Origin of the sequence: Janthinobacterium sp. 35, assembly GCF_002754575.1 — a bacterium.
Taxonomy (GTDB): Bacteria; Pseudomonadota; Gammaproteobacteria; order Burkholderiales; family Burkholderiaceae_D; genus Janthinobacterium; species Janthinobacterium tructae.
In genome coordinates, this window is sequence record NZ_PEFN01000001.1 from 3,613,780 (window position 1) to 3,670,155 (window position 56,376).

General features: G+C 59.7%; 56 protein-coding genes and 1 tRNA gene (2 of these 57 cut by a window edge). 28 read left to right on the forward strand and 29 right to left on the reverse strand.

Features of this window, described 5'->3' with window-relative positions:
• The 10 genes from CLU93_RS16070 to CLU93_RS16115 all read left to right on the forward strand — a co-directional run.
• Positions 1-721, forward strand: the 3' portion of a protein-coding gene (locus CLU93_RS16070; protein WP_099762266.1) for a F390 synthetase-related protein. Its footprint begins 575 nt before the window's first position; the window shows 721 of its 1,296 coding nt (coding positions 576-1,296); its start codon lies off the left edge, out of view; the stop codon is at positions 719-721.
• Positions 718-1,356 (forward strand): phosphatase PAP2 family protein, encoded by a 639-nt coding sequence (locus CLU93_RS16075; protein ID WP_099762267.1) that lies wholly within the window; start codon positions 718-720, stop codon positions 1,354-1,356. The genes CLU93_RS16070 and CLU93_RS16075 overlap by 4 nt, the downstream gene beginning before the upstream one ends.
• The gene (locus CLU93_RS16080) at positions 1,353-2,468 is read left to right on the forward strand and encodes a sterol desaturase family protein (RefSeq protein ID WP_099762268.1); all 1,116 of its coding nucleotides are present in this window, start codon (positions 1,353-1,355) and stop codon (positions 2,466-2,468) included. Before CLU93_RS16075 ends, CLU93_RS16080 begins: the two co-directional genes overlap by 4 nt.
• Positions 2,465-3,580: a fatty acid desaturase family protein gene (locus CLU93_RS16085; RefSeq protein WP_257224985.1), complete on the forward strand. Its 1,116-nt coding sequence runs from the start codon at positions 2,465-2,467 to the stop codon at positions 3,578-3,580. Before CLU93_RS16080 ends, CLU93_RS16085 begins: the two co-directional genes overlap by 4 nt.
• Positions 3,581-3,646: 66 nt before the next feature.
• On the forward strand, positions 3,647-4,213 hold the full coding sequence (locus CLU93_RS16090) for a GbsR/MarR family transcriptional regulator (RefSeq protein ID WP_099762270.1): 567 nt from the start codon (positions 3,647-3,649) through the stop codon (positions 4,211-4,213).
• Entirely contained in the window at positions 4,210-4,854 is a 645-nt protein-coding gene (locus CLU93_RS16095) for a DUF4166 domain-containing protein (RefSeq protein WP_116745466.1), read from the forward strand. The genes CLU93_RS16090 and CLU93_RS16095 overlap by 4 nt, the downstream gene beginning before the upstream one ends.
• Positions 4,851-6,311: a TIGR01777 family oxidoreductase gene (locus CLU93_RS16100; RefSeq protein WP_099762271.1), complete on the forward strand. Its 1,461-nt coding sequence runs from the start codon at positions 4,851-4,853 to the stop codon at positions 6,309-6,311. Before CLU93_RS16095 ends, CLU93_RS16100 begins: the two co-directional genes overlap by 4 nt.
• A 35-nt stretch (positions 6,312-6,346) precedes the next feature.
• Complete coding sequence (locus CLU93_RS16105) at positions 6,347-7,741, forward strand: ethanolamine ammonia-lyase subunit EutB (protein WP_099762272.1); 1,395 nt, start codon at positions 6,347-6,349, stop codon at positions 7,739-7,741.
• Between the two features lie 62 nt (positions 7,742-7,803).
• Positions 7,804-9,246, forward strand: coding sequence for a pyridoxal phosphate-dependent decarboxylase family protein (locus CLU93_RS16110; protein ID WP_099762273.1), 1,443 nt, complete (start codon positions 7,804-7,806; stop codon positions 9,244-9,246).
• Positions 9,247-9,257: 11 nt separating this feature from the next.
• A complete protein-coding gene (locus tag CLU93_RS16115) occupies positions 9,258-10,490 on the forward strand; it encodes an ATP-grasp domain-containing protein (RefSeq protein WP_257224986.1) in 1,233 nt (410 codons plus the stop codon).
• Here the strand turns inward: CLU93_RS16115 and CLU93_RS16120 are convergent, their stop codons facing one another.
• Positions 10,491-11,426, reverse strand: a complete 936-nt coding sequence (locus tag CLU93_RS16120; protein WP_099762274.1) for a hypothetical protein — start codon at positions 11,424-11,426, stop codon at positions 10,491-10,493.
• A gap of 83 nt (positions 11,427-11,509) precedes the next feature.
• Between CLU93_RS16120 and eutC the strand changes: the two genes are divergently transcribed.
• Positions 11,510-12,298: an ethanolamine ammonia-lyase subunit EutC gene (eutC, locus tag CLU93_RS16125; RefSeq protein WP_099764419.1), complete on the forward strand. Its 789-nt coding sequence runs from the start codon at positions 11,510-11,512 to the stop codon at positions 12,296-12,298.
• Between the two features lie 108 nt (positions 12,299-12,406).
• On the opposite strand, the gene tsaD is transcribed toward eutC, so the two are convergent.
• Positions 12,407-13,447, reverse strand: a complete 1,041-nt coding sequence (gene tsaD, locus CLU93_RS16130) for a tRNA (adenosine(37)-N6)-threonylcarbamoyltransferase complex transferase subunit TsaD (protein WP_099762275.1) — start codon at positions 13,445-13,447, stop codon at positions 12,407-12,409.
• A gap of 209 nt (positions 13,448-13,656) precedes the next feature.
• Between tsaD and CLU93_RS16135 the strand changes: the two genes are divergently transcribed.
• Positions 13,657-14,064, forward strand: coding sequence for a nitrite reductase (NAD(P)H) small subunit (locus CLU93_RS16135; RefSeq protein ID WP_099762276.1), 408 nt, complete (start codon positions 13,657-13,659; stop codon positions 14,062-14,064).
• 117 nt (positions 14,065-14,181) lie between these two features.
• On the opposite strand, the gene CLU93_RS16140 is transcribed toward CLU93_RS16135, so the two are convergent.
• The gene (locus tag CLU93_RS16140; protein ID WP_071075628.1) at positions 14,182-15,243 is read right to left on the reverse strand and encodes a 3-deoxy-7-phosphoheptulonate synthase; all 1,062 of its coding nucleotides are present in this window, start codon (positions 15,241-15,243) and stop codon (positions 14,182-14,184) included.
• 196 nt (positions 15,244-15,439) lie between these two features.
• Here CLU93_RS16140 and ybiB point away from each other — a divergent pair, with 196 nt between their 5' ends.
• From ybiB to CLU93_RS16180, 8 genes are all read left to right on the forward strand, one after another.
• The gene (gene ybiB / locus CLU93_RS16145; RefSeq protein ID WP_099762277.1) at positions 15,440-16,432 is read left to right on the forward strand and encodes a DNA-binding protein YbiB; all 993 of its coding nucleotides are present in this window, start codon (positions 15,440-15,442) and stop codon (positions 16,430-16,432) included.
• Positions 16,433-16,488: 56 nt separating this feature from the next.
• A complete protein-coding gene (locus CLU93_RS16150) occupies positions 16,489-17,703 on the forward strand; it encodes an NAD(P)/FAD-dependent oxidoreductase (RefSeq protein ID WP_099762278.1) in 1,215 nt (404 codons plus the stop codon).
• A gap of 150 nt (positions 17,704-17,853) precedes the next feature.
• Positions 17,854-18,459 (forward strand): FxDxF family PEP-CTERM protein, encoded by a 606-nt coding sequence (locus tag CLU93_RS16155; protein WP_099762279.1) that lies wholly within the window; start codon positions 17,854-17,856, stop codon positions 18,457-18,459.
• Positions 18,460-18,614: 155 nt separating this feature from the next.
• A complete protein-coding gene (rpsU, locus tag CLU93_RS16160) occupies positions 18,615-18,827 on the forward strand; it encodes a 30S ribosomal protein S21 (RefSeq protein WP_008451879.1) in 213 nt (70 codons plus the stop codon).
• A gap of 192 nt (positions 18,828-19,019) precedes the next feature.
• Positions 19,020-19,472: a GatB/YqeY domain-containing protein gene (locus tag CLU93_RS16165; RefSeq protein WP_099762280.1), complete on the forward strand. Its 453-nt coding sequence runs from the start codon at positions 19,020-19,022 to the stop codon at positions 19,470-19,472.
• Positions 19,473-19,601: 129 nt separating this feature from the next.
• Positions 19,602-21,398 carry a DNA primase gene (gene dnaG, locus CLU93_RS16170; protein WP_096237713.1) on the forward strand — a complete coding sequence of 599 codons (1,797 nt, stop codon included), beginning with the start codon at positions 19,602-19,604 and terminating at the stop codon, positions 21,396-21,398.
• Between the two features lie 464 nt (positions 21,399-21,862).
• Positions 21,863-24,103, forward strand: a complete 2,241-nt coding sequence (gene rpoD, locus CLU93_RS16175; RefSeq protein WP_099762281.1) for an RNA polymerase sigma factor RpoD — start codon at positions 21,863-21,865, stop codon at positions 24,101-24,103.
• A gap of 111 nt (positions 24,104-24,214) precedes the next feature.
• A tRNA-Ile gene (locus CLU93_RS16180) sits at positions 24,215-24,293 on the forward strand.
• Positions 24,294-24,577: 284 nt separating this feature from the next.
• Here the strand turns inward: CLU93_RS16180 and CLU93_RS16185 are convergent.
• Both CLU93_RS16185 and CLU93_RS16190 read right to left on the reverse strand, forming a co-directional pair.
• On the reverse strand, positions 24,578-24,967 hold the full coding sequence (locus CLU93_RS16185; protein WP_099762282.1) for a type II toxin-antitoxin system death-on-curing family toxin: 390 nt from the start codon (positions 24,965-24,967) through the stop codon (positions 24,578-24,580).
• Complete coding sequence (locus tag CLU93_RS16190; protein ID WP_099762283.1) at positions 24,964-25,191, reverse strand: transcriptional regulator; 228 nt, start codon at positions 25,189-25,191, stop codon at positions 24,964-24,966. Before CLU93_RS16190 ends, CLU93_RS16185 begins: the two co-directional genes overlap by 4 nt.
• A gap of 185 nt (positions 25,192-25,376) precedes the next feature.
• On the opposite strand from CLU93_RS16190, the gene CLU93_RS16195 reads away from it, so the two are divergent.
• Together CLU93_RS16195 and CLU93_RS16200 are read left to right on the forward strand one after the other, a co-directional pair.
• A complete protein-coding gene (locus tag CLU93_RS16195) occupies positions 25,377-25,700 on the forward strand; it encodes a DUF1496 domain-containing protein (RefSeq protein ID WP_180287866.1) in 324 nt (107 codons plus the stop codon).
• A gap of 273 nt (positions 25,701-25,973) precedes the next feature.
• Complete coding sequence (locus tag CLU93_RS16200; protein WP_099762285.1) at positions 25,974-26,309, forward strand: FKBP-type peptidyl-prolyl cis-trans isomerase; 336 nt, start codon at positions 25,974-25,976, stop codon at positions 26,307-26,309.
• A gap of 91 nt (positions 26,310-26,400) precedes the next feature.
• Here the strand turns inward: CLU93_RS16200 and CLU93_RS16205 are convergent, their stop codons facing one another.
• On the reverse strand, positions 26,401-27,114 hold the full coding sequence (locus CLU93_RS16205) for a YjjG family noncanonical pyrimidine nucleotidase (RefSeq protein WP_099762286.1): 714 nt from the start codon (positions 27,112-27,114) through the stop codon (positions 26,401-26,403).
• A gap of 128 nt (positions 27,115-27,242) precedes the next feature.
• Here CLU93_RS16205 and CLU93_RS16210 point away from each other — a divergent pair, with 128 nt between their 5' ends.
• Together CLU93_RS16210 and CLU93_RS16215 are read left to right on the forward strand one after the other, a co-directional pair.
• Positions 27,243-27,977, forward strand: a complete 735-nt coding sequence (locus CLU93_RS16210) for a pyridoxine 5'-phosphate synthase (protein WP_099762287.1) — start codon at positions 27,243-27,245, stop codon at positions 27,975-27,977.
• Positions 27,956-28,489, forward strand: coding sequence for a DUF2947 family protein (locus CLU93_RS16215; RefSeq protein WP_099762288.1), 534 nt, complete (start codon positions 27,956-27,958; stop codon positions 28,487-28,489). Before CLU93_RS16210 ends, CLU93_RS16215 begins: the two co-directional genes overlap by 22 nt.
• 15 nt (positions 28,490-28,504) lie before the next feature.
• Here the strand turns inward: CLU93_RS16215 and CLU93_RS16220 are convergent, their stop codons facing one another.
• The gene (locus CLU93_RS16220; RefSeq protein ID WP_099762289.1) at positions 28,505-28,996 is read right to left on the reverse strand and encodes a DUF4265 domain-containing protein; all 492 of its coding nucleotides are present in this window, start codon (positions 28,994-28,996) and stop codon (positions 28,505-28,507) included.
• Between the two features lie 121 nt (positions 28,997-29,117).
• Between CLU93_RS16220 and CLU93_RS16225 the strand changes: the two genes are divergently transcribed.
• The gene (locus tag CLU93_RS16225) at positions 29,118-29,510 is read left to right on the forward strand and encodes a GFA family protein (RefSeq protein WP_099762290.1); all 393 of its coding nucleotides are present in this window, start codon (positions 29,118-29,120) and stop codon (positions 29,508-29,510) included.
• A gap of 108 nt (positions 29,511-29,618) precedes the next feature.
• Here CLU93_RS16225 and CLU93_RS16230 read toward each other — a convergent pair whose 3' ends face one another.
• Both CLU93_RS16230 and CLU93_RS16235 read right to left on the reverse strand, forming a co-directional pair.
• Entirely contained in the window at positions 29,619-30,281 is a 663-nt protein-coding gene (locus CLU93_RS16230; RefSeq protein ID WP_180287867.1) for a hypothetical protein, read from the reverse strand.
• A 176-nt stretch (positions 30,282-30,457) separates the two neighbouring features.
• The gene (locus CLU93_RS16235; RefSeq protein WP_035828139.1) at positions 30,458-31,177 is read right to left on the reverse strand and encodes a Crp/Fnr family transcriptional regulator; all 720 of its coding nucleotides are present in this window, start codon (positions 31,175-31,177) and stop codon (positions 30,458-30,460) included.
• 550 nt (positions 31,178-31,727) lie between these two features.
• Here CLU93_RS16235 and CLU93_RS16240 point away from each other — a divergent pair.
• Positions 31,728-33,407, forward strand: coding sequence for a methyl-accepting chemotaxis protein (locus CLU93_RS16240; RefSeq protein WP_099762291.1), 1,680 nt, complete (start codon positions 31,728-31,730; stop codon positions 33,405-33,407).
• Positions 33,408-33,415: 8 nt separating this feature from the next.
• On the opposite strand, the gene CLU93_RS16245 is transcribed toward CLU93_RS16240, so the two are convergent.
• Positions 33,416-33,634 carry an oxidoreductase-like domain-containing protein gene (locus CLU93_RS16245; protein WP_099762292.1) on the reverse strand — a complete coding sequence of 73 codons (219 nt, stop codon included), beginning with the start codon at positions 33,632-33,634 and terminating at the stop codon, positions 33,416-33,418.
• 387 nt (positions 33,635-34,021) lie between these two features.
• Here CLU93_RS16245 and CLU93_RS16250 point away from each other — a divergent pair, with 387 nt between their 5' ends.
• Positions 34,022-35,581, forward strand: a complete 1,560-nt coding sequence (locus tag CLU93_RS16250) for a DEAD/DEAH box helicase (RefSeq protein ID WP_099762293.1) — start codon at positions 34,022-34,024, stop codon at positions 35,579-35,581.
• Between the two features lie 411 nt (positions 35,582-35,992).
• Here CLU93_RS16250 and CLU93_RS16255 read toward each other — a convergent pair whose 3' ends face one another.
• From CLU93_RS16255 to CLU93_RS16345, 19 genes are all read right to left on the reverse strand, one after another.
• Entirely contained in the window at positions 35,993-37,216 is a 1,224-nt protein-coding gene (locus CLU93_RS16255) for a lipopolysaccharide biosynthesis protein (protein ID WP_099762294.1), read from the reverse strand.
• 270 nt (positions 37,217-37,486) lie between these two features.
• Entirely contained in the window at positions 37,487-39,427 is a 1,941-nt protein-coding gene (locus CLU93_RS16260; RefSeq protein WP_099762295.1) for a nucleoside-diphosphate sugar epimerase/dehydratase, read from the reverse strand.
• A 445-nt stretch (positions 39,428-39,872) separates the two neighbouring features.
• Positions 39,873-40,358, reverse strand: a complete 486-nt coding sequence (gene rfaE2 / locus CLU93_RS16265; RefSeq protein ID WP_099762296.1) for a D-glycero-beta-D-manno-heptose 1-phosphate adenylyltransferase — start codon at positions 40,356-40,358, stop codon at positions 39,873-39,875.
• 58 nt (positions 40,359-40,416) lie between these two features.
• Complete coding sequence (locus CLU93_RS16270; protein WP_099762297.1) at positions 40,417-40,977, reverse strand: sugar transferase; 561 nt, start codon at positions 40,975-40,977, stop codon at positions 40,417-40,419.
• Positions 40,974-41,933, reverse strand: coding sequence for an NAD-dependent epimerase/dehydratase family protein (locus CLU93_RS16275; protein ID WP_099762298.1), 960 nt, complete (start codon positions 41,931-41,933; stop codon positions 40,974-40,976). The genes CLU93_RS16270 and CLU93_RS16275 overlap by 4 nt, the downstream gene beginning before the upstream one ends.
• Positions 41,930-42,928: a hypothetical protein gene (locus CLU93_RS16280; RefSeq protein WP_099762299.1), complete on the reverse strand. Its 999-nt coding sequence runs from the start codon at positions 42,926-42,928 to the stop codon at positions 41,930-41,932. The genes CLU93_RS16275 and CLU93_RS16280 overlap by 4 nt, the downstream gene beginning before the upstream one ends.
• Positions 42,929-42,949: 21 nt before the next feature.
• The gene (locus CLU93_RS16285; RefSeq protein WP_099762300.1) at positions 42,950-43,483 is read right to left on the reverse strand and encodes a serine O-acetyltransferase; all 534 of its coding nucleotides are present in this window, start codon (positions 43,481-43,483) and stop codon (positions 42,950-42,952) included.
• Complete coding sequence (locus CLU93_RS16290; protein ID WP_257224987.1) at positions 43,480-44,613, reverse strand: NAD-dependent epimerase/dehydratase family protein; 1,134 nt, start codon at positions 44,611-44,613, stop codon at positions 43,480-43,482. The genes CLU93_RS16285 and CLU93_RS16290 overlap by 4 nt, the downstream gene beginning before the upstream one ends.
• A complete protein-coding gene (locus CLU93_RS16295) occupies positions 44,610-45,185 on the reverse strand; it encodes a D-sedoheptulose-7-phosphate isomerase (RefSeq protein WP_099762302.1) in 576 nt (191 codons plus the stop codon). Before CLU93_RS16295 ends, CLU93_RS16290 begins: the two co-directional genes overlap by 4 nt.
• A gap of 1 nt (position 45,186) precedes the next feature.
• Positions 45,187-46,467 (reverse strand): O-antigen polymerase, encoded by a 1,281-nt coding sequence (locus CLU93_RS16300; RefSeq protein WP_099762303.1) that lies wholly within the window; start codon positions 46,465-46,467, stop codon positions 45,187-45,189.
• The gene (locus CLU93_RS16305) at positions 46,464-47,654 is read right to left on the reverse strand and encodes a glycosyltransferase family 9 protein (RefSeq protein WP_099762304.1); all 1,191 of its coding nucleotides are present in this window, start codon (positions 47,652-47,654) and stop codon (positions 46,464-46,466) included. Before CLU93_RS16305 ends, CLU93_RS16300 begins: the two co-directional genes overlap by 4 nt.
• The gene (locus CLU93_RS16310; protein ID WP_180287868.1) at positions 47,647-48,882 is read right to left on the reverse strand and encodes an oligosaccharide flippase family protein; all 1,236 of its coding nucleotides are present in this window, start codon (positions 48,880-48,882) and stop codon (positions 47,647-47,649) included. The genes CLU93_RS16305 and CLU93_RS16310 overlap by 8 nt, the downstream gene beginning before the upstream one ends.
• A gap of 7 nt (positions 48,883-48,889) precedes the next feature.
• A complete protein-coding gene (gene rfaD, locus CLU93_RS16315; RefSeq protein WP_099762306.1) occupies positions 48,890-49,885 on the reverse strand; it encodes an ADP-glyceromanno-heptose 6-epimerase in 996 nt (331 codons plus the stop codon).
• Positions 49,886-49,893: 8 nt separating this feature from the next.
• Positions 49,894-50,829: a D-glycero-beta-D-manno-heptose-7-phosphate kinase gene (gene rfaE1, locus CLU93_RS16320; protein ID WP_099762307.1), complete on the reverse strand. Its 936-nt coding sequence runs from the start codon at positions 50,827-50,829 to the stop codon at positions 49,894-49,896.
• Between the two features lie 67 nt (positions 50,830-50,896).
• Complete coding sequence (gene rfbD, locus CLU93_RS16325; protein WP_099762308.1) at positions 50,897-51,760, reverse strand: dTDP-4-dehydrorhamnose reductase; 864 nt, start codon at positions 51,758-51,760, stop codon at positions 50,897-50,899.
• A complete protein-coding gene (gene rfbC, locus CLU93_RS16330) occupies positions 51,757-52,302 on the reverse strand; it encodes a dTDP-4-dehydrorhamnose 3,5-epimerase (protein WP_099762309.1) in 546 nt (181 codons plus the stop codon). The genes rfbD and rfbC overlap by 4 nt, the downstream gene beginning before the upstream one ends.
• A 3-nt stretch (positions 52,303-52,305) precedes the next feature.
• Positions 52,306-53,199, reverse strand: coding sequence for a glucose-1-phosphate thymidylyltransferase RfbA (gene rfbA, locus CLU93_RS16335; protein ID WP_099762310.1), 894 nt, complete (start codon positions 53,197-53,199; stop codon positions 52,306-52,308).
• Positions 53,199-54,281, reverse strand: a complete 1,083-nt coding sequence (gene rfbB, locus CLU93_RS16340) for a dTDP-glucose 4,6-dehydratase (RefSeq protein WP_099762311.1) — start codon at positions 54,279-54,281, stop codon at positions 53,199-53,201. Before rfbB ends, rfbA begins: the two co-directional genes overlap by 1 nt.
• A gap of 484 nt (positions 54,282-54,765) precedes the next feature.
• Entirely contained in the window at positions 54,766-55,662 is an 897-nt protein-coding gene (locus CLU93_RS16345) for a sulfurtransferase (protein ID WP_165829532.1), read from the reverse strand.
• A 137-nt stretch (positions 55,663-55,799) separates the two neighbouring features.
• Here CLU93_RS16345 and dnaE point away from each other — a divergent pair, with 137 nt between their 5' ends.
• Positions 55,800-56,376, forward strand: the 5' portion of a protein-coding gene (dnaE, locus tag CLU93_RS16350; protein WP_243420342.1) for a DNA polymerase III subunit alpha. 2,963 nt of this gene lie beyond the right edge of the window; only the first 577 of its 3,540 coding nucleotides appear in the window; it begins with the start codon at positions 55,800-55,802; its stop codon lies off the right edge, out of view.

Sequence of the window (56,376 nt, forward strand, 5' to 3'; positions counted from 1 at the left end):
CGTCGCGCCGGCCCAGGTGCTGCGCCAGCTGGCCTTGCGCGTCATCGACGGCAGCCTGGCGCTGGCGCCGAAAAAAGTCATCTCGGTGGCCGAAGTGCTGGAAGCGCAGGACCGCGCGCTGATCGTGCAGGCGTTCGGCGCCGTGCATGAAATCTACCAGGCCACCGAGGGTTTTCTTGCCAGCAGCTGCGAACACGGCGTGCTGCACCTGAACGAGGAATACGTGCACATCGAGCCGCAGTGGCTCGACGCTGAAGAACGTCGTTTTGTGCCCGTGATTACGGACTTCACGCGCATCACGCAACCCATCGTGCGCTACCGCCTCGACGATATTTTGCTTGCGCGCGCCACGCCATGCCCGTGCGGCCGCGCCACGCGCGCCATCGATGGCATCGAAGGGCGCTGCGACGACATGCTGCTGCTTCCCTCTGAACGCGGCGGCGCCCCCATCGCCGTGTTTGCCGACGTGCTGACGCGCGCCTTCGCGCAAGCCTTGCCGCCGGATGCAGACTACCGCCTGGTGCAGTCGGGCGACAGCGCCTTGCAGCTGCATGCTGCCCTGGACGACGCTGGCCTGGCGGCCTTGCGCGCACATCTGGCAGTGGTGCTGCGCGGGCTGGGCGTGGCCGTCGATGGCCTGGCCTGGACGGTGAGCGGCGAACTGCCTCCCTTTGACCCCACCATGAAACGGCGCCGTATCCGGCGCCTTGCGACTGCATGAATCCTTCTTCCATGACCGTACGCTGCCGCCTGCTGCATCTGCTGGCTGGCTGGGGCAGCGTCGGCCTCGTGTATTTTTCCAGCGATGTGCTGCAAGGGCAGGGCGTGCTGCTGCCGGAAACGGCATTGGATCGCGCCATTCCCTACAGCGACGCCGCCATCTGGCTGTATCTGTCCTTCTTCATCCTGATCCCGTACGCCTACCTGGTGGCCGATGCAGCGCGCGTGCGCTGGCTGGCGCGCGCCATGGCGCTCTCCGCGCTGGCGTGCGGCGTGGTCTTCCTGCTGTACCCGACCACGCTCGCGTATCCGCCCGTGGGTGACGGCAGTGCCTGGAGCACGCAGGCGCTGCGCATGCTGCAGGCGGCGGACTCCGCGCAAAACTGCCTGCCGTCGCTGCATGGCGCACTGACATTGCTGTGCGTGTGGGCCTTGTGCGACAAACGCCACCTGCTGCGCTCCGCGCTGTCCCTGGTGCTGGGCGTGGCCATCTGCTACGCCATCATCGCGCTGCGCCGGCATGTCAGCATCGACCTGGCCGCCGGCCTGGCCGTGGGCGTGGCGGGCGGCATGTTGGCGAAAATGCAGGTATTCTGGGCAGCCCGCCGCGCTATTTCCATCAAAACCGCATCATGATGAACCCATTTGCCCTCTCTTTCCTTGTCATGCTGGCCTTCGTGCTGGCCGAGCTGCTGATCCTGAAATGGGTGCGCAAGACCCCGGTGCCGTGGAAAGACGTCATTTTCAACCTCAATTCCGGCCATATCCTGATGTGGGTGTTCCGCGGCGTGGAAGTGGCCGCGTTTGCCCTGCTGCTGCGCCATGTGAACCTGCACATCGTCGACCAGTGGCCCGTGGCCGTGCAATGGGTCTTCGCTTTTTTTGCCTGGGACCTGTGCTTTTACTGGATGCACCGGCTGCACCATAAAATCCCCCTGCTGTGGGCCGTGCACGTGGTGCACCACCAGGGCGAGCATTTCAACCTGTCGCTGGGCGTGCGCAATTCCTGGTATTCGTCGCTGACGAATTTCCCCTTCATCGCCATCCTGGCCGTGCTGGGCGTGCCGCTGGAAATCTTCCTCGTCGTCTCGTCGCTGCATTACACGGTGCAGCTCTATAACCACAATGCGCTGGTGAACAAGTCCGGCATCCTCGATCGTTTCATGATCACCCCCTCGCACCACCGCGTGCACCACGGCACGGATAAACGCTACATCAACCGCAATTTCGGCGGCACCCTGCTGCTGTGGGACAGGCTGTTCGGCAGCTTCCAGCCGGAACTCGAGGGCGTGGAAATGCGCTATGGCGTGAAGGGCATGACACCCACGCACAACCCTCTGTTGGCCAGCAACGGCAAATTATTTACATCGCTGCGCGCGCGCTTTCCCCACTGGCAGTCGCGCGGCACTTTCGAGGTGCCCGAGCTGTTCATCGGCATCGGCGGCGTGATCCTGTTTGGCCTGGTGATTTATTACGTCAACCACGAAGCGGCGCTGGCCGGCGCGCAGCAGGCGATCTTGTTCGCGCTGATCTTTGGCGGTACGCTGGCGCTGGGCGGCCTGTCCGATGCGCGGCGCTGGGGCGCCATCGCCTGGGTCGCCATCGCGTTCGCCACGCCGGTCCTGTATCTGGGCTGGTATGGTGCGCGCGACGCCTGGGGCATGGTGTTTTTGGCCGCGCTGCTGGCGCATGGCCTCGACGGCGCGCGCCGCCTGTGGTGGCCGGCTACGGCAGGGACGCGCGCGTGACGCCTGTGCCTTCCTTGCCGCCGCTGCGCTTCCAGCCCGCGCGCGATTCCGCCTTCCGCCGCGAACTGCGCGCGCGCGCTGACGCCTATCTCGCCAGCGAAGGAAAGCACCGCTTCGGCGACGCGCGCCTGCATGCGAAAGCCGTGTTCCTGGCCGCGCTGACGGCGGGGCTGTATGCGCTGGCCTTGAACGCCGACAGCACCTGGCCGTTTGTCGCCAGCTATGTCGCCTGCCTGGTCGCGGCCATGACGCTGGCCATGAATACCCTGCACGATGCGGCCCACAGCGCCGTCTTCCGCCAGGGACGCCTGAACCGCATCCTGATCCGCCTGGTGGGCTTGCCCGTGGGCGTGGACACGGATTTCTGGACCATCCGCCACGTGCACTTCCATCACACGTATGCCAACGTGGAAGGCTATGACCTCGACACGGAACCGAACCCCTTCCTGCGCCAGACGCCGTTCCAACGCTGGTCGCCGCAGTACCGCTATCAATACCTGTACTGGCCCGTGGTGGCGGCCCTGTCGCTGCCGTATCTGAACTGGTATGGCGACTGGCTCGATCGCTTTGGCAAGACGCCCGTGGCCGCGCACAGCCGCTTGCAGGGCTGGCGCGGCTGGCTGTCGTTCCTGGGCTGGAAGCTGGGCCATGTGGCACTGGTGCTGGCGCTGCCCATGTGGGTGCTGCAGCAGCATGGCATAGGCTGGGGCGTGGTGCTGGGCGCGTATTTCGTGGGCCAGATGATCGCCTCGTGCGCGCTGGTGGCGCTGATCCTCGGCACGCACTGGGCCGAGGTGGAGTTTTTCCAGCCGGGCGCGGACGGTACCCTGCCGCACGACTGGTACCAGCACACGTTTTACACGGCCTGCGACTGGACGCCGCAACCGCGCCGCCTGCGCTGGCTCGGCTACTGGCTCGGCGGCTTGAATTTGCACCTCACGCATCATCTGTTTCCCACCTGGAGCCACCGCCACTACCCGGCGCTGGCGCGCATCCTGGCCGAACTGGCGCCCCGTCACGGCCTGGTCTACCGCGAACTCGGTTATGGCCAGCTGCACGCCTCGCAGCAAGCCTTCCTGCGCGCCATGGGCCAGCCGCCCGTCCACACCTGACGAATCGCGCTTGACTCGATTTCTGTTTCGTCTTACATTTCTGTAACGACAGAAATAAGAGAAATCATGGAACTGAGTCCGACCACGCAAAAGTACATTCTCCATTGGGGCGAAATGGGCACGCGCTGGGGCGTCAACCGCACGGTGGCGCAAATCCATGCGCTGCTGTTCCTGGCCAACGAACCGCTGACGGCGGAAGACATCGCGGCCAGCCTGAACGTGGCCCGCTCGAATGTCAGCAACAGCCTGAAGGAATTGCAAAGCTGGGGCCTGGCGCGCATCACGCACGTGATGGGGGACCGGCGCGACCACTTTGTCGCCCTGCAGGATGTGTGGGAAATCTTCAGGGTCATCATGGAAGAGCGCAAGCGGCGCGAGATCGACCCCACCCTGACGGTGCTGCGCGAATGCGCGATCGAGGGCGAGCAGGATGCGGCGATACCGCCGGAAACGCTGGGGCGCATGGGCGAGGTGTTGGCCTTCCTGGAAATGCTCAGCAGCACCTACAGCGACTATAAAAACCTGCCGCCGGCCACCCTGCAGCGCATGCTGTCGATGGGCGGCAAGGTGGCCAAGTTCCTCAGCCCGGACGACAAGCCTGGCAAGCCGGGCAAGCCAGGTAAAAAACCATGAACGGCCCGTCCGAAGGAGAGCTGTTCAGGAAGGTCATGGGCGAGCAGTGGCTGACGCTGCACCCGGACATCCGCCGCCGCTTCGAGAAAAATCCCGCGCCGGGCCAGCCCCTGTACTACCGGGGCGAGCTCAGCGAGCTGACCAGTTCGCGCCTGGGCAAGGTACTGGGCTGGCTCACGCGCCCCTTCATCGACGGCGCCCTGATTCCGTATGACGACCACGATTTCCCCGTGGATATCGAAGTCTATTCGCGCCCCGCTTGCCCCTTCATCTTCAAGCAGCGCACCTACCGCCTGCATGGCCGCGCGCCGATCCGCTTCACGTCCTACATGGCCGAGAGCGCAAAAGGCGAAGTGCTCGAATACGTGGGCCTGGGCCTGGGCATGAAGCTGCTGTTGCACGTCGAGGATGGCAACCTGCATTTCACCAGCGACGGCTATTTTTGGGATCTTTTCGGCTGGCGCATGCCGCTGCCTGGCGTGCTCACGCCTGGCAAGACCTATCTGTGCCACCGCAATGACACGCCGCAGCAGTTCAACATCCGCATCGAAATTCGCCACGCCCTGTTCGGCACCACGTTTACCCAGGTCGGCGTGTTCCGCGAAAGCGCGGCGCCCGCCCTACACAAGGAGACACCATGAATACGCATCTGCTGGCCCTGCAACTGATGGCGGCGCAAGGCTGCCTGGGCGCCTTCGACACCATCTACCACCATGAAATCACGGAAGCGCTGCCGCAAAAGGCCTCGGCGCGCCTGGAATTGACCATCCACGCCACGCGTGCGCTGATCTACAGCCTGCTGTTCGTCGGCCTGGCCGCCTGGGAATGGCATGGCGCCTGGGCCTGGGTGCTGGTCATCGTCTTCGGCGTGGAAATCGTGCTGACCCTGTGGGATTTCGTGGTGGAAGACCAGACCCGCCTCTTGCCTGCCACGGAGCGGGTCACGCACACGGTGCTGGCGATCAATGCCGGCGCCTTCATCGCCCTGCTGGCCCTGAACAGCAGCGAGTGGGCGACCTTGCCGACAGCCCTCGTGTGGCAGCCGTATGGATGGCTCAGCGTCTTCCTCGCCCTGTGCGGCGTGGGCGTGGGCCTGTCCGGCCTGCGCGACGCGTATGCCGTGTGGCAGCTGGGACGGCGCAAAGAGATGGCGGAAAAAGAGACGGAGGATTTGCAGTTTGCCAGTACACCGCAGTCCGTGCTGGTGACGGGCGCCACGGGTTTCATCGGCCAGCAGTTGGTCAGCGCCTTGCTGGCCGATGGCCATGCGGTAACGGTGCTGACGCGCCAGCCGAAGCAGGCCGCGTGGACCTTCGACGGCCAGGTGCGCTGCATTCGGTCGCTGGATGAATTATCGGATGCGCAGCGCATCGACATGGTGGTCAACCTGGCCGGCGCGCGCGTCGTCGGCAAGCGCTGGACGGACGCGCGCAAGGCCGCCTTGCGCCGCAGCCGCGTGGCGCTGACGCAGGAACTGGTGGCGTGGATCGCCCGCGCGCAGCACAAGCCGCGCGTGTTGCTGTCGGCGTCGGCCATCGGCTATTACGGTGTGCAGCCGCAGGGCGACGCGACGGAACTGGCTGAAGACGACGCGCCGCAAGCCATCTTCATGTCGCAGCTGTGCCAGGAATGGGAAGCGGCCGCGCGCCAGGCGGAGAAATTTGGCGTGCAGGTGGGCTGCATGCGCTTTGGCCTCGTCTTCGGCCACCAGGGTTCGCTGCCGCAGATGCTGCTGCCGATCCGCTTCGGCGCGGGCGGCCCGCTCGGTAGCGGCAAGCAATGGGTCTCGTGGGTGCATGTGCGTGACGTGATCCGCGGCATCGCCCATCTGGCGCGCCGCAGCGAAGAAGGTGCGGTGAACGGCGCGTTTAACTTCTGTGCGCCCGAAGCCATCGAGCAGCGCCGCTTCGCCCAGGTGGCGGGCGCGGTGCTGCACCGCCCCAGCATCATGCCCACGCCGGCCTTCGTCATGCGCGCCTTGCTGGGCGAGCAGGCCGACTTGCTGGTGGAAGGCCAGCGGGTCGCCCCGCGCCGTCTGCTGGCCGACGGCTTTGTCTTCCGCCATCCGCAACTGGAAGGCGCACTGCGCAGCCTGTAGCCTGGCGTAGAATGGGGCATGGGAGGAACCGAACCATGTCCTGCTTCAGCCATACGATAGACAGCCATGTTTACCAGTTCGCCAGCCTGAAGGAGCTGCTGGCCAAGGCCACGCCGCCCCGTTCGGGCGACGTGCTGGCTGGTGTGGCGGCATCGAGCGCGCGCGAGCGGGTGGCGGCGCAGCTGGCGCTGGCGGAAGTGCCGCTATTGACCTTCCTCAATGAGGCGCTGGTGCCGTACGAAGACGATGAAGTCACGCGCCTGATTTTTGACTCCCACGAGCGCGCCGCGTTTGCGCCGATTTCCCACCTGTGCGTGGGCGATTTCCGCGACTGGCTGCTCGATGACGCAACGGATACGCCAACGCTGGCGCGCGTCGCCGCCGGCATCACGCCCGAGATGGCGGCCGCCGTCTCGAAAATCATGCGCCTGCAGGACCTGGTGCTGGTGGCCAGAAAATGTAAAGTCGTCACGGCCTTTCGCAATACCCTGGGCCTCGAAAACCGTTTATCTACGCGATTGCAGCCGAACCACCCGACGGATGACGCCACGGGCATCGCGGCGTCGATCCTTGACGGTCTGCTGCTGGGCAGCGGCGACGCCGTGATCGGCATCAATCCCGCCACCGACAATGTGGCGCAGGTGGTCTCGCTGCTGCACCTGCTCGATGCCGTCATCGACCAGTACCAAATCCCCACCCAGTCCTGCGTGCTCACGCACATTACCAACACCATCGAAGCGATACGTCGCGGCGCGCCCGTCGACCTGGTGTTCCAGTCGGTGGCCGGCACGCAGGCGGCCAACCGCAGCTTCGGCATCGACTTGTCGCTGCTGGCCGAGGGACAGGCTGCGGCCCTGTCGCTGGGCCGCGGCACGGTAGGGAACAATGTCATGTATTTCGAGACGGGGCAGGGCAGCGCCCTGTCGGCCGGCGCGCATCACGGCATGGACCAGCAAACGTGCGAAGCGCGCGCGTATGCGGTGGCGCGCGTGTATCAGCCGCTGCTGGTCAATTCGGTGGTGGGTTTCATCGGCCCCGAGTATCTGTATGACGGCAAGCAGATCATGCGCGCGGGGCTGGAAGACCATTTCTGCGCCAAGTTGTTGGGACTGCCCATGGGCTGCGACGTGTGCTACACCAACCATGCGGAGGCGGACCAGGACGACATGGACGCCTTGCTGACCATGCTGGGCGTGGCCGGCTGCAATTTCATCATGGGCGTGCCGGGCGCGGACGACATCATGCTGGGCTACCAGAGCACCTCGTTCCACGACGCCCTGTATGCGCGGCGCGTGCTGGGCCTGCGTCCGGCACCCGAATTCGCGGCCTGGCTGGCGCGCATGCAGATCACCGATGCACAGGGCCTTTTGCACACGGCGCTGGCGCCGGCCTTCCAGGCGGCCCTGCATCGCCTGGGGTCGCCAGTGTAAATTGACGCCCTGCGCCGCTGCGCTGGTGCGATAATCGTTGCATCTCCCCATCCGACGCTAACATGCTGCCACCCGACCCCGATTCCCTCGATCCACAGGACTGGGACGCCTTTCGCGCGCAAAGCCACCAGATGCTCGACGATATGCTCGACTATCAGCAGCAGATCCGCCAGCGGCCCGTGTGGCAGCCGGCGCCCGACAGCGCGCGTGCCCGCTTCGCGCAGCCGCTGCCACGCGCGCCGGGCGCACTGGCCGACGCCCACGCCAGCTTCCTGCAGGACGTGCTGCCGTATGCCGTTGGCAACGTGCATCCCGGCTTCATGGGCTGGGTGCATGGCGGCGGCACGCCAGTGGGCATGCTGGCCGAGATGCTGGCGGCGGGCCTGAATGCGAATGTGGGTGGACGCAATCAGATGCCGGTCGAGGTGGAGCGTCAGATTTCGCGCTGGATGGCCGAACTGTTCGGCTTTCCAGAGACGGCCAGCGGCATTTTCGTGACGGGCACCTCGATGGCCAATCTGATGGGCGTGCTGGTGGCGCGCACGCAGACGCTGGGCGTGGCCGCGCGCCAGCAAGGCTTGCAAGGCGCGCCTCTGGTGGCCTACACCTCGGCCGCCGCGCATGGCTGCATCGCGCAGGCCATGGACCTGTCGGGCCTGGGCACGGCCGCCTTGCGCCGCGTCGCCGTCAATGCGCGCCAGCAGATCGACGTCGCTGCCTTGGCCCATGCCATCGCCACGGACCGCGCGGCGGGCTTGCGTCCCTTCTTCATCGCCGGCACGGCCGGCACCGTCGACACGGGCGCCATCGACGATTTATCGGCGCTGGCCGCGCTGGCCGCGCGCGAACAGCTATGGTTCCACGTGGATGGCGCGTATGGCGCTCTGGGCATGCTCTCGCCCCAGATAGCACCCCTGCTGGCCGGGATCGAACTGGCCGATTCGCTGGCCTTCGATTTTCACAAGTGGGGACAGGTGCCGTATGACGCGGGCTTTTTCCTGGTGCGCGATGGCGCGCGGCACATGGCCGCCTTTGCCGCGCCGGCCGCGTACCTGCGGCGCGAGGCGCGTGGACTGGCCGGCGGTTCGCCATGGCCCTGCGACTTCGGCCCCGATCTGTCGCGCGGTTTCCGTGCCCTGAAAACCTGGTTCACCTTCAAGGTGCATGGCGCCGAGCGCATGGGCGCGGCGATCGCCCACACCTGCGCGCTGGCGCGCTACCTGGCAGAACGCGTGCAAGCCACGCCGGAACTGGAACTGCTGGCGCCCGTGACGTTAAATATCGTGTGCTTCCGCCATCGCGGCGTGGTCAACGGCGATGACGACGCCTTCAATGGCGAGATCGTCGCCGACCTGCACGAGTCGGGCATCGCTGCGCCATCGACCACCACCATCGGCGGCAAGCTGGCCATACGCGCCGCCATCGTCAATCACCGCACGCGTGCCGAGGATATCGACGCGCTGCTTGCGGGCGTGCTGCGCTTCGGCGCGGCGCGCCTGTCTTGAAGGGAATGTCCATGTACGATTTGATGCAACACGCGGCCACGCCGTATGCGCCGCTGATCGGGCTGGCGCCGTTGATGCGCCACGCCTTTCTGCGGCACGACCTGGCGCCGCTGGGGGAAGCGCTGCTGGCGCGCGCGCAGGCGCATCCCGAGGACGCGCATGCCTATATGGATTTTTCCATCGTGCTGCAGCTGAAAGGCCAGCGTGAGATGGCGCTGGCCGTACAGGCGCAGGCGATCGAACTGCAGCAGTTGTATGCACTGCCCGCGCAAGCGCCGGCATCCGGGCCGGGCATCAAGGTGCTGATGCTGACGGGGCCGGGAGACCTGATGTCAAATACGCCGATTGAATTTCTCGTCGAGCAGTCTGACGTGACGCTCGAACTGCTGTATGTCACGGCAGAGGGGACCTGGCCGGACGAAGTGCCGCAGCATGACGTGCTGCTGGTCGGTGTGGCTGAATCGGATGCGAACCAGCCCTTGCTGGCGCGCCTGGCGCAGTTCGTGCGGGACTGGCCGCGCCCCGTCGTCAACCTGCCGCAGCATATCGCGCATACTTCGCGTGATGGCCTGTGCGACAAATTGCAGGGGCTGGCCGGCGTGGCCATGCCGCGCACGGCGCGTATCAGCCGCGAACAGCTGGCAGCGCTTGCATCCGGACAAATGCCGCTCGACGCGGTGCTTCCCGGCGACGCCTTTCCCCTGATTGTGCGTCCTCTCGGTTCGCATGCCGGCCATGACCTTGAAAAGATGACGCAGGCGAGTGACTTGCTCGCGTATCTGCAAAGCGTCGACGCCGAACGTTTTTATATTTCCCGCTTTGTCGACTATCGCAGCGAGGATGGGCAGTTCCGCAAGTACCGCATCGTGCTGATCGACGGCTTGCCATATATCTGCCACTTCGCCGTCTCGTCGCACTGGATGATTCACTACCTGAACGCGGGCATGGATGAAAGCGCGGCCAAGCGCGCCGAGGAAGCGCAGTGCATGCTGAACTTCGAACATGCGTTCGCGCTGCGCCACGCTGCCGCACTGCGCGCCATCGATGCGCGCATGGGCATGCCCTACCTGGGTATCGACTGTGCCGAAACCCGCGACGGCGAGTTGCTGGTCTTTGAGGCCGACAACGCCATGATCGTGCATGCCATGGATGCCGAAGAGATGTATCCGTACAAGCGCCCGGCCATGCACAAGGTATTCACTGCTTTTCGCGCCATGCTGGCGCGGGCGGCGGCCGGTAACTGATCAGCTGCCGAGCAGCTGCTCCAGCAGCCGGCGCTTGGCCGCGCTGCGCCCGGCTTCCCAGTAGTTGTCGAACTGCAGCAGCAGTTTGCCATCGCGGTGAATGCGGATGCACTGCGGTTTGCCCAGCATGATGGCGTGCACGTAGCTGGCGAATGATTCGGCAAAGTCTTCATGCATGCTGGTGGCCGCATACAGGGTGGCGAAGTTCGCGCTGCGCAGCTGCGCGTAGGCGTCCGGCATCTGGCTGGCGGCCAGGCGAGGCGCCTGGTAGTACGCGATATCGCCACGTAGCGGGAAGTCGTTTCCGGACAGGGGCACGACCTGCTTCTCTGGCGTGATGCGCCAGGCCAGGGGCAGGTAAAGGTAGTCGTCCGTCTCGCGCATGGCCTGCGCATCGTTCCACCATTCTGGCAGCAAGCCCCTGCCCGCTGCCAGCACATGGCCGAATTCATGCAGCAGCAGGTATTGCAGCGCGCCTTGGCGGTGATCGTCCTGCGGCGCGGCGATCTGCGCTTCCAGGCGGTAGCCGTGCACTGGCGTGAACGGCGTATTTTCTTTCCAGCTCGCCCAGGCATTCGCCGTGCGCGCCTCGAACGCATCCACATCGAGCGCCACCACCACACCCAGGATCACCCCTTCGGCGCTGGCGACGATATCGCTGATGGCCGAGGAACCCAGTTGCCGCGCAAAACGCACGCCCAGCAGCACGCCGTCGAGCAGGGCCAGCACGCAAGCTGGCATGCCGGCCATCGCCGCGCGCACGTCGGCGTGAAAGTCGGCGTGCACTTCTGTCGAGGCAGGCTTCGCGGCCACGCCGATGGACGCATTGACTTGCGCCACATGGGCGATGATTTCATCCTGGGCGGGACCGAGACGCTCAAGCAGGGGCAAGTCGTATTGCTGGTCCCACAGCGCAGCATCGGCTGCAACAATCATGGCACTCCTCGAATGGATAGGGACGGTGATAACATGCTTAGCGGCGCAGTGTAGCAAGGATACGCATGCGCGGGGAGGATGACATGGCTGACAAGCACACCTTTGGCGACAGTTACTGGCAAGCCCTGCGCCGGCATACGGCGGCGCGCATCGCGCTCGGGCGCCACGGCGTGAGCGTGCCGACCAGCGCGCAGCTGGCGTTCCAGCTGGCCCACGCACAGGCGCGCGACGCCGTGCACCTGGCGCTCGATGGCGAAGCCCTGGCACGCGCCCTGGCAGCGCAAGGGCAAGACTGCGTGCAGCTGCACAGCGCTGCCGCCACGCGCACCGAGTATCTGCAGCGCCCCGACCTGGGACGCCGGCTTGACGACGTTTCACGCGCGCGGCTGGCGGCCGGTGCTACGCGAGTCGACCTGGCGCTGGTGGCGGCCGATGGCCTGTCGGCGCTGGCGATACAACGCCACGCGGCGCCATTCCTCGCTGCCCTGCACGCACGACTGGCGGCAGAAGCGTGGACGCTGTCGCCGCTACACATCGTGGCGCAGGGGCGGGTGGCCATCGGCGACGAGGTGGGGCAATTGCTGCAGGCGAAGGCTGTGCTGGTGCTGATCGGCGAGCGGCCTGGCCTGAGTTCCCCGGACAGCCTGGGCCTGTACCTGACGTGGGCGCCAAGAGTGGGGCTGCTGGACGAGCGCCGCAACTGCATCTCGAACGTGCGTCCCGAGGGCTTGGCGTATGCGCCGGCCGCGTACCGGCTGCACTACCTGCTGTCGCAGGCATTTACCAGACAGCTGTCGGGCGTGGCATTGAAGGATGAAACGGTGGCGGAGGGTAGCGTGGTATTGAGACGGAATTTTTTGCTGGCGGAGTAAAACCCCATAGCAACGACCGGGGTCAGACCCTCAGGGGGGATGTACCCCAATGGGGTACATCCCGATCCTGAAGGTCTGACCCCAGCCCTTCGCTTTAGGGGGTCTAGATTAAATTTCCCGGATTTCGTCCAGCGGCCAGCGCGGGCGCACGTTGAACGAGTAATCGTACTTGGCGGCCTGCGGGTTGATCTGCAGGCGCATGGCGCCGGCAAAGGCGATCATGGCGCCGTTATCGGTACAGAATTCCAGCTCCGGGTAATACACCTTGAAACGCTTCTTGGCGGCCGCCGCGTTGAGCGATGCGCGCAGCTGCGCGTTGGCGCCCACGCCGCCGGCGATCACCAGGCGTTTCAAGCCCGTGTGCTTGAGGGCAGCCACGCATTTGGCCGTCAGCACGTCGACGATGGCGTCGACGAAGCCGCGCGCGATATTCGCCTTGTCCTGTTCGCAGATATTGGCGATGACTTTTTCTTCATGGTTCTTCACCACCGTCAGCACGGCCGTCTTCAGGCCGGAAAAGCTGAAATTGAAATCCTTCGAGTGCAGCATCGGGCGCGGCAGCTTGTACGCCAGTGGGTCGCCGAATTCAGCCAGGCGCGAAATGGCGGGGCCGCCCGGATAACCGAGGCCCAGCAGCTTGGCCGACTTGTCGAACGCCTCGCCGGCCGCATCATCGAGCGTTTCGCCCAGCATGGTGTACTGGCCCACGCCATCGACGCGCATCAGCTGCGTGTGGCCGCCCGACACCAGCAGCGCGATGAAGGGGAACTCCGGCGGCTCGGACGCCAGCAATGGCGACAGCAGATGGCCTTCCAGGTGGTGGATGCCCAGCACCGGCTTGTTGATGGCCAGGCCCAGGCTGCAGGCGACGGAGGAACCAACCAGCAGCGCGCCGGCCAGGCCAGGACCCTGCGTGTAGGCGATGGCGTCGATCTCGGGCAGGGTGATGCCGGCCTTCGTCAGCGTCTCTTCCAGCAGCGGGATGGCGCGGCGGATATGGTCGCGCGACGCCAGTTCGGGCACCACGCCGCCATATTGCTCGTGCATGGCGACTTGCGAATAGAGGGCGTGCGACAGCAGGCCGCGCTGCGTGTCGTACAAGGCCAGACCGGTTTCGTCACAGGAGGATTCGACGCCAAGAACAATCATGAAGGTGCTAAATAGAGGGAGAGGAAGCCGCCATTGTAAAGGAAAGCCGGGCAGTCCAGCGTGTGGCCGGCGCACCATTTCGGCGGCAGTGTGCACTTGCGCAGTGCGCCGCACTGCTGTTTTGCTCCCGATCCCCCCTTTCTTTGCCTGTCTTGGCACTGGCACCGCTCTTGCTTAGGCAAGCGTGTGCCTTTTTCAAGGAGCTAGCAATGCCGGAACAATGGAAAATGATTTGCCGTCTGAAGGACATGCCGCAGGCGGGCGCGCGCATGGTGCAGCGGGGACTGGCGTGGCAGGATTTGCCGGGCGTGGCGCTGTTTCGCGCAGCGGACGACACGGTGTACGCGCTGCTCGACACGGTGCCGTGCCTGGGCGGCCCGCTGGCGCATGGGGTGCTGATGGAGAAAAATCTGATGGGGCCGAAGAACAGCTGGATCATCGAGCTCGATTCGGGCCGCCTGGTGGCGCCCGTGCAGGGCATGGCGCGCCTGTACGCCGTGCGCATCATGGACGGGCGCATCTACCTGGACGTCAATGAACTCAATATCCCGGCCAGCAAGGCCGAACAGGCGCTGGCGGGATCGTTCGCCGTGCTGCCGCATGTGCAGATGGCGTGATATGCCTGGTGGTGGTGTCGGCTTGCGCGCTGCGCGCTAAGCCGACCTATGGCTGTCCGGGTAGGTCGGATTAGGCCCACAGGGCCGTAATCCGACAACATTGTTGGCCGTAATATTTTACGCCGGGCGATTGAGCAAATGCGCATGCGCATCGCGCAGCATGGTCGCCGTCGTGTCCCAGTCGATGCAGCCGTCGGTGACGGAGCAGCCGTAGGTCAGTTGCGACAGGTCTTGCGGGATCTTCTGGTTGCCGCCAACGATGTTCGATTCGATCATCACGCCCACCAGCGAGTGGTTGCCCTGGCGGATCTGGTTGACCACGTCGGCCATCACCAGCGGCTGCAGTTCGGGCTTTTTATAGCTGTTCGCGTGCGAGCAGTCGACCACCAGGTTGGCCGGCAGCTTGGCTTTGGCCAGCGCCTGTTCGGCGATGGCGATCGAGACCGAATCGTAGTTCGGGCGGCCGTCGCCGCCGCGCAGCACCACGTGGCCGTACGCGTTGCCGCGCGTGCGCACGATGGCCACATTGCCTTCGGCGTTGATGCCCAGGAAGGAGTGCGGGTGCGCCGACGACAGGATCGCGTTCACCGCAATGCTGATGTCGCCATCGGTGCCGTTCTTGAAGCCGACTGGCGTCGACAGGCCGGACGACATTTCGCGGTGCGTCTGCGATTCGGTGGTGCGCGCGCCGATGGCCGTCCAGGCGATCAGGTCGCCCAGGTACTGCGGCGAGATCGGGTCCAGCGCTTCGGTGGCGGTCGGCATGCCCAGTTCGCACACGTCGAGCAGGAACTGGCGCGCCTTTTCCATGCCTTCGTTGACCTTGAACGAATCGTCCATGTACGGGTCGTTGATATAGCCTTTCCAGCCCGTGGTGGTACGCGGTTTTTCGAAATATACGCGCATCACCAGCAGCATCGTGTCCTTGACTTCCTCTTGCAGCGCTTTCAGGCGGCGTGCGTAATCGAGGCCGGCGACGGGGTCGTGGATCGAGCACGGACCGACGACGACGAACAGGCGCTGGTCCTTGCGGTCGATGATGTTGCGCAGCGCTTCGCGGCCGCGGCTGACGGTGTCGAAGGCACTCTCCGACAGCGGCAGTTTGGCGTGCAATTCGGCCGGTGTCGGCATGGGCGCGAAGGAAGTGACGTTGATATTTTCGATGTCTGGCGTATTCATGATTCTGGCTCGGCTTTCGCTATTGCGTTCTTTAAGAGGCAATAGTGTAGCGGAAATGCGGCCTGGCGGCGTGGCTGGCCGCCAAATGGCAGCGGATGAGTTGTTATTGTGGCAGGCTGGCCGCTTCCGCGCCCGCCACACCCCGCTTCCGCTTGCCCGGCTGTTGCATCTGCGCCAATCCGTGTAAGCTGGCGCCATGACGACTGTTTCCATCCCCCATACCGATGTGGCCGGTGAGCCATTCCCCGCTGCACGTTTCATCAAAGAAATAGGACGCGGCAAGAACGGCGCGCGCAGCATGACGCGCATGGATGCCCGCGCCCTGTACCGCGCCATGCTTGAGGGCCGCGTGTCGGACCTGGAGCTGGGCGGTATTTTGCTGTCCATGCGCATCAAGGGTGAGTCGGTGGACGAGATCGCCGGTTTCCTCGACGCTGCCGAAGCCTCGTTCGCCCCGCTGGCCGCGCCGGCCGGTGAATTCGCCCCGATCATCATTCCCAGCTACAACGGCGCGCGCAAGATGGCCAATCTGACGGCCTTGCTGGCGCTGCTGCTGGCGCGTGCGGGCGCCCCCGTGCTCGTGCATGGCGTGACGAGCGACCCGGGCCGCATTACCACGGCCGAAGTACTGGCCGCGCTGGGCGTGCCGGCCTCGGCGGACCATGCGCAGGCCGAGGCCGCCATGATGCGCGGGGAAGTCGCCTTTTTGTCCATCGAAGCGCTGGCGCCGCGCCTGGCACACATGCTGTCGCTGCGGCGCGTGCTGGGCGTGCGCAATTCCACGCATACCCTGGTGAAGATCATGCAGCCGTTCACCGGGCCGGCCCTGCGCCTGGTGTCGTACACGCATCCGGAATACCTGGAAATGCTCGGTGAATATTTCCTGACGGCTTCTGATCCTGCGCGCGGCGATGCTTTCCTGATGCGCGGTACGGAAGGCGAGACGGTGGCCAACGCCAATAAGGCGCAGCAGATCGACTGGTTTCATGGCGCAGAGCGCACGGTGCTGGTGGAAAAGCAATTGCTGGTGGAACAGTTGCCACATTTGCCCGCCGAGCGCGATGCGGCCACCACGGCCGCCTGGATCGCTGCCGTGCTGCGCGGCGAGGTGCCCGTGCCGCCGTCGATCGCCGGGCAAGTGGAGCAATGCCTGATGGCATCGCGGCAGATTGCTGCACGGCCACGCTAGCCGCGTCGCCGCAGTTTACAATGGCGTCTTTGTAATCAGCGGTGAGCGGAATTCTTATGGCAAAACAATTTGATGTGGCAGTGATCGGCGCGGGCGCGGCCGGCATGATGTGTGCGGCTGTTGCCGCCCAGCAAGGCAAGCGCGTGGTGTTGATCGATCACGCGGCCAAGCTGGCCGAAAAGATCCGCATCTCGGGTGGTGGGCGGTGTAATTTCACCAATATTAACGCCACCCCGCAAAATTTTCTCTCGGAGAATCCGCATTTCTGCAAGAGCGCGCTGTCGCGCTACACGCCGCAGGATTTCCTCGCGCTGGTGAAAAAATACCGGATCGGCTACCACGAGAAGCACAAGGGCCAGCAATTCTGCAATGAATCGGCCGAGCAGATCATCGACATGCTCAAGGACGAGTGCGCCTCTGGCGGCGTGCACTGGCGCATGCCGTGCAAGATCGACAATGTTATCCAGCAAGCTGATGGTGGCTTCGTGCTGCAGACCGATGGCGGCGACATCGAGACGGCCAGCATCGTCATCGCCACGGGCGGGCTGTCGATCCCGAAGATCGGCGCCACGGATTTTGCCTACCGCATCGCCAAGCAATTCGATCTGATGATGGTCGAGCCGCGTCCGGCCCTGGTGCCGCTGACATTCGATGCGGACAGCTGGGCGCCGTTCGCGGAACTGTCCGGCATCGCGCTGGAAGTGGATGTGGAAACTGGTAGCCTGAAAGGCCGCAAAGCAACGGGTGCGCGTTTCCGCGAAGATTTGTTATTTACCCATCGCGGCCTGTCCGGTCCGGCGATTTTGCAAATTTCCAGCTACTGGCTGCCGGGCGAGCCCATCGTCATCAACCTGTTGCCGGAAGTGGACGTGGCGCAGACCCTCATCGAAGGCAAGGGCACCCTGAAGAAGCAGTTGGGCAATATCGTGGCGCAATGGCTGCCGCAGCGCCTGGCTGACTGCTTGCTGGCCGTCAACGGCCTGGCGCCCGATGCGCGCATCGCCGACATGCCCGACGCCCAGCTGCGCAAGCTGGGACAGGCCATCAATGCCTGGTCCATCGTGCCGAACGGTTCCGAAGGCTACCGCAAGGCCGAAGTGACACGCGGTGGCATCGATACGCGCGAACTGTCGCAGCAGACCATGATGGCCAACAAGGTGCCGGGCCTGTATTTCATCGGCGAAGCGGTCGACGTGACGGGCTGGCTGGGCGGCTACAACTTCCAGTGGGCCTGGGCATCGGGCGTGGCGGCAGGAATTGCCCTGCAGTAATACTTGGTTGTTGCGTGGCCGCAGTTTGTGACCGCAGGTGATAATTTTCTTGACTTCAATGAAACGATGTTGAATACTTGGCATGTAAATTGACTTCCAGACATTTTTTGTGTCTGATGGCAATTAAATAAACATTACCCTGGAGTCACCATGAAACGCCTGATCGCCGCCGCTGCAGTTGCCTTGCTCAGCACCAGCGCCTTTGCCAGCACGCCCGTGCTGAGCAATGGCGGTTTTGAAAACAATACCGTCGGTGGCGGCTATGTCTATGGTGACGTGGCGCCGGGCTGGAGCTTCACGGGCAGAGCCGGCGTGTCGGCCAGCAACACGGCCTGGAATGGTGTGGCGCAAGAGGGAAATGCCTTTGCCTTCCTGCAAAATACGGCATCGGTCTCGCAAAGCTTCGTCAGCACGGGTGCGGCCAATTACACCTTCGCCTTCAATCTGGCGCTGCGCCCTGGTTACGACCAGGGCCAGTCCGTGACGGTTAGCCTGGATGGCACGCAGCTGGGCCAGTATGGCGTGAGCAGCACGGGCTGGACCAGCTTCAATGTGAACGCACTCAATATCGGCGCAGGCAGCCATACCCTGAGCTTTGCCGGCACCAATCCGGGCAATGCCCACGATACATCGGCCTTCCTGGACGGTGTCAGCATGAATGTCAGTGCCGTGCCGGAACCGGGCACGTATGCCATGCTGCTGGCTGGCCTGGGTTTGCTGGGTTTCATGGCGCGCCGTCGCAAGATGGCCGTTTAAGCGATGTTGCCGTCCGCATGCGTGGTTTACGCCACAACCGGGCGGCAATCTCAGGCTGCATGCCGCACGCAAGTGGGGGAGGGGCTTCCCTTTCCGAATAAAAGCTGCTACTATCTATCTCTTCCTATACACCACCTCAACGGTTTGAATTTTACATGACCACTATTCGCCTTAAAGAAAACGAGCCGTTCGAAGTCGCAATGCGTCGCTTCAAACGCACCATCGAAAAAACGGGTCTGCTGACCGAATTGCGCGCACGCGAATTCTACGAAAAGCCAACAGCTGAGCGCAAGCGCAAGCTGGCAGCTGCTGTAAAGCGTCATTACAAACGCATCCGCAGCCAACAACTGCCGAAAAAATTATTCTAAGACTGTTCAGTCAGAACCAACCCGGGTAGTTCGGCGCATTGTTCGCCACGGGTTTTGTTTTGATTCGCCTGGAGTGATACTTCAGATGAGTCGCATACCCGCTCCGGTTCGCCGCAGCGGGTTTTCGCTTTTGTGGCTGCCTGCTTGGAGTGCACATGAGTATCGACCCTACTTACCAACACGAGGATTGCCATGAGCTTGAAAGAACAAATTACCGAAGACATGAAAAACGCCATGCGCGCCAAGGAAGCGGGCAAGCTGGGCACGATTCGCCTGTTGCTGGCGGAAATCAAGCGCAAGGAAGTCGACGAGCGCATCGAATTGACGGATGCCCACGTGACGGCCATCGTGGAAAAAATGATCAAGCAGCGCAAGGATTCGATCACCCAGTTCGAAGCCGGTGGCCGTGCCGACCTGGCTGACATCGAAAAAGCCGAGCTGGTGCACCTGGCCGGCTACATGCCTGCCGGACTGTCGGATGAAGAAGTGGTGGCTGAAGTGGCTGCCGCCGTGGCCGCCTCGGGCGCCGCCGGTCCGCAAGACATGGGCAAGGTCATGGCCATCGTCAAGCCGAAGCTGGCCGGTCGCGCCGACATGACGGTGGTGTCCGCCCTGGTCAAGAAAGCCCTGACGCCGGCCGCGTAAGCAGTCATCGTAGTCATCGGCTGCCGGCCCATGCTGGCAGCCGCTCAAATCGCCCACACGTTGACCTGGCTCAACCTCAGGCCACGTGCGGTAGTATAGTCTGACCTATAACAAGACCCGCCCTAGCCAGTGATACCTCAATCCTTCATTTCCGATTTGCTCAACCGCGTCGATATCGTCGATGTCGTGGGCCGCTATGTGCAACTGAAAAAAGGTGGCGCCAATTTCATGGGCTTGTGCCCGTTCCACAGTGAAAAATCGCCCAGCTTTACCGTCAGCCCCACCAAGCAGTTCTACCACTGCTTCGGTTGTGGCGCGCATGGCACCTCGATCGGTTTCCTGATCGAATACTCGGGCATGGGCTTTGTCGACGCCGTCAAGGACCTGGCGCAGAACGTGGGCATGGTCGTGCCGGAAGCCGATGACAAGATCCCGCCGGCCCAGCGCGCGCAGATCCAGGCGCAAAGCATGGCCCTGTCCGACGCCATGACGCAGGCTTGCGATTACTACCGCGGGCAGTTGCGCCACGCGCCGGAAGCCATCGCCTACCTGAAGAACCGGGGCTTGACGGGCGAAGTGGCCGCTCGCTTCGGCATGGGTTTTGCGCCCGGCGGCTGGGACAATTTACGTTCCGTCTTCCCCGATTACGACGTGACGGCCCTGGCCGAGGCCGGTCTCGTGATCGACAAGGTCGATGAAGAGGGCAATAACCGCAAGCGCTATGATCGTTTCCGCGAGCGCATCATGTTTCCTATCCGCAATACCAAGGGCCAGGTCATCGCCTTTGGTGGCCGCGTGCTCGACCATGGCGAACCGAAATACCTGAACTCGCCGGAAACCCCCTTGTTTTCCAAGGGTTTCGAACTATATGGGCTGTTCGAGGCGCGTCAGGCCATCCGCGATGCCGGCTATGTGCTGGTGACAGAGGGTTACATGGACGTGGTGGCGCTGGCGCAGATGGGTTTCCCGCAGGCGGTGGCGACCCTGGGCACGGCGTGCACGCCCACCCACGTGCAAAAACTGCTGCGCCAGACCGATAACGTGATTTTCAGCTTTGACGGCGACAAGGCTGGCCGCCGCGCCGCGCGCCGCGCGCTGGAAGCGAGCCTGGCCCACGTGTCGGACAATAAAACGATCAAATTTCTGTTCTTGCCGTCGGAACACGATCCGGACAGCTATATCCGCGAATTCGGCACCGAGGGTTTTGAGCAGCAAGTGCATGAAGCCATGCCGCTGTCGCAATTCTTGCTGAAAGAAGTGTCGGGCGAGCATGATTTGTCGGAGCCGGAAGGGCGTGCCCGCGTGCAGTTCGACGCCAAGCCCCTGCTGCAACTGATGGCGCCGTCGTCCTTGCGCCTGCAAATCGTGCGCGGCCTGGCGCAGCTGACGCAATCCACGCCGGCCGAGATCGAAGCCCTGTTCGAGCTGGCGAAACCCGTTGCCGTGGCGCGCCGCGCGCCGCCGAAATCGGGCCGCCCTGTGCCCGTGGGCCTGGAATTGAAGATCATGCGCATGCTGGTGGCGCATCCGCCCCTGAGCCTGCGCATCGACGAGGCGGCGCTGACCGCTTTCCAGCACCTGGGGCCGGATGCAGCCCACAGCCTGGGGCAGCTGGTGGCCGTGGGCCAGGCGCTGGGCGAGCACGGCAGTTTTGCCGCGCTGGCGCAGCAATTGAAGGAGCTGGGCAGCGAATACGACGAGATCATCGGCGAGATCGCGGCCGGCACGGAATCCGATTACGACAGCGAATTGTCGTGGCTGGTGAGCACCATCCGCGAGATCAAATTGAATGCCTTGAAGGCGGAATTGCAGCAATTGTTTGCGTCGGGTTTGCCATCGGAGAAAATTGGTGTACGCTACCGCGAAATCACGCAGGAGCAAGGCGAGTTGGAGCGTGAGCGCGATGCCGAGTTGGTGAATCGCTAATCTTGCTCTGAGGGTATGGCGCGCACTGGAAAAACATTTTTCGCGTGCTATAATTAAATGCTAAGTATTGTGTGCTTTGGCAAGCTAGTTCTGTTTCGTAAATAGTATTTGTTTTCAGTAAGTTAGGCTCTTGATCGGCGCGGTGGATCGTGTCGGCAGCCAGGGCCAACTGGCGTTTTCGGCGTTGCGGGCAAGGCTCGCAGACGCTGGCAAGCCGCGCCAGGCTCTCGCTCCCAACGCGGTCGATGCAGGAATTTTTGCCGAGACGGCTGGCAACAGCCGGTGGACAGGAATTGCTGCGCTTCCCGCGGATCGTGGCCGATGAGGTGTAAGTAACGTAACAGTGTCGGATTTGCGTTGTCGGCAGGTTCGAAGATGGTGGTTCCCGCAGGTAGACAGGGAACTGGCAGCAAACTTTATCCTAATCCACCGTAAAGCAAGTCGTTGTGTAATCGAAAGCGCCTGTGCCAATCAAGAAACCCGAATCCAAAGCGGCTGTAAAGCCCACTAAAGTTACCACGAAAGCCGAAAAGGCGCTCGACCGGCCAGAAGCGCGCGTGACCAGCGCGCCCGTGGTCAGCCAGACCACCGACGCTGCCACCCTGGCGGCCATCGATACGTCCGGGTATGTCTTGCCGTCGGTAAAAGTACCAGGCCGCCGCGGCCGCAAGCCAAAAGAATTCCAGCCAGAAAATGATGAAGTCGCCGCCCTGAACGCCGTCGAGCGGGCCGAACTGAAGGCCGTCGACAAGGCCAAGGCCAAGGACCGCAAGGCGAAGGAGCGCGCGCTGCTGAAAGACGCCTTCTCGTCCGATACGGAAGCGAGCGAGGAAGAACTCGAGCGCCGGCGCCAGAAACTCAAGACACTGATCAAATTCGGCAAGGAACGCGGTTTCCTGACCTACGCGGAAATCAACGATCACTTGCCTGAAAACATCGTCGATCCGGAAGCCATCGAAGGCATCATCGGTACCTTCAATGACATGGGCATCGCCGTCTACGAACACGCGCCTGATGCGGAAACGTTGTTGCTGTCCGATAACGTTGCCGTCGTCACCAGCGATGACGAGGCGGAAGCGGCGGCCGAGGCCGCATTATCGACCGTCGATTCCGACTTTGGCCGCACCACCGACCCCGTGCGCATGTACATGCGCGAAATGGGCTCGGTCGAGCTGCTGACGCGCGAAGGCGAGATCGAGATTGCCAAGCGCATCGAAGATGGCTTGAAAGACATGATCCAGGCCATTTCCGCCTGTCCCGTGACGATCGCCGAGATCATCGCCGCCGCCGACCGCATCGCCAACGAAGAGATCAAGATCGACGAAATCGTCGACGGCCTCGTCGATGAAAGCGAACCGGTCGCCGCCGCGCCTGTCGTGGCCGCTCCCGTCGAAGAAGACGAGGAAGAAGGCGAAGCGGAAGAAGAGGAAGTCGAAGAAGAGGAAGAGGCGAACGCTTCCGGCGCGGCCGGCTTCTCTGCCGAGCAGCTGGAAACGCTGAAACGCACGGCGCTGGAAAAATTCGCCGTCATTTCGCAGCAGTTCGACAAGATGCGCCGCGCTTTCGAGAAAGAAGGCTACAACTCCAAGCCCTACGCCAAGGCGCAGGATGCCATTTCGCAAGAGTTGCTGGGCATCCGCTTCACGGCCAAGGTGGTGGAAAAGCTGTGCGATACCCTGCGCGGCCAGGTCGACGAAGTGCGCCATATCGAGAAGCAGATCCTTGACGTGGCCGTGAACCGCTGCGGCATGCCGCGCGCCCACTTCATCAAGGTCTTCCCCGGCAATGAAACCAACCTCGACTGGGTCGATGGCGAAGTCAACGCAGGACACGCGTACAGCGCCATACTGGGCCGCAACATTCCGACCGTCAAGGAACTGCAGCAGCGCCTGATCGACCTGCAGGCGCGGGTTGTATTGCCGCTGCCGGACTTGCGCAACATCAACCGCCAGATGGCGGCCGGTGAAATGAAGGCGCGCAAGGCCAAGCGCGAAATGACGGAGGCCAACTTGCGCCTGGTCATTTCGATCGCCAAGAAATACACGAACCGCGGCCTGCAATTCCTCGATCTGATCCAGGAAGGCAATATCGGCTTGATGAAGGCCGTCGACAAGTTCGAGTACCGCCGCGGCTATAAGTTCTCGACCTATGCGACCTGGTGGATCCGCCAGGCCATCACGCGTTCGATCGCCGACCAGGCGCGCACGATCCGCATTCCCGTGCACATGATCGAGACGATCAACAAGATGAACCGGATCTCGCGCCAGATCCTGCAGGAAACGGGCGCGGAACCCGATCCGGCCACCCTGGCGATCAAGATGGAAATGCCAGAGGACAAGATCCGCAAGATCATGAAAATCGCCAAGGAACCGATCTCGATGGAAACGCCGATCGGCGACGACGACGATTCCCACTTGGGTGACTTCATCGAGGACAACAACACCCTGGCACCTGCCGACGCAGCGCTGCACGCGTCCATGCGGGGCGTGGTCAAGGACGTGCTCGATTCCCTGACACCACGCGAAGCCAAAGTGCTGCGCATGCGTTTCGGCATCGAGATGTCCACCGACCACACGCTGGAAGAAGTAGGCAAGCAATTTGACGTGACGCGCGAGCGCATCCGCCAGATCGAAGCCAAGGCGCTGCGCAAGCTGCGCCACCCATCGCGCTCCGACAAGCTGAAAAGCTTCTTGGAAGGCAACTAGAAGCCAATAGGGCTTGACGTGCGCCCCTGATACCCCTATCCTCGCGTGTCCGTTTCCAAAACGGCCGCGCGAGGCGGGCATCAACAGCGCCGCCACGCCGCAGTCCCCCTTGGGCCTCTAGCTCATGCTTGGTTAGAGCAGCGGACTCATAATCCGTTGGTGCCGTGTTCGACTCACGGGAGGCCCACCAGAATTTGCAGCAATAGAATGAGCCCCGGCGGGTGACTGCCGGGGCTTTTTTTGCGCGTGACAATCAGCGCAAGGTTTGGTCTGTGTCAGAACCAGTCTTACCGCTTTTTCCCGAAGCTCCGGTGTATAGGTTTTTGAGCGTGTCATCAGTTCTCCAGTTGGTGAAGTTTACCAAACTAGAGTGTCCGAAAAAGTCAGGGTGCCTCAGCCAGCACAGCGCTGACCCTTGCAATGTATCAGACAGTTACGCGGGCCGTGGGTGTTGTTGGGGATTTTCCTCTTGCTTTACGTCGTGATAAGGCGCTGTCGTATCCAGTCGGCCGTCTGCGGCTCCGTCAAATTGCCGGCGGCGACGGCCAGCATGAAATTGATGGCATCGATCTCACTGAACACAAGCGTCTCCCCATTGATGGCAAGGAACAGTCGACCGATCACCCAGGCAGTACGCTTGTTGCCGTCACTAAACCCGTGGCTGGTTGCGATGGCGTAGATGTAAGCTGCTGCAAGGTCGGCAGCATCCGGGGGCGGATTGCCATAGACGTCGAGGTTCGGTGCCCGATTGAGCGCCGACTCTACGGTGTTGAGGTCGCGTACGCCGGCCAATCCACCGTGCACTGCGAGCTGCTTGTCGTGGACCGCAAAAACGGTGTCTCGCTGCACCCATTGCCAGCTCATTTAGCGAGCACCCGCAGGATCTCGCGGTCGTCGTGCATGATCGACTCTGCCAAGGCCATCTGGCGCTCAAATTCAGGGTTGTACGGCGTGATACGCATCGCGCCGTCCGGGGCCTCGGTCAAATACAGGGTATCGCCTTTCTGCACGTTCAGGATGCGCTTGGCCTCCTTGTTCAAGATCAGCCCCTCAGATCCACCTACAGTTGTTACTTTGAATGCAAGCATGATGCCCTCCTTTTTCTATATAAGTTTTATTATATACTTGGTCTTGGGCGTGTCAAGCAGAGCGATCAGGCCGAAATTGTGTTTGCATGTTTTTGGGCGTTTCACGACATCTTGCTAAAGTTGATTTTTTTTTACTCATTCTATGCAATAATTCTTTCTGGCAACATTAATTTGAGGAGTCAATTTTGCAATATTTCGCAGCGATTTTCTTGTTTGTGAGTGCCGCAGCTGGCGCTCAAAGTATCCAGTCCGATGCGGTCAATCCAGCCGGAGTCGAGAAATCGAAGATTTCGAAGTCCGATACTCGATATTGTGTGTACGATGACAAAAAGTATACTGAAGGTGCAGTCAAGAGCGTCGATGGGCAGATGCTGATTTGCATGGTAAGGAGTGGTCTATCTGTCTCACTTGAGGGTGGCGTCCGGGAGCCGCGCGAGCTTGTTTGGGAATTGGGGAGTTCATTACGTGGCAAGACTGCTCTCAAGACCCCGGCCAGCGTATTTAAATGACAGTACCCCACGAGGGGCAACGAAGGTTCAACGGCATAGTCATGCAATGACAGGATATAGTTACGGTTCCGGCTCTAAGTCATTGTAATGTAAGGTATTGTTGGATGATGTTACACGTTGAGAAGGACTCATAATCCGTTGGTACCGTGTTCGACTCACGGGAGGCCCACCAGAATTCAGCAAGAATAGAACGAGCCCCGGCGGGTGACTGCCGGGGCTTTTTGCATGCTGCCGTACAATCGCGGCATGACGATTGACGAAGGATGAAACGAGATGACGGCTGAAGTGAAGATTGACGATATCGTCGTGGGTGACGGCAAGGCGGCGGCGCGTGGCGCGCTGGTGACGGCGCATTACCGGGGCTGGCTGGAAGATGGCACGGAGTTTGACTCGTCGCATAAGCGGGGCGAGCCTTTTCGCTGCGTGCTGAGCAACAACAAGGTTATCCAGGGCTGGATTCTGGGTTTGTATGGCATGCAGGTCGGCGGCACGCGCAAGCTGTGGGTGCCGGCGCATCTGGCGTATGGCGAGCGGCAGGTGGGATTGATACCGCCGCATTCCAATTTGATCTTCCAGATTGAGTTGCTGGAAGTGCTGACGCGTGACTGATCTCTTGACGCGTAATCAGGCGGGCAGGGTACTTGCCGTCACTCGTGCTTTTGCACGAGCAGTTGCTCGACACCGGTGCGCTTGTGGAAGATCAAGCCTGTTTCAGCTTGACTTGCATCATGCCCAGCGCTGGCACGATGTCGTGCAGGCTGGCCACCTCACAAGTGGGAATGGCCGCCGAGGTGTTGGCCATGCTGTCCGGATTGAACCAGCAGCTGGCTATGCCGTAGCGGTTGGCGCCGAGGATGTCGGCGTCCAGGCGGTCGCCGATGATGATGGTTGTATCTTTGCGGAATGCGCGCGCCATGTTGGCGGCGTATTCGAAGAAGCGCACGTCCGGCTTGGCGTGGCCGCACGCTTCTGAGGTGGCGACGAAGGAGATGTAGTCGCTCAGGCCGGAGGCGGCGATGCGGCGGTTCTGGATGGATTCGACGCCGTTGGTGATGATGCCCACTTCGCCGATACGCGACAGCGTTTCGCACACTTGCTTGGCGCCATCGATGAGTACGACCGTATCCGGCAGCGATTCCAGATACAAACGGCTGGCCAGGTCCGGGTCGATGGCGATGCCGTTCAGCGCAAACGTCTTGCGGAAGCGCTCCACCTTCAGGAAGTCCTTGCTCACGGTGCCCATTTCGAAACGTTTCCACAGCTCGACGTTGATCGCCTGGTACTGGGTGAACAGGCTGTCGATGTCATCGCGCAAGCCCAGTTCGTGCATGGTGTGCAGGAACGAGCGTTTTTCGGACGCCCTGAAATCGAGCAGGGTATCGTCCAGGTCAAACAGGAATAGCTGGTAGGTCATGGTATGTATTGATAGCGTGGAACTTGTCTTGCATCGTAGCACGTAGCGCCGAGTTCGGTTGGCGGTGCCCCGAGCGGGCGATCCGCTACAATCGCTGCCACACCCGTCACCCTCACGCCATTTCCGCCATGACCCAGCTCTCCGTCAACGTCAATAAAATCGCCCTGTTGCGCAATTCGCGCGGCCGTAATTTCCCCGACCTGCTCGCGTTTTCCGCGCGCTTTCTCGATCTGGGCGCCGCTGGCATCACCTTGCATCCGCGTCCGGACCAGCGCCATGCGCGCTACGATGATGTTGCTCCATTGCAGCGCCTGTGCGCGGAACGCGGACGCGAGCTGAATGTGGAGGGCTATCCGGCGGCGGATTTTTTGGATGTGGTGAAAAAGGTCCGCCCCGCGCAATGCACGCTGGTGCCCGATATGCCGGGGCAATTGACGTCCGATCACGGCTGGGACATCGAGCAGCATGCAGCGTTGTTGCATCCCGCCATTGCGCAATTGAACGACCTGGGCATCCGCGTCAGCCTGTTTGTCGATGCCGATTATCCGGCGCTGGAATGGGCGCGCGAAGTGGGGGCGGCGCGCGTTGAACTGTACACGGAACGGTTTGCGGAAAGCCATGGCCGCGCGCAGGGCGATGCCGTGTTTGAGACGTATCTGCAGGCGGCGCGGCGGGCACAGGCGCTGGGCCTGGGCGTGAATGCCGGGCACGATCTCGATTTGCACAATCTGGCGCGTTTCCTGGACATTCCCGGCATCCTGGAAGTGTCGATCGGCCATGCGCTGGTGGTCGAATGTCTTGAACTGGGCATGGATAAGGTGCTGGGCCGCTACCTTGAAATATGTCAACCTTCGCATTCTTGAACGGCTACGGCAGCCCTCCGCTGCAAGCTGAGCGGGACTGGGCCTTCTTCGACGCCGATTTCGCTATCTCGGCAGAAACGCTGGCGCAGGTGCAGGCGCTGACGCCCGATGCGGCGGCGCAACTGTGGACGCGCCATGTGTCGGTCCATGCCGATGAAATACACCCTATGCAGTTGCGCGAGGGACACCGCTTGCAGCCGACAGTATCGGGGCCGGACTGGCTGGCCGAGTTCGATTCCGTTTCCAGCGAGGGTCAGGTGCAGGCGGGTCGCATGGCAAGGTTTCTCTCTTCCCATTTTCATGCTGCAGAAGCCGCACCCGTTTTTTTCATGGCCAGTCGCACGCTTGCTTATGCGCTGACACCGGCCGCGCTTGCAGCATGCTGGCCTTGCTTGTTGGCCATTTCTGACGAGGGGCCTTTGCTGTACCAGCCAGTCACGGGCAGGTTCGTCTGGTGCCGGCCACCGGGGGCGCTGGCGGGCGGTGAGGATGGGCGGGCGCCCTCTCCGTGACTGCTTGAGCAGCGATTACCTATCCACCCACCACTTGAGCAATGTTTCATCATCGTCGTCATCGAGGTTGGCGTAGATATTGGCGAAGTACCATTCCACGCCCGTTGCCGTGCGGAAGGCGTCGAAGGGACCGTTGACGTTGTAGATGCCGTGGTGTCCCGGCACGCTGAAGGTGAGATTGCCCTTGTACTGGCCATCCATGGTGCCGCCCAGCTGCTCCTGCACGTCGCGCTCAAGCTGGTCGACTGCTTCTTGCGGCACGTCGTCGGCATAGATTTGGATGCAGAAGTTGCCGCCGCGCTTTAAGACTTCGGCGGGGGCGAGCGGGTCGGCGATGCTGACGATGTCGCCGCGTGCCAGGTTCAGGGTCAGGCCGGGCGAGGCCAGCAGTTCGTAGACGTGTTCGTCGATCTGGCGCGCCGGCAGGGATTCATACACGGGGCCGTCGGTGTTTTCGCCTGCCAGTACGCGGATGTGCGGCAAGCCTTCGCAATTGATGTCTTCCATTTATTCTTTCATAGTGCCGGCGCGCTGCGTTGCGGGTCGCGCCAGAGAGGGTTTCATGGCAATATTGTACCGGGATCGTGCCAGCTGGCGGGGTACGCAACGGTGCAAACGAGGAGACGCAATGGAAAATGCGGTGCAGGCAGGCGGTTGTTTATGTGGCGCCGTGCGCTTCGAAGTAACAGGCGAGGGCAGCAATCCGCACAGCTGCTCGTGCCGAAATTGCCAGCAGCACACGGGCGTGCCGACGGTGGCGTGGGTGGAGTTTGCGCGCGATCAAGTACGCTGGACGGGCACGGCCGGCGCACCTGCCACTTACCGCTCTTCCGACTATTCCAGCCGGGCCTTTTGCGCTGCTTGCGGCAGTTCCATCGGCGCCATCGACGATGCGCCGACGGTAGCCTTGCTGGTGGGCAGTTTTGATGATCCAGGCCAGGCCGCGTTTGCGCCTGAATACCACTCGTTTGACGATGCCAGGCCGGGCTGGTGGCCGGTCGCCACCGTTGCCGCCGGTTAGACGCGGCGTGCCGCAGTGCCTGGCCCGCAATGCTTTTCAAGTGCCAGGGATATAAAAAAGGCACGCCGCAGCGTGCCTCGATATCGTGCCTGGCGGATTGGTGCCAGCTTAGAAGCGGTAGCTGGCACTGATGCGCAGCACCGGATACGCCTTGAAATCCTTGACCTTGTCGGCCAGTTTGTCGTTTTCAGCGGCCACGTCCGTTTTCAGGGCAGCACACACCAGCGGGTCGCAGCCAGTATTGCGCAGCGCGGTTTTCGGCGCACCCTGGAACAATACGCCGATGTCGCTGGAAATGCCCCAGCCGGCTTCTTTCACAGGGTTGCCCCAGCCGATGCCGATGTAGGGCGCGACCTTGCGGAAATCGATGGTGCCGTCCAGCTGGCCAGCGCTGGCTGCCGTATAGGTGTTGCCGTTCAGTGTATAGCTGCCGTTTTTGTTCGGCTTGCCTTTGGCATCGATTTTGTTGCCGTTGTACACGACGCCGGCGCTCACGCGGAACGCGCCGTCCATGGGGAAGTAGTCGAGCAGGGCGTCGAAGGTGCGCAGCTTGAGTTTCAGCTTGTAGTCGACGTCGTCGGTGCTGGAGTCGTAGGAGTAATTCAGGAAGCCGACGCCAAAACGGGCATTCAGATTCGATTGCAGCGGCACGCTCAGGTGCGCGCCGACGCCAGTCGTACCCAGGTCAGCCGCGATGGCTATATCTGCCTGGGCTTGGCTAGCGCAGAACATGCCTGCCAGCAAGGCGGCGATCAGGTGGTGCTGTTTCATGCTTACGGACTCCAGTTGTTAGTCAAACACCGCGTCAAGTGCACCCATGGAAACTAGGGTTTCCATGGGGAAATTTCTACGAGGATGATAGGGGCTGGGGAGACGCAAGGCAAGACTGGCGGTGCAAGGTGTTGCTTTCCTGTCGCAACGCCCTGCACTTGTTTACTTCTGGCTACTTAGTTATGTGCGCTGATGCCGCTACGGAATTGTTCGAAACCGGCGCGCGCGGCCTTGTAGCAATTGCCGGCGGCCGCTTCCAGGCCTTCGCGGTCGAGTACTTCGACGGTGCCGCGGCGGTACTGGATCAAGCCTTCGTCCTGCAGTTTGCGCGCCGTGACGGTGACGCTTTCGCGGCGCACGCCCAGCATGTTGGCCATGGTGTCTTGCGTCACCTTCAGCTCGTTCGACAACGAACGGTCGAGGCGGTCCAGCAGCCAGCGGCACAGTTTCTGTTCGATGCTGCAATGACGGCCGCCCACCACATTCTGTGCCATTTGCGCAAACATGGCGCTGGTGTAGCGCATCAGCAATTGCGCCAGCGCGCCGCCTTCATTGAATACTTCACGCAGGAAGGCCGTTTTCAGGCGGTAGCCGTAGCCGGCCGTCTGCACGATGGCGGTGCAGGTGGCGCGCTCGGCTTCGTACAGCACCACGCCGGCGACGCCTTCACGGCCGATGACGGCGATCTCGGTGGTGGCGCCGTCTTCCATCACATACAGCAGGGAAACGATGGCGTTGGTGGGGAAGTACGTGTATTCAATCTTGCCGCCGCAATCGAACAGGTGCTTGCCGGCAGGCAAAGCGACCAGTTCCAACTGGCAAAACAGGCGCTCCAGATCGGCGCGCGACAAGGCGCGCAGCAATTCGTTCTGTTGCGCGCCCGTGATGCTGATCATGGGTGTTGCCGGCGCGGCTTGCCAGTTGTGCTGGGCGGCGGCGTGGCTATTCGTTGCTGGGGTCAGGTTGCTATAAGCTTTGTACATGGTAGGGCCTCGTCTTCTGATTTTGTTGGATGGCGCTGCTTTTCTGGCTTGCTAGCGTTGTGCTGAATCTTGTATCCACTATAGGACCAGGGGGCGTGGGTGTGCATCGGATGAGCCGACGCGCTTATGTAGGCTAGGAACATTGCCTCGTGTCATCCGACTCCTACGCCTGCTTGTGTATTTTCCCTGCGGAAACAACGGTGTCTGGGAAATAATGCGACACGGGGCCCGCTACACGCGAACTTTGGACGCAGGCAGCGGTCAAACCACTCTGCGTGGCAGCACGACGGTGATAAAATGTTGCCTTGCGGAAATTTGATGCGCGTTTCCATAGAAGTTGCTGCGCTTGCTCTTCAACCCTGGTCACTTCCGCTTCACCCTGCCCTCATTGCCCGCGCCGTGCATGTGCCGGTGCGCGCACCTGTCTTGTCCCGTTTACCCGTTTAATGAAGGAAAGCAACGCATGAAATGGTTTTTTGATTTGAAAATTGCCACCAAGCTGATCTTGTCGTTTGGCGCTGTGCTGTTGTTGACGGCGGCGCTGGGCGTGTCAGCGATCTTTTCCATGGCGCGTATCAATACCGCGTCGACGGACCTGTCCACCAACTGGATGCCCAGCGTGCTGGCGGCGATGTCCATGCGCAGCGATGTCAGCGATTTCCGCCGCTGGGAACTGGCGCACATGCTGGCCGCGCAGGATGCCGACATGGCGCTGAACGAAACGCGCATGACGGAAACGCAGACCAAGCTGAAGGCCGATGGGGACAACTACCGTCGCCTGATTTCCGAACCGGGTGAGCAGGAAGCCTTCGAGCGCTTCCTGACGCTCAACGATGAATTCATGCGCCTGCACGCAACCATGCTGAGCCTGTCGCGCGAGATGAAGAAGGAAGAGGCGCGCGCGCTGGCCGTGGGAGCGTCGGCCAAGGTCATGGCGGACATGATGGTGGCCCTGGATAAACTGGTGTCGATTAACACAGAAGGCGGCGTGCGCTCGAGTGCCAGCGCCGATGCGACGTATGCGGCTTCGCGCGCCAGCTTGATCGGCTTGCTGGTGGGCATCGTCGTCATCGGCATGCTGCTGGCGCTGTGGGTGGCGCGCAGCGTGGCGCGTCCGCTGATCGCGGCCGTTGGCGTGGCGCGCCAGGTGGCGGCCGGCGATTTGACTGCGCATATCGTTGTGCAATCGCAAGACGAAACGGGGCAATTGATGCAGGCCCTGAAAGACATGAATGCCAGCCTGCAGAATCTGGTGGGCCAGGTGCGCAGCGGCACCGATACCATCGCTACGGCGTCGAGCCAGATTGCCGCCGGCAACCAGGATTTGTCGTCGCGCACGGAAGAGCAGGCCAGTTCGCTGGAAGAAACGGCTTCCTCGATGGAAGAGCTGACCTCGACCGTCAAACAGAATGCGGACAATGCGCGCCAGGCCAACACCATGGCGCTGACCTCGTCGAGCATCGCCATCGAGGGCGGCAAGGTCGTCAGCGAAGTGGTGGGCACGATGGCGTCGATCAATGCCTCGTCGCGCAAAATCGTCGACATCATCGCCGTCATCGACGGCATTGCCTTCCAGACCAATATCCTGGCCCTGAATGCCGCCGTCGAGGCCGCGCGTGCGGGCGAGCAGGGGCGCGGCTTTGCCGTCGTGGCCACCGAAGTGCGCAACCTGGCGCAGCGCTCGGCCGCGGCGGCCAAGGATATCAAGGTCCTGATCGGGGATTCGGTCGAGAAAGTCGAGGCGGGATCCGTACTGGTGGACCAGGCGGGCCGCACGATGGATGACATCGTTGCCAGCATCACCCGCGTGACGGACATCATGAGCGAGATCACTGCCGCCAGCAGCGAGCAGAGCGCCGGTATCGAGCAAGTCAACCAGGCCATCGCCCAGATGGACCAGGTGACGCAGCAAAATGCGGCCCTGGTGGAAGAGGCGGCCGCGGCGGCTGAATCGATGCAGGAGCAGGCCGCCAGCCTGAGCGAAGTGGTCAGCATCTTCAAGCTCGATGTGGCCAGCACCGCCGTGAGCCGGCCGCGCGCGCCAGTCAAGGCGCAGGCAGTCGTCGCGCCCGCACCGGTGTCGCGTCAGTTGGCCAGCACGGCGCGTCGCACGGCGCCAGTGGATGAGTGGGAAAGCTTTTAATTAAGAAATTAGGCGCGCTTGCGCGGTTTCTTGATGCCTGGGGTGGCGGGGGCGGCAGCGGTTTGCTGGCGCCCCCGCCACGCCCTCAGGGCCTCTTCGTAGGCGGCCAGGTCTTCCTGGTACATTTCCAGCACGCAAAAGGTGCAACCGCTGTGGCAACACTCGTCATTGCCCGGCTTGCTGGGCGCTTGCGGTTGCGGATCGTGGGGGAAAGGCGGGGTGGGCATGGTGAGGGCAGGCGACGGCGGAGCTGGTATCGGAGCGGGCATAGGAGTTGGCATAGGAGCAGGCATGATACGGCATTCCGGCGTGCCATTGCTGGAACGCTTTTTGCTCAAAAATCACGGTTTCCGTGTACAGTTGCGGTGAATTAGGGTATCGTTTACAGCACTGATATTGTATCTTCTGCGCGCGATGTTCCGCCGGCGCGATCTCCGCCGCCATCGCAGCACATCTCTTCGACGCTCCCGCATACGCCATACAGCATGTCCCGGAGCACGGAGGTGCCGCAAGAACGATGATCCATGGCTTGCAAGACGGAGCTGCCTGTGCCCCGAAATGTTGTTTATTGAGAAAGCATGGCTTCCGCAGTGCGGAGGCACACCAGAAAATTTATGTCTGAAACCGAATCGACTCCTACGCCCAGCCCGGCGATTGCCCCTGAAGCGGCGCCCGCCGCTGCACCTGCACCTGCACCTGCAGCATCCGCTGCCCCCACCCTGACTTTCGCCGACTTTGGCCTTGCGCCTGAAATCCAGCGCGCACTGACCGATCAGGGCTACACCCGTCCGACACCGATCCAGGAGCAAGCCATTCCCGTGGTGCTGCAAGGGCGCGATGTGATGGGCGCTGCGCAAACGGGTACCGGCAAGACAGCCGGTTTTTCCTTGCCGATCATCCAGTTGCTGATGGCGCATGCCAGCAGCAGCATGTCGCCCGCGCGCCACCCGGTACGCGCGCTGATCCTGACCCCGACCCGCGAACTGGCGGTGCAGGTGGCAGAAAATGTCAAGGCCTACGCCAAGCACACGCCGCTGCGTTCGACGGTCGTTTTCGGCGGCATGGACATGAAGCCGCAAACGGTCATCTTGCGCGGCGGCGTGGAAATTGTCATCGCCACGCCGGGCCGTTTGCTCGACCATATCGAGCAAAAGAATATCAGTCTGAGCCAGGTGCAGATGCTGGTCATGGATGAAGCCGACCGCATGCTGGACATGGGCTTCCTGCCGGACTTGCAGCGCATCATCAACTTGCTGCCGAAGCAGCGCCAGAACCTGATGTTCTCGGCCACGTTCTCGCCAGAAATCAAGAAGCTGGCCGCCACCTTCCTCAACGATCCGCTGACGATCGAAGTGGCGCGCAGCAACCAGACGGCCGACAAGGTCACGCAAGTGGTCTACAAGGTGACGGAAGACCAGAAGCATGCCCTGGTCGCCCATCTGCTGCGCCAGCGCGACCTGAAACAGGTCATCGTCTTCTCGAACACCAAGATCGGCGCCTCGCGCCTGGCCCGCGTGCTGGAGCAGGAAGGCATGAGCGCCACGGCGATTCATGGCGACAAGAGCCAGCAAGAGCGCATGGCGGCGCTGGAAGCGTTCAAGAAGGGCGAGATCGACGTGCTGGTGGCGACCGACGTGGCGGCGCGCGGCCTGGATATTTCCGACTTGCCTTGCGTGATCAACTTCGACTTGCCGTACAACGCGGAAGACTATGTGCACCGCATCGGCCGTACGGGCCGCGCCGGCGCCTCGGGCGACGCCATTTCGATCTATTCGGATAAAGACGAGCGCTTGCTGGTCGATATCGAGAAACTCATCAAGCAAAGCATCAAGCGCGGCGAATTGACGGGTTTCAATCCGGCTCCTGCCCGCAGCAGCAGCAGCAGCGACAGCGAGCGCCGTCCGCCGCGCCGCACCGAAGGTAGCGAGGCGCGCCCCGCGCGCGCGCCAGAGAGCCGCCATGCTGGCGACAGCAGCCGCGACAGCCGCTCCGCCGAGCGCGGTGCACGTCCCGCCTTTGGACCTGGCGCCCGCCGCGAAAAGGCCGATCCCTGGTTCCTGAAGCCGTATGAGCCAGCCAAGGCAGCGGCTCCCGCTGCTGCCAGCATGGCGCCAGTCGCGGCCAAGCCGAAGCAGAAGGTGGCAGCGTTGTTGGGTGGCTTGCTGAAGCAATAGGGACTGATGGTGCCTGTACGTCGGGTATAGGCAATATCCTGTATGGAAATGCAGAATATTGTCGAACGGGAATAAACTGATGCGGGGTAACGATGAACGGCCTGATCGCCTTGTGCGATCAGGCCGTTTTTCATTCAGTATCACATGCAGCATGCCGGCGCTGCAGTGTGCGAGGAGCGTAATGCCAGCACGATGCGCGATCTCCTGATGAAGACCTTGTAATGGCCAGATATGTCGCCGTGCGCGCCAGGGAGCGGTGCTGGAGAAGGGGCATGGTATCGCCAGGGACCGGTGCGCCGCGAGCACGAGCGAGCGAGGTCGTGGCGTAGAGTGGTTTCTAGCAAAGAAAATGCCGCTTAGTTTTTACTGAGCGGCATCTCGGAATGCTGGTCGGGCAGTTTGATACCAGACTCAGGTCTTGCTAAACATTTTGCGTCCGAAGATGACGGCCAGGGACAGAATGAAACCGGCAAACAGGCTGAACAAAATGGTGACCGACAGACGCAAGGACAGATTTTCTGGCAAGCTAGGACCTGCAATGAAGCGGCTTTTTTCCAGGTACTGGCTGATCGCTGTTTGATTGTCGATAGTGATCTGATTAAAGACCTCCTTGACTGTATCGTCTTCCATGTTCTTGTTTTTGAAGACTTCAACCTTTACCGGTTCCAGGCCGCGCAAGATATCTTCGCCGGATTTCGTATTGTCGACCAGGATTTTTGCCTTGTCGTAATACTCGCGCAACAGCAAGTTCTGCTGCTGTTCGCGGCGTGCCTTATGTATTTTTTCGGTCGCTTCCGACGCCAGTACTTCTGTGGTCATCAATTGCGTGACTGGCGGCAGATAGCGCGCGGTTTCATCATTGACCGAAACGATCTGACGCGAAGCCTGGCCAGCTATTTCTGGATAGCGCGATACAATTTTCTTTAAATCATCACCGCTGCGACGGAAGTAAGCAAGGCGCTCATTATTTACAATAATTTCATTTTCCAGCGCCGTGATCTTGGCCGTCATTTCGACATGCTTGAAGCGCAGGATATCTGTGTAAATGATATACACGATGGTATCCATCGTGTAGCGGCCCAGTAGTCCAACGATGTTTTGTGCTACTTTTGGATCCTTATCGTCATAGCTGATGCGTAAGCCAATGACGTTGTTGTTGCCATCCTTGGGATCTTCCAGTAATTCCTTGGCATCAAGTTTGGTAAACGGGAATACCGGATCGATCCACTTCGAAACGCCTTCGCGCGAGGCAAAGGACCGGCGTAATGACTCGGTGCTGGCGCTTTGTTCCAGTTTGTGTTGAGCGAGGAAGTCCGTAAAGCGCTCGTTCGATTTGAACGCCGCAGCATAGCGTTTGTAGTCAGCCAGTTTGATGCCAGGGCTTGGTTCCTTTTCCTTTTCTTTTTCCTTGTCAGCGTTTTTCTTGACCATGGGAATAGCCCCGCCAAACTGGAAGAAGCCTTCACTCTTGTAGTCGGAAAATAACATCCGGCCTGCCAGGCCCGCGGCCACAGCAAGCAAGGTAATCGCCAGTAAAGTCCGGCGTCCCTGCCATACGGTCGTCAGCAAATCGGTGACGGGAAGAATATTTTCATCGATCTCATCCCCTTCAATCATTTTTACTTCTTTATACATAATTTCTCATTTTAATAAATGCTTGCTGCAGGAGTTTCAAGTATGTGGTTTATATCTGGGGCGAGGCGCATGGTGCTGATTCCACCTGAGCTTGCCTTTGTTAGGTCGATGTCTGCCAGGCGAAGAGTAACGTTGTCATGATGGCTAAACAACGCGCAATTCTTTATATTATAGCGTTTCAATTCTGCTGCGCCGTGCCTAATTGTGACAGTTTGTATAGCCTCACTGTCTGGCGCGATCCGGAGTTTGCGCCAGCCAGCCTTGCCAGTGTTACAACATGACGGATGCGCCAGGGGTTTCCTGCAATGGACGAGACTGTTGCGTACGCTGCTCCAGCCAGATAAAGTCTTCAATGCCACATTGCGGGCTGTATTCCTTGATGATGGTGCGTAGTGAGGTACGGACCCCTTCGTAGTCGAACTGGCTGCAGGCGCGATCCATTTCTTTCAGCATGGCGTGCAATTCGGCCCAGGCAATTTCAGATTCCTGGGCCCGCATGATCAGCGGGTGGCTGGTTCCTTCGACATTGTCGCCGATCAGCAATTCCTCATATAGTTTTTCACCTGGACGCAAGCCTACATGTTCAATGGCAATGCCATCCGGCGCTGTCTTGCTGCGCACTTCCAGGCCGCTGAGATGGATCATCCGTTCCGCAAGGTCGATGATCTTGACCGGTTCGCCCATGTCCAGCACGAAGACATCGCCGCCTTCTCCCATGGCGCCCGCCTGCAATACCAGTTGCGCCGCTTCAGGGATGGTCATGAAGTAGCGCGTGATTTCAGGATGCGTCAGGGTAATGGGGCCACCCGCTTCGATCTGTTTGCGGAAGAGGGGCACGACGGAGCCGGACGATCCCAGGACGTTGCCGAAGCGAACCATGCAGAAGCGGGTGTGCTTCTGGTTGCGGGCGAATGCCTGCAAAATCAGCTCGGCCAGACGCTTGGTCGAGCCCATGACATTGGTCGGTCGCACGGCCTTGTCCGTGGAAATGAGCACGAAGCATTTGACGCCGCTGGCAATGGCCGCGTTGGCGATGCTTAAGGTTCCGAACACATTGTTGCGCACGCCTTCGATCGGATTATGCTCGACCAGCGGCACGTGCTTGTAGGCAGCCGCGTGGTACACCGTATCGACGACGTAGGTCGTCATGATTTTTTTGCATTTTTCAGTGTCGAGCACGCTACCGAGAAAAGGCAGTAAATCAAAATGCAATCCTTGGGACGACTTTATTCCCAGCAATTCCTGTTTGATGGAATATAGGGCAAATTCCGACATCTCCAGCAGGATCAGGCGTGTCGGACGCAAGGTAACGATCTGACGGCACAGCTCGGAACCGATCGAGCCCCCCGCACCGCTGACCATGACGCATTTGCCGGTAATGCAGGCGGCAATCAGCCCGGCGTCTGGCGTGACCTGGTCGCGTCCCAGCAAGTCTTCAATTTCGATGTTGCGGATATCCTGGAGGCGCAGCTCGCCGCTGACCAGACTTTCCACCGGAGGCGTGACTTTGATATGCACTTTTAAAGGCTCGAGCTTGTCGAGGATGCGCTTTTGCCGGTTTTTTGAAATGGACGGCATGGCCAGCAGGATTTCGCTGATGCTGGTACGGGCGATCACATCGGACAAGTCGGCGGTGCCGTACACCTTCATGCCAGAAATGGTAATGCCATTCAGTTCGCTGTTGTCGTCAATGAAGGCCACGGGCAGGTAGTCATGGCCGGCACGCAAGGCGCTGGCCAGTTGCGTGCCAGCCCTGCCGGCCCCATAGATGGCCACCCGCACCATGCCCTGGCGTTTGCTTGGGTGTAACAGGAAGCCGCGCGCCAGGAAGCGGCTGGCCACCACGTAAGCGATGGCACTGATCCAGTAAATGCCGAACACGCCGCGCGACATGCCGACCATGTGGGTCATGAAGGCCGCCAGCGCGACCAGCAGGGCCACTGAAATCGTGACGCCGAGAATGACCGAGAAAATGATTTTCTGATCGATGAAGCGTATCACCGCCCGGTATAGGCCCAGTCGTATAAATATGGGCAGAGAAATGAGCGGCACAGCGACGATCAGGTACAGATAACTCATGAACAGAGCCGTATTGACCGAATCGTAGCGTAGCAGGATGGCGATGCAGAACGTAATCGGCAGAAGAATTAAATCTGCCGTTGCCGCGATCATCTGCTTATGGAACCGAGATAAATCAAGAATGGATTTCATTGTTTGGCTAAAAATTATTGTGATTCGACTCGATAAGCCTGTTTTTTTCTGCGCAATATCCGCGCATGGCATATGTCAGAAGTATTATCGATGTAAACATCAAGGTAAGAAAGGGTGGATTTGATACGCTTGATGTTAAAAAACTTTCGATGAATATTCTTCACCGGATAAATTCAAAAAAAGTATGGTGATTGTCAAACCAGGCAAGGAAAAATTCTTGCGGTATTTGCAATCACACTGGCGTGCATGTTAATGGAATGGCTGAAAACATGGCGCGCCTGCCTGCTAAGTAGGTCGTGGGAAATTATTGTGAAGTTATGACGAACAGAGCCGGATGCTCTGCAAGGCGCCCGCTGCGACGCAGTGCGAGCACTGCTAGCAGCGGGCAACACCACAGAGCGCCGGTTATGGAAGTCAGAAATCACAATAATTTATTGCAACCTACTTAGCCTGGCGCCTGGCTGCGCACCTTGGCCAGCAGCTTGGAGGTCGAGCGGTCATGCTGGAAGTCGATTGCCACCGCCTGCCCTCCATAGGCGAGCACTGCCTGCCCTTCTGGAATGGCCTCCATCTGGTAATCCCCGCCCTTGACGTAAATATCGGGATGGGCCTCGCAGACGACTTGTAACGCGGTATCGTCCTCGAATGCCACGACCAGGCTGACCGATTCGAGCGCTGCCAGCACCGCCATGCGGTCCGGGCAGGCATTCAGCGGGCGGTCATCTCCCTTGTTCAGGCGCTTGACGGAGGCGTCGGTATTTGCCGCCACGACCAGCGAGCCGCCCAAGGCCCGTGCCTGTGCCAGATAGGTTACATGCCCGCGGTGCAGGATGTCGAACACGCCGTTGGTCATGACGACTGGCTTGGGAAGGGCCGCAACGCGTTGTTTCAGCTGTTCCAGGGAGGCGATTTTTTTTTCGAATTCAGGCATGGTAGACAGAGAGAGCTAGGTTAAATACACCTGCCGCGCAGAGGCGCGGCAGGTCGTGTCAGTGTGTGACGCCGTCGCGTTTGATCACTTTCAGGAACGTCAAAAAGATGATTTTGATATCCAGTGCCAGGGACTGCTGTTTCAGGTATGCCAGATCGAGTTGCACTTTTTGTGGTATGGGCAAGTCGTCGCGGCCATTGATCTGGGCCCAGCCCGTCAAGCCCGGCAGCAACCGGTCGACGCCGTGTTCCGTGCGCAAGGCGATCAGGTCATCCTGATTGAACAGGGCAGGCCGCGGTCCGACAAAACTCATGTCGTTGACAAGGATGCTCCACAGTTGCGGCAGTTCATCGAGGCTCGACTTGCGCAGGAAGGAGCCGACGGGCGTGAGAAATTGCGCGGGATTCTGCAGCAGGTGGGTGGCTACTGCCGGTGTGCCGATACGCATCGTGCGAAATTTTGGCATCTTGAAAATACGGTTGCGTTGGCCCACGCGATCCGACCAATACAGGACAGGACCTGGGGAGGTCAGGCGTACTGTCAGGGCGACGATGAGCAGCGGCAATGCGAGGATGACGGTCGCCATCAGGGCCAGCAGGAGGTCGAATAGTCGTTTCATGATGTGTGTGTGTATTCCTTACCAGTTTTAATCAGGGCCTCGGCCGTTGTGTAGGGCGCTTGCCATCCCAGTTGCCGTTGTGCCTTGGCGATATCGACAGTCAATCCGGCGTCGAGCTTGTCAAGCATCTGACGCTTGCCAACCAAGGTGCAGGCCAGCACAAGCAATGACCTGGGAATGGCCAGCAGGCGCGCGGTCTTGCCCATGCCGATGGCCAGATGGCGGAAAATTTCGGGCAGGGTCACCGTTTGCGCATCCGCCGCCAGAAAAACGTCGTGCAGCGCTTGCGGGCAAGTTGCGCAGGTGCGCAGGAAATCGGCCAGGTTCCACACGCTGATCAGGTTGCGTTTCGACTGCAGGCGCCCGAACGGCAGCGGCCAGCCTTTTGCGGCGAGCCTGAGCAGGATGCCGAAGTTGCCGGGGGCTTCCGGTCCGTAGACCAGTACTGGCCGTACGATGGCATACTCCATGCCGCATTGTTGTGCCATGTCTTGCACCAGCTGTTCGGCTTCCAGCTTGCTGATGGCATACAGGTCATGCGGCGCCAGCGTGTCTTGTTCCGAAAAGGGCGTGATATTGCGGTTTCCATTGACGCCGATCGAACTGACAAAGACAAAGCGCTTGACGCGCGCATCGGCTGCGCGTTCCAGCAAGCGCCTGGTCAGCCCGACATTCACGCGGCGAAATTCGCCAAGCGGATCGGCGGCGGTATCGTGCATCACGTGGGCGCGGCCGGCCAGGTGGATCACGACATCGCACTGTGGCAGCACCGTGTCGAGCGCGTCGAGGTTGGCGAAATCGGCGATGCGCACTTCCTGCGCCACGCCAGGGATGGCGCGGCCGCCGTCACGCACCAGGGCGACCACGCGGTGGCCATGCCCGGCCAGGTGGCTGCAGAGCCGGCGTCCCACAAAACCCGTGGCGCCGGTCACCAGGATGGTCTGGCTGGTACTCATGGCGCCACCGAAAACACGTCGCGCAGCCAGCCGTCGATCGAGTATTTGTCATACAGCGCGGCAGGCAGGTCGACATACGGCGTGGTCAGGAATGCCGGATCGATCTGGGGCGTTTCCCTGTCGATCACGGCGATGTTTTCCGGCCGATAAAAATCGTACTTCCTGACATTTTGATTCGTCGTGATCAATTTCTTTCGGGCGCCCACCATTTCGATGGTGCGCATCGTCAGGCCGATCTGATTCGGATGCTGGAAATCAAGAATGACATTCGACTTGGCGATGGCTGCCATCACCTGCGCCTTGTTCATCGGCGCAAAGGAAAATTCGGAGATTTTCGATTTGAAGAAAGCTGGCACGAACAGCTTTTTCAAGCGATAGATCACGATGCTGGGAATGAACAGGAAAAAGAAATTCGGCTTGCCATTGGGTGGTAGCGCGGCGCTGATCTTCTTCACCAGCGCATAGCGGTCGCTGTGCGCCGTGCCGATAAAGGTGACGTTATAGCCGATCTCCGTGCGCGGCAGGTCGCGGTATTCGTTCAGGAAAAACAGCGGCCGCAGGCGGATGCCGGGAATCGTCTGGGCATCCTGGTCATCGAAGGTAAACGCGCTGTCGAACTGACCGACGGATTGCCGGAAATTGCCATTGTTTTTCACCGAGTCATACGAATAGTAAATGAACTTGGCCTTCGCATTTTTTTCGCGCAAGGCTTGCAGGATATCGGCCGGCATGCATTCCATCTTGATGATGAACACAAAGTCGTAATTGCCGTGGTTGCTATCGAGCAGAACTGAAAAATAGCGGTGAATCGCCTGCTGTTGCGTACGCGGCATGACACGGATGGCGAACTTCGACCAGGCGCTGGTGGACGGACGATCGTCGTGATAGTCGACGTGCGCTCCCAGCTCTTCGAGCCGTTTCTTTATTTCGCGTTCATACCCAAAAAAAGCCGGGGCGATAAACAGGATTTTTTTCCCGTTAAAAAAATTTTCCACTGTACTTAATCAATCAATTATTTAGATGGGTGCGGCGGGAATGCCGACCACGGTCAAGCCAGATGCCACATCCTTGAGAACCACCGCGTTGGCGCCGACGCGTACGTTGTCACCGAGGACGACGGCACCGAGTACCTTGGCGCCGGAGCCGACGATCACATTGTCGCCGACCACCGGGCGCGAAGTGTCGTGGTAGCCGATATCGATCTCGCGGGCGCCAAACGTGACGTTATGGTAAATCGTTGCATTCATGCCGATGCGCAGGGCGCCGATGACCGTGCCCTGCGTATGCGGGAAATACAGGCCTGGTCCGATTTCGCAGCGGACGGCAATTTCCAGGCCGAAGACGACGAAATTAATCAGGGACGCCAGCTTTGCCAGCGGCGACAAACGCTTCTGGAAAAACCAGTGAGACAGCCGAAACAGCACCACCGGCATGAAACGCGGCGAGAAAGACGTCAGCAGCAGGCGTCCGAAAGTCGGTTGCCGGTCCGGCTGGCCGGCATAGAAATATTGCCTGGCCAGATCGGCATACAAGGTGGTGCGCAGACTCATGACATCATCTTACGTTTTTTCAGCTCTTCATTTGCCTTGTCCAGGCCGTCTTCCGGCAAGGGCTGGGAGCTGACCCAGGCAGCGAATTCCTCGATACCGCGCGCCAGCGACACCTGCGGCGTGAAGTTCAAGGTCGCCTTGATCTGGCTCAAATCGGCGTAGCAATGGCGGATGTCGCCCAGGCGATACTGGCCGGTCACTTCCGGACGGACGGTGCCGCCCAAGGCATCGACGAGCAGATTGGCGATGTCGAGCACCGAGGTCGGTTCGCCGGCGCCGACGTTGAGCGTGGCGCCGCTGGCGGCGTCGCTTTCCATGGCCAGCTGAATCGCTTGCACGATGTCGTTGACGTGCACGAAATCGCGGCTTTCCAGGCCGTCCTCGAAAATAGGCAAGCTCATGCCGCGCCTGATGCGGGTCGAGAAAATGGACAGGATGCCGGTGTACGGATTGTTCAGCGACTGCCCTGCGCCGTAGACGTTCTGGAAGCGCAGGATGGCGGTGCTGATGCCGAGCGAGTCGCCAGCAATACGGATCAGGTCTTCTTGCGCGTACTTGGTTGCGGCATAGATGGACGCCGGGCTGGGGCGCGCTGTTTCCGGCGTCGGAATGGCGCGCAATGGGCCCTTGCAGGCGGGGCAGAGCGGATCCCATTGGTGGTTTTTCAGCTGTGCCGCACTGCGGGCACCCGGATAGACCGTGCCATGGGTCGGGCAGGCATACGCGCCTTCGCCATAAATCGAGCGCGACGAAGCGAGAACGATCTTTTTCACCGTATTCGGTTTGTTCGCCAGGATGTCGAGCAATTGCGCGGTCGCCTGCGTATTGACTTCATTGTAGTGGGCGATCTGGTACATCGATTGCGCGGTACCTGTTTCGGCCGCCAGATGGACGACCGTGTCGACCGTTTGCAAGGCTTGCTCGAGCACGCCGGACTGGCGCACATCGGCGCGAATGAAATGGATGCGGCCGTCGCGCAGCATGGCTTCATCGAGTTGCGGGTAGGGGCCGTGAATTTGCGGCGACAGATTGTCCAGCACGGAGATGCGATAGCCGTCGGCCAGCAATTTGCGGCTCAGATTGGTGCCAATGAAGCCGGCGCCACCGGTGATCAAGATATGTTTGTTCATGCGGACTCCCATTTGCCGTAACCCAGGTTTTTTTCGATCATGGCACAGATGGTGTGCCCGATGAAGATATGTGCTTCTTGAATGCGTGCCGTGACATTGCTTGGCACGATCATCGGAATATCGACCATGCCGGCCAGTTTGCCGCCATCTTTGCCAAGCCAGCCGGCGGTTTCAATGCCCATCGTCTTTGCCATGTCGACCGCATTCATGATGTTTTGCGAATTACCCGACGTGGAAATAGCGATCAGCACATCACCGGGCTGACCTACGCCGGCCAGTTGCCGTGAAAATACGTGATCATAGCCATAGTCATTGGCGATACAAGTGAGGGCAGAGGTATCCGTCGTCAGCGAAATTGCCGCCAGCGCACGGCGGTCGTCCACCAGACGACCGACCAGCTCGGCGGAAATGTGCTGCGCGTCGGCAGCGGAACCACCGTTGCCACAGAAAATGACTTTGCGCTTGTTGCTGATTGCGGTGCTGCAGACGTCGGCAATCTTGATAATTTCATTCTCAATTTGCGGCAGGCGCTGGAATAGTTCGATATGTTCTGTTATGAATTTTTGTAACATTTTATTTGAAAAATTTCTTTTGAATTGAATAGAGAATAAAAGGAATCAGGAAAGAATTTTCGAAAATATTCTTCACGATTGATACGGAAAATGGATCGCGGTTGAACGTGAATGTCATGCAGGCACAGATCAGGCTATAGATTACTATTTTCTGAGTGCTGACGGTTTTCCGGTAATTTCCCATCAAATAGCCAACCGCCGCAAAAAATACGGCAGCGCCAGTGATGCCAAAATTAATCAGTAGTGATACGAAAACATGCAGGCCGCCGAGCGGCATGGCGAAGTCATAGCCAAAATTTAGCGGATTGAGCAGATAGTTAATCTTCCCCGGAAAGATGACCGAAGGAATCAGGTTAATGAAATCACTGATCAGAAACGATGGGAAATTGATTAATGGAAGCTTTCCGCTGGTTAAGAACGAAAAAGATGAAATAGAGGTGAGCAACGGTTCCTGCGCAAGATTCAACGCCATGTTGAACAGCGAAAAATCGCTGCCTGCCCTCAATACCCCCCACATTGCCGCACTGCCGATACCTGCCAACCCCAACACGAAAAATTCGCTGAGCTTTACTCGCCAGGAAAAGTAGGTCGAGAAGAAGATAATTACAGTGAGCATATTGGTTGCAAAATACAGGCGTCCACCCAAAGAGAGCGCCAGAATCGCAAAGAAATAGTACGCAAGCATGAATGGATCGGTCAATACAGGCAATATCTTTTGCATATGTCCATGCTTCATGACCGCGCGCATGAATGCCATGGAAAACAGAATCGAGGTGGACGCGATGAACGTTCCACGTGGCAAAGCATCCTGCACCACGCCATCCTGGTAATTTTCAAATAATGCAGCGTCATAGCCTGTAAAGAAATAATGCTTGATGGGGATGGCCATCAACGCTGCCAAGCCAATGCCAAGGCAGCTCATGACTGACCAGAAACGTATGGCCCGTTCCGATTTTTGAGTGATCGGCTTGCGCGGCGACTTGCCATTGAAGCTGACGTAATAAAAAAACGTGAAGATGGCATAAAACAGAAAGGACAATACCAGGTATCTCAGGCTGGTTTCATCGGTAATCGAAACAAAGCGCTCAATGACTATCTGCAATTCTTCCGGCGCCGTCGAACCTAACAAAGACGATAGGAAATAAGGCGTCAGCCAATAGTAGGCATAGCCGACGGAAAAGAAGAAAAATCCGTTCAGGCTGATGGTCCCATTTTTAACGCAAAAAATGTAAACTGAAAACAGGATCAACAGATAATTTATCAGGCACAGGAATATGATCATTTGTATATCGCCTTCATGATCGCCAGTGGCAATAAATCATCCATGCATTTTGGTGAAGCATAAATGCAGGTATTGCAACGATCTATTATGTGGCCACGCCCGCAGGGGCCGCACTCCAGTTCCAGCGAGACTGACTGGCAGCGTTGTCCCCAAGCACTGAAACGATGATGGCAGCTTGAGCCAAATATGCCGGTGACATTGATGTTTGACGCTGCCGCGATGTGCATGGCGCCAGAATCATTGCCGATGAAGCGATCACAGTGCCTGAGCAAGGCCGCCATCTGCGCGATGCTGGTCTTTGCGATCATATTGACGACTTTGCCGGGGAAATTCGCTTCGAATTGCGCGCCCAAAGCCGTGTCATCCTTGCCGCCGACGAGCAAAATGGTGAGTTCCCGCTCCGTGTGTTTTTCTTGTAACAGGCTAGCCAGTTCCACATAATACTGCAGGGGCCAGCGCTTCAGGATGGAATAGCCGCCGGACAGGCCCAGGCCGATGAGCATGCTGCCAGCGGGGACGTGCTCCTTGAGGAGCTGTTGTGCATAGGCATCGTCCTGTGCGGCACCCCAGAATTCCAGTGCCGTATCGGCCGGCTGAAAACCCAGGTGGCGCACGATATCGAGATTGCGTTCGACTTCATGCTTCAGGCCAAGCGCAGGCAGGATATCAGTGTACAACCTGTCAAAGCCGGCATTGAGCACCTGCTTGCGTTGCGTCGCTTTTTCCGTATAGGCGATGCGCCGCTTTGCCCCGCTGAAGAGGGCGATGAAGCCCGCATGATGATCTTCGTCAAAGCGCGGGACGATGGCAATATCCGGCTGTTGCAAACGGAAGTGGGTCCAGCAGAACTTGAGGCTCAACCAGTGCCGTATCAACAAGCTTTTCGGCAGCGAACTGCCCCAGTCGTACGTCGTGATATGGTTGACGTACGGACAATGCTGGACCATCGCCTGGATGCGCGGATGTACGATCAGCGTGATGTCGGCATCCGGATAGGCACGCCTCAGTTCGCGCAGCAAGGGCGAATTCATGGCACTGTCGCCCAAGGTCTGGTCCAGGCGCACGACGAGCAGGCGCAAGCCGGCATGGGGCTGCCGGCGCGTCAGCAGCGCCAGGATGCGCGCGCAGAGCAGGCCCAGGAGGACGCTCAAGACCATGAAAGTACGGATAGCGGTATTTTTAATCATCTCTATTATTGCTCTTTTGTAATTTTCTTAAAAGAATATTTTGAATAAGAAAATTAAGCGATTCCATTGCCAGTATCGAAAACAAGGCGCCATAAGCACCGAAGCGGGGTACCAGCAGCAGCATCGCAACGGACAGGAAGGTAAAGTTCCAGACCGCGACCGAGGTGATGAATTTATACTTCCCATGCGCCTGGATGGCAGCGGTACTGATCAAGTTGCCGCACTTGAAAATCAAGATACATCCGATCACATTCAGCATCGCTTGCGCGGCAGCATATTGTTTAAACGTATACAGCAACAGGACATTCGCCAACAGCAGTACTGCCAACAGGGCCAAGCCAGCGTACAGGGCCATGACTTTGCGGTAACGGGCATTTACTGCCGATGCCGCCGCCACCGAGGTTTTCAACGAGCTGGCGATATGGCCATAGGCATTGACGGCCAATGCGCCTGCAATAAATTGAAACGGTTCCACCAGACGCACGGCAAACGCATAGAGTCCCAGTTCTTCAGCGCTACGGAATTTCTCCAGGAAAAACACATCCATGCGTCCATAGGTGATGCCCAGGATGGTCGCGGCGGCAATCGGCAAGGTCATTTTCAGCAGTTTCAGCATGCCCGGGAAATTCAGGCAGGCCAGGCTACCGCGCATGACGGGCACCTTCGCAATCAGGAACAGGCCAACCAGGGCTTCGGCCGCAGGAATGGAAAAGAATGCCAGCGCCGGATTGCTGGCAAACGTGAACAAACCATAAAAAACACCGAGTGACAACAAGCCCGCCATGGCCACGAACGGCGCGATATGGCGCCCGCGCATCTTGGCGATAAAAAAATTGATCGGCAAGTTCATCAGCAGCGGCGACATGACCATGAGCGCAAAGGGCAAGGTCGAGCCAAGCTCGCCAGGCCGCAAATGCAGCATGACGACCGTGCTGGCGATGGCCACCAGCAAGCCCAGCACCAGCTTGGCGCTCATCGCCGCACCTATCGTCTGACGCAGCACCGCCTTGTTGCGATGCGATGCATACTCGCGCATGGTGTACGTATCGATGCCGAAATCGGCCAGCAGGCGTCCAATTTCGGCAACCGTAAAGAACAGGGCAATCGTGGCAAAATATGCCGGTTCCGAATAGCGCGCCGCAATCAGGAGAGCGAATATCCGCACGCCAAATGAGGCACCCCGTATTAATGCTGTGAGTATCGAGTTCTTTAGTATGTTCTTTAGCAAGATAATCTCATCGGGCGTGCAGCCAGTTCCGGATGTACCTGCTCACTCCCTCCGAGACGGAGTAGAACGGTGCGTCATAGCCGGCTGCCCGCAGGCGCGAGATATCTGCCTGGGTAAAGGATTGATACTTGCCGATCAATGCATCGGGAAACTTGATGTATTCCAACATGCCTTGTGCCACCATGTCTTCACGGGTCAGTGGCGCCAGCGCATCGAGTTCGCGGCAAGTGTTGACGGCAGCGACGGCGATGTCATTGAACGGCTGCGATTGTCCGGTACCCAGATTGAAAATGCCGGACTGTTGCGGGTGATCCAGGAACCACAGATTCACCTTGACGACATCCTCGACGGAAACGAAGTCGCGCAACTGCCCGCCATCGGCATAGCCATCGCGGCCTTCAAACAGCTTGACCTTGCCATGTTCGCGGTATTGATGGTAGTGGTGGAATGCCACCGATGCCATGCGTTGCTTGTGCTCCTCGCGGGGGCCATAGACGTTAAAGTAGCGGAATCCGACCACCTGGGAAGTCAGGTCGGCCATGCGTTCGCGTACGATCTGGTCGAACAGGAATTTCGAATAGCCATAGATATTCAATGGCTTTTCAAACTCGCGCTCTTCCTTGAAGATGCTGCCCGTGCCATACACCGAAGCGCTGGATGCATACAGGAAGGGAACTTTATTTTCTTGGCAGTAATCGAGCAAGGCCAGCGAATAACGGAAATTGTTTTCCATCATGTATTTGCCATCCGTCTCCATGGTGTCGGAACAGGCACCCTGGTGAAAGACGGCGCTGATCTTTCCTGCGTATGCAGGGCTGGCCAGCTTGCTCAAGAACTCCGTCTTGTCGATGTAGTCGCTGATATCGCAATCGACCAGATTGCGGAATTTATCGCCGCGCGTCAAGTTGTCAACTGCGATGATTTGGCGATGGCCACGCGCATTGAGCGCTTTGACGATATTGGAACCAATGAGTCCTGCAGCACCTGTTACAACGATATACATACTTTCTCCTAGCAGAACAGTTCTTCTTGGCTTACCACTGCCGTGCCCAGCTTGCCGACAACGATGCCGGCCGCGCGGTTGGCGATGCTGATAGCTTCTTCATAGCCATACCCGGCCGCCAGCATCAGGCCGAGCGTGCCGATCACGGTATCTCCGGCGCCGGAGACGTCAAAAACCTGGCGCGCAACCGTGGGCTGGTGCAAGACCTCGTCCTTCTGGTAAAGGGACATGCCTTCTTCGCTGCGCGTTACCAGCAGCGCGTCGAGCTGGAGCTCCTGGCGCAGCGCCTGGGCTTTTTGGGTCAGCGCGGCTTCGTCGGACCAGTTGCCCGCCACGGCCTGGAATTCCATGCGGTTAGGTGTGAGCAGCGTCGCTCCCTTGTAATGGCTATAATCGCTACCCTTGGGGTCGACGAGGACCGGCTTGCCCAGCGCACGCGCGGCAACAATCATTTTTTCCGCATAGCGCAGGCATCCCTTGCCATAGTCGGACAGAATCACCAGATCATGTTCGCTGACCAGCTTGGAGTAGATTTCGAGCTTGTTCGTCAAAATCTCGTCCGTAGGAATTTCCTCGAAATCAATGCGCAGCAATTGCTGTTGACGAGACAGCACGCGCAATTTCACAGTCGTGGAAATATTGCTATCTCGATATAGCTGTGTATTGACGTCATTTTCTTTGAGTAAGCTTTCCAGAGTATCGCCTGCCTCGTCCTGGCCTATGACTGAAAGTAACGTCGCCTGGCCGCCCAGGCTGGAAATATTACGCGCCACGTTGGCCGCGCCGCCCGCGCGGTCTTCGCGATGGGAAATCTTCGCGATGGGAACCGGTGCTTCCGGGGAAATGCGATTGACTTGTCCAAACCAGTAGCGGTCGAGCATAACATCGCCGACGACCAGAATCTTTGCTTTGGATAAAGTATCTTTATAGCTATGGTTAACCATGATATGAGTAATTGGAGTATGCGATGCCGGAGGCCGCTGAGCCGACGAGCGTTAGGCAGGGGCAGAGTCAGGATTGACACAACCTTAAAGCGGCGTCCCATTGTGGTAAGGGACCAAAGCGGTCGATCAGCTTGGCGCAAGAGAGCAGAGAATACATGGGGCGCCTGGCGGGCAAGGGATAATCGGTCGTGGCGATGGCTTGAACGTGTACAGGTGCGGCCGGCGGGGTGTTGCGCAGGATTTCTTCCGTGAAGCCGGCCCAGGAGGTGCTGCCTTGCGACGTCAGGTGATACAGTCCGCCATTTTCCCGCCACCAGCCATGGTCGCCGGTGCGCGACTGGCTGACGATGTGCGCCGTCACGTCGGCAATCGTGCGGCACCAAGTGGGCGAACCGGTCTGGTCGCCGACAATGCGCAGTTCGCTGCGGTCCTGCGCCAGACGTTGCACGGTCAACAGGAAGTTCTTGCCGCGCGTGCCATATACCCAACTGGTACGCAAGATCAGGTGCGCTGCACCCGAGGCGGCGATGGCTTGTTCGCCTGCCAGCTTGCTCTTGCCATAGATGTTGAGCGGATTGGTGGCGGCCGTTTCCACGTAGGGTGTCGTGGCCGTGCCGTCAAACACATAATCGGTGCTGTAATGGATGAGGGCTGCGCCCAGCCGTGCGGCTTCCTCCGCCATGATGCCCGGCGCCTGCGCGTTCACACGCATGGCCAGTTCCTCGTCGGTCTCGGCCTTGTCGACAGCCGTGTAGGCGGCAGGATTGATGATCAGGTTTGGCTGGATTTTGCGGATAACGTCGCGTACCTGATCCAGGTCGCTCAAGTCCATCTCGCTGCGGTCGACAGCGATAATATGACCGATGCCCTGCAGGCTGCGTTCCAGCTCATAGCCGACCTGGCCATTTTTTCCGGTGATGAGGATTTTCACGCGAACACCTCGGCGTCCGCCAGCAGTTTGCCCAGCTGGTCTTTGCTCGACAGCATGGGCTCGCCATCGCCTGGCCAGGTGATGCCTAGAGCCGGGTCGTTCCAGAGTATGCTGCGTTCGAATTCAGGCGCCCAGTAATCGGTCGTTTTATAGAGGAACTCGGCCGACTCGCTCAGGACGATGAAACCATGCGCAAAGCCTTCCGGAATCCAGAGCTGGCGCTTGTTCTCGGCCGACAGCGTGACACCGACCCATTGCCCGAATGTGGCCGAGCTGGCGCGCAAGTCCACCGCGACGTCAAAGACTGCGCCTGCGGTAACGCGCACTAGCTTGCCTTGCGGTTGCTGGATCTGATAGTGCAGGCCGCGCAGGACATTCTTGCTGGACTTGGAGTGGTTATCCTGGACGAAATTGTCTGCAATACCCGTCAAGTCGGCAAAGCGCTGCTGGTTGAAGCTTTCGTAAAAAAAGCCCCGGTCATCGCCAAATACGTTGGGTTCGAGAATCAATACGTCGGGAATGGCAGTGGTTTGAATTTGCATAGCTTAAAAAATCGTATCATTCAACAGGCGTAACAAGTATTGTCCGTAACCGTTCTTTTTCAGCGGTTGGGCCAGTTGTTCCAACTGGGTGGCAGTAATGTAGCCTTTGCGGTAAGCAATTTCCTCAGGGCAGGCAACTTTCAAGCCCTGGCGATGTTCGATGGTGGCAATAAACTGGCCCGCTTCGAGCAGTGACTCGTGCGTCCCCGTATCGAGCCAAGCCATGCCGCGGCCCATGCGTTCCACCTTGAGCGTGCCGCGCTTCAAATAGACGCGGTTGACATCGGTAATTTCAAGTTCGCCCCGGGCGGACGGCTTGATCGATGCAGCGATATCGGCAATGTCCTTGTCGTAAAAATACAGGCCGGTGACGGCATAATTCGACTTTGGCTGCAAAGGCTTTTCTTCGATGCTGATGGCTTGCTGATTGGCGTCGAATTCCACCACGCCATAGCGCTCCGGATCTTGCACATGATAGGCAAATACGGTCGCGCCGTCGGTGCGCTCGGAAGCGGCAGACAAGCTCGATTCGAAATCATGGCCATAATAAATATTGTCGCCCAGGATTAATGCCGAGGGCGCATCGCCCAGGAACTCGCGGCCGATGATGAACGCCTGTGCCAGACCATCGGGTGATGGCTGTACCGCATAGCTCAGGTTAATCCCCCATTGGCTGCCGTCACCAAGCAACTCCCGGAAACGGGGCGTATCGGCGGGCGTGGAAATGATCAGGATGTCGCGTATTCCCGCCAGCATCAACGTTGTCAGCGGATAGTAAATCATCGGCTTGTCGTACACGGGCAACAGTTGTTTCGAGACCGACATGGTCACGGGATACAGGCGTGTGCCGGACCCCCCAGCCAGGATAATGCCCTTGCGAGCCAGTTTGGCTTCCATCAAGCCTCCGTATTCTGTTCGGCGCGGGCCGTATAATTTTTTTCAAGCCACGTCAGGTAGGCGCCGGACTGGACGTCGCGCACCCATGCATCGTTGTCCAGATACCACTGCACCGTCTTGCGGATGCCCGTATCGAAGGTTTCTGAAGGCTTCCAGCCCAGTTCGCGCTCAATTTTGCGCGCATCGATGGCATAGCGGCGATCATGACCTGGCCTGTCGGCAACATAGCTGATTTGTTCGCGATAGCTGCCGCCAGTTGTCTTCGGTTGCAGTTCATCGAGGATGTCGCACAGGGTATGGACGACGTCGAGATTGGCTTTTTCGTTCCAGCCGCCGATATTGTAGGTCTCTCCCGTGCGTCCGCTTTCCAGTACCCGTCGAATGGCCGTGCAGTGATCGCTGACATACAACCAGTCGCGCACCTGCTGGCCATCGCCATAGATAGGCAAGGACTTGCCTGCGCGTGCGTTGGCAATAATCAGGGGAATCAGCTTTTCCGGGAAGTGGTAAGAGCCATAATTATTCGAGCAATTGGTGGTCAGCGTCGGCAAGCCATAGGTGTGATGATAGGAGCGCACCAAATGGTCCGAGGCTGCCTTTGTTGCCGAGTAAGGGCTGTTGGGCGCATAAGGCGTGGTTTCTGTAAACGGCGCATCGTCCGGGCCCAGTGTTCCGTATACCTCATCGGTCGAGACATGCAGGAAGCGGAATGCCGCGCGTTCTGCTTCAGGCAGTGCTTGCCAATGGACTCGCACTGCTTCCAGCAGGCTGAAGGTGCCATTGATATTGGTGCTGATGAATTCTGCTGGTCCATGAATCGAACGATCGACATGGCTCTCCGCCGCGAAATGCACGATGGCGCGTGGCTTATGCTGTGCCAATAACTGCGCCAGCAAGGCGCTGTCATTGATGTCGCCTTTGACAAACATGTGACGCGGGTCGTTTTGTACCGCCAGCAAGTTATTCAGATTTCCTGCATACGTCAGCTTATCCAGATTAATTACCGGTTCATTACTTTGCGCGAGCCAATCCAGAACAAAATTCGATCCGATAAAGCCCGCACCACCTGTCACTAAAATCATCTGAGCTTCCTGTGCAAAAAAATACAAATAAGAGGTACTGCTTAATTCATTTCTTTAAAAATAATAGGCAACGAGAATCTGTCTATCCAAGATGCGTATATTTCATGATGTTAATAACTGAAAAAATCAATCAATCCTTAACTCTTGATTATAATTCAGAACCCCCTAAATTGCCATGTTTGCAGTAGTTTGGGCACGTCCTGGTCAACGCTTTCCGCAAGGTATGTTGTTCTTTTTCCATAGGCAAGCCGCATGGGGGCAGGTCGGCACGAAGCCGCCGCCGGTTGAATCTTTCGCATGACTCACAGAGGCAGGGGACGCCAGTGTTTATGAGAATGGCAAACAAATCCAATATTGTTACATTTGTTTGCTTTTTGAGCCGCCTGGACACTGCCAAGCCTGGCAGAAAAAATGCTGATCAATTGCCATTGTGAAATTGATTTTTTAAGGATGTCGCCTGGGAAATGGCGACATCAGAAGCACATTACGGCATCGTTTTATCGTGGCAATGCGGGCAAGACACCTCATACACGTATTCCGGCGCCAGTTGCTGGCGCGGCGTGACGACGGCGCGGCAGACGAAACATTGCACCGTTTCCGTCGGTTCCAGTTTCGGGTTCAGGGCCGTGCGGTAGTCGAACACGAAACAGTCGCCCGTATAGTGCTCGCCGCCCACTTCCTCGAAATACTTCAGGATGCCGCCGTCGAGCTGGTACACGCTGTCGTAGCCGATTTCCTTCATGTGGATGGCGGCCTTTTCGCAGCGGATGCCGCCCGTGCAGAAGGTGACGACGGTCTTGCCTTCCAGTTCTTCCTTGTGCGCGGCGGCAACGGCCGGGAATTCCGTAAACTTGTCGATACGGTAATCGAGCGTGTTGTTGAACGTGCCCACGTCCACCTCGAAGGCGTTGCGCGTTTCCATCATCACCACGGGTTTGCCCGCGTCGTCGACGCCGGCGTCGAGCCAGCGCTTGAGCGTGTGCGCATCGACGGACGGGGCGCGGCCCAGTTCCGGCTTGATCAGCGGCATGCGCATGGTGATGATTTCTTTTTTCAGCTTGACCAGCATGCGCTTGTGCGATTGCTCGTTCGACAAGCTTTCCTTCCATTCCAGATCGGCCAGACGCTCGTCGCTGCGGACCCAGGCGAGGAAGCTGTCGATATGCTCACGCGTGCCCGACAGGAACATATTGATGCCTTCCGGTGTCAGCAGGATGGTGCCCTTCAGTTCCAGCGCCAGGCATTGCTCCTGATACAGGGGACGCATGGCTTCCGTATCGTCGAGCGTGATGAATTTATACGCGGCGATATTGACAAACGTGACGGCCAGCGGGTTGACAGCGGCGGAAACGGCGGGTGTTGCTGTGGTGATGGCTTGCATGATGGCGATCGGCTTAGACTGAACAGCCGATATTATAAGCCCGACGGGCCAGGCCGGATACCCGGTCCGCACGCGCGACGCGGTAGAATAGACCCCATTGAATTTTGCACGAAACGGTACACAGGATGGAAATGGTAATGCAAGAGGCCGGCGCTCCGGCGGGTTCACAGCAAGCGGTGCAGGCCGGTCCCGCCTTCGTCCACTTGCGCGTGCACTCGGAGTACTCGATCGTCGATGGCCTGGTGCGCATCGACGACGTGGTCAAGGCGGCGGCGAAGGACAAGCAGGTGGCGCTGGCCGTCACCGACTTGTCGAACCTGTTTGGCATGGTCAAGTTCTACAAGGAAGCGCGCGGCAAGGGCATCAAGCCCATCGTCGGGGTCGACGTGTGGATCACGAATGACGACAACCGCGAAAAACCGTCGCGGCTGCTGTTGCTGGCGAAGAATCGCATGGGCTATTTGCAACTGTGCGAACTGCTGTCGATGGCCTGGCTGACCAACCAGTACAAGGGACGCGCGGAACTGCGCACCGAGTGGCTGCAGGCGCTGGCGACGAATACCTATGACCTGTACCCGGGCGAAAGCGCGGCGAATGGCTTGATCGCCCTGTCCGGCGCGCATTTCGGCGATGTTGGCATTGCTATCGAGAATGGCAACCTGGCCTTGGCCGAACGCAACGCCCAGCGCTGGGCCGAGATTTTCCCCGGCCACT

Bases quoted from the DNA above. Each gene is read 5' to 3' on its own strand.
- rfbA (WP_099762310.1), bottom strand. From the start codon at position 53,199: ATGGAAGCCAAACTGGCTCGCAAGGGCATTATCCTGGCTGGGGGGTCC.
- CLU93_RS16090 (WP_099762270.1), top strand. From the start codon at position 3,647: ATGGAACTGAGTCCGACCACGCAAAAGTACATTCTCCATTGGGGCGAA.
- CLU93_RS16135 (WP_099762276.1), top strand. From the start codon at position 13,657: ATGCCGGAACAATGGAAAATGATTTGCCGTCTGAAGGACATGCCGCAG.
- CLU93_RS16285 (WP_099762300.1), bottom strand. From the start codon at position 43,483: ATGAGTCTGCGCACCACCTTGTATGCCGATCTGGCCAGGCAATATTTC.
- CLU93_RS16290 (WP_257224987.1), bottom strand. From the start codon at position 44,613: ATGAACAAACATATCTTGATCACCGGTGGCGCCGGCTTCATTGGCACC.
- ybiB (WP_099762277.1), top strand. From the start codon at position 15,440: ATGACGACTGTTTCCATCCCCCATACCGATGTGGCCGGTGAGCCATTC.
- CLU93_RS16260 (WP_099762295.1), bottom strand. From the start codon at position 39,427: ATGAAATCCATTCTTGATTTATCTCGGTTCCATAAGCAGATGATCGCG.
- CLU93_RS16205 (WP_099762286.1), bottom strand. From the start codon at position 27,114: ATGACCTACCAGCTATTCCTGTTTGACCTGGACGATACCCTGCTCGAT.
- CLU93_RS16190 (WP_099762283.1), bottom strand. From the start codon at position 25,191: ATGCTTGCATTCAAAGTAACAACTGTAGGTGGATCTGAGGGGCTGATC.
- CLU93_RS16115 (WP_257224986.1), top strand. From the start codon at position 9,258: ATGTACGATTTGATGCAACACGCGGCCACGCCGTATGCGCCGCTGATC.
- CLU93_RS16100 (WP_099762271.1), top strand. From the start codon at position 4,851: ATGAATACGCATCTGCTGGCCCTGCAACTGATGGCGGCGCAAGGCTGC.
- CLU93_RS16105 (WP_099762272.1), top strand. From the start codon at position 6,347: ATGTCCTGCTTCAGCCATACGATAGACAGCCATGTTTACCAGTTCGCC.
- CLU93_RS16215 (WP_099762288.1), top strand. From the start codon at position 27,956: ATGTCAACCTTCGCATTCTTGAACGGCTACGGCAGCCCTCCGCTGCAA.
- rfaE2 (WP_099762296.1), bottom strand. From the start codon at position 40,358: ATGCCTGAATTCGAAAAAAAAATCGCCTCCCTGGAACAGCTGAAACAA.
- CLU93_RS16095 (WP_116745466.1), top strand. From the start codon at position 4,210: ATGAACGGCCCGTCCGAAGGAGAGCTGTTCAGGAAGGTCATGGGCGAG.
- CLU93_RS16225 (WP_099762290.1), top strand. From the start codon at position 29,118: ATGGAAAATGCGGTGCAGGCAGGCGGTTGTTTATGTGGCGCCGTGCGC.
- CLU93_RS16345 (WP_165829532.1), bottom strand. From the start codon at position 55,662: ATGCAAGCCATCACCACAGCAACACCCGCCGTTTCCGCCGCTGTCAAC.
- CLU93_RS16140 (WP_071075628.1), bottom strand. From the start codon at position 15,243: ATGAATACGCCAGACATCGAAAATATCAACGTCACTTCCTTCGCGCCC.
- rfbC (WP_099762309.1), bottom strand. From the start codon at position 52,302: ATGCAAATTCAAACCACTGCCATTCCCGACGTATTGATTCTCGAACCC.
- CLU93_RS16270 (WP_099762297.1), bottom strand. From the start codon at position 40,977: ATGAAACGACTATTCGACCTCCTGCTGGCCCTGATGGCGACCGTCATC.
- rfaE1 (WP_099762307.1), bottom strand. From the start codon at position 50,829: ATGGTTAACCATAGCTATAAAGATACTTTATCCAAAGCAAAGATTCTG.
- rfaD (WP_099762306.1), bottom strand. From the start codon at position 49,885: ATGTATATCGTTGTAACAGGTGCTGCAGGACTCATTGGTTCCAATATC.
- rfbB (WP_099762311.1), bottom strand. From the start codon at position 54,281: ATGATTTTAGTGACAGGTGGTGCGGGCTTTATCGGATCGAATTTTGTT.
- CLU93_RS16075 (WP_099762267.1), top strand. From the start codon at position 718: ATGAATCCTTCTTCCATGACCGTACGCTGCCGCCTGCTGCATCTGCTG.
- CLU93_RS16155 (WP_099762279.1), top strand. From the start codon at position 17,854: ATGAAACGCCTGATCGCCGCCGCTGCAGTTGCCTTGCTCAGCACCAGC.
- CLU93_RS16245 (WP_099762292.1), bottom strand. From the start codon at position 33,634: ATGCCCACCCCGCCTTTCCCCCACGATCCGCAACCGCAAGCGCCCAGC.
- CLU93_RS16185 (WP_099762282.1), bottom strand. From the start codon at position 24,967: ATGAGCTGGCAATGGGTGCAGCGAGACACCGTTTTTGCGGTCCACGAC.
- CLU93_RS16220 (WP_099762289.1), bottom strand. From the start codon at position 28,996: ATGGAAGACATCAATTGCGAAGGCTTGCCGCACATCCGCGTACTGGCA.
- CLU93_RS16080 (WP_099762268.1), top strand. From the start codon at position 1,353: ATGATGAACCCATTTGCCCTCTCTTTCCTTGTCATGCTGGCCTTCGTG.
- CLU93_RS16110 (WP_099762273.1), top strand. From the start codon at position 7,804: ATGCTGCCACCCGACCCCGATTCCCTCGATCCACAGGACTGGGACGCC.
- CLU93_RS16165 (WP_099762280.1), top strand. From the start codon at position 19,020: ATGAGCTTGAAAGAACAAATTACCGAAGACATGAAAAACGCCATGCGC.
- CLU93_RS16295 (WP_099762302.1), bottom strand. From the start codon at position 45,185: ATGTTACAAAAATTCATAACAGAACATATCGAACTATTCCAGCGCCTG.
- CLU93_RS16210 (WP_099762287.1), top strand. From the start codon at position 27,243: ATGACCCAGCTCTCCGTCAACGTCAATAAAATCGCCCTGTTGCGCAAT.
- CLU93_RS16275 (WP_099762298.1), bottom strand. From the start codon at position 41,933: ATGAGTACCAGCCAGACCATCCTGGTGACCGGCGCCACGGGTTTTGTG.
- CLU93_RS16305 (WP_099762304.1), bottom strand. From the start codon at position 47,654: ATGATTAAAAATACCGCTATCCGTACTTTCATGGTCTTGAGCGTCCTC.
- CLU93_RS16120 (WP_099762274.1), bottom strand. From the start codon at position 11,426: ATGATTGTTGCAGCCGATGCTGCGCTGTGGGACCAGCAATACGACTTG.
- CLU93_RS16255 (WP_099762294.1), bottom strand. From the start codon at position 37,216: ATGTATAAAGAAGTAAAAATGATTGAAGGGGATGAGATCGATGAAAAT.
- CLU93_RS16230 (WP_180287867.1), bottom strand. From the start codon at position 30,281: ATGAAACAGCACCACCTGATCGCCGCCTTGCTGGCAGGCATGTTCTGC.
- CLU93_RS16200 (WP_099762285.1), top strand. From the start codon at position 25,974: ATGACGGCTGAAGTGAAGATTGACGATATCGTCGTGGGTGACGGCAAG.
- CLU93_RS16150 (WP_099762278.1), top strand. From the start codon at position 16,489: ATGGCAAAACAATTTGATGTGGCAGTGATCGGCGCGGGCGCGGCCGGC.
- eutC (WP_099764419.1), top strand. From the start codon at position 11,510: ATGGCTGACAAGCACACCTTTGGCGACAGTTACTGGCAAGCCCTGCGC.
- tsaD (WP_099762275.1), bottom strand. From the start codon at position 13,447: ATGATTGTTCTTGGCGTCGAATCCTCCTGTGACGAAACCGGTCTGGCC.
- rpsU (WP_008451879.1), top strand. From the start codon at position 18,615: ATGACCACTATTCGCCTTAAAGAAAACGAGCCGTTCGAAGTCGCAATG.
- CLU93_RS16240 (WP_099762291.1), top strand. From the start codon at position 31,728: ATGAAATGGTTTTTTGATTTGAAAATTGCCACCAAGCTGATCTTGTCG.
- CLU93_RS16250 (WP_099762293.1), top strand. From the start codon at position 34,022: ATGTCTGAAACCGAATCGACTCCTACGCCCAGCCCGGCGATTGCCCCT.
- CLU93_RS16300 (WP_099762303.1), bottom strand. From the start codon at position 46,467: ATGATCATATTCCTGTGCCTGATAAATTATCTGTTGATCCTGTTTTCA.
- CLU93_RS16235 (WP_035828139.1), bottom strand. From the start codon at position 31,177: ATGATCAGCATCACGGGCGCGCAACAGAACGAATTGCTGCGCGCCTTG.